A 56211-nucleotide genomic window follows, 5' to 3' on the forward strand; every position below is an offset into this window, starting at 1 on the left:
ACGCCGGCCAGGCCGCCGGCGACGGCCTGCGCCTGGTCGGCGCCACCAAGCTCGCCGGCACGATCAAGTCCCAGGTGAACGTCGCGATCGGCGGCCAGTCCGTGGCCATCCCGGTCGAGCTGCCGATCCCCGAGACGCCGGTGCCGGCCGAGGGCACCCTGAAGTTCACCGCGCGCGGCCAGGTGGACTTCACCGTCCCGGCCGGCACCCCGGCGGGCGAGGCGACCAGCAGCGTCGACGCCGCCGCGACCACCCACGTCGTCACCGACAGCGCCCTCGGCGAATTCGACGTCGCCCTGACGCTCGACCCGCCGGACCAGGACGCCACGCTCGGCACGACGACCGTTTCCTGAACGTCCGCGAAAATCGAGGGGCCGCCGGAATCCGCCCGGCGGCCCCTTTTCGTGCCGGTGTCCGGCGCTCGCCGTGCTCACGTAGGGTCGGGAGTGGATCTCGTACGGCGGAAGGACATGGCGGGTGGGCGAGTCGAACTGGGCCGGGAACCTCACTTACGGCGCGGACGCGGTGACGACACCGCGGACCGTCGGCGAAGTGCGGGAAGCCGTCGCGGCCGCGGCGCACGTCAAGGCCCTCGGCAGCCGGCACTGCTTCAACGACATCGCGGACTCCCCGGGCGGGCTCCTGCTGGACCTGCGCGCCCTCGACGTTCCCGTCGAGGTCGGCGACGGCACGGTGACAGTCGGCGGCTCGGCCCGCTTCGGTGACTTCGCGCAGCAGCTGCACAACGCGGGCTTCGCGCTGCCGAACCTGGCGTCGCTGCCGCACATCACAGTGGCGGGCAGCGTCGCGACCGGCACCCACGGCTCCGGGCGACGGCAGCCGGGGCTGGCCGCGGCGGTCTCCGGGATCGAGCTGGTCACCGCCGACGGCGAACTGCGGACCTTCACCCGCGCCGACGCCGAGTTCCCGGGTCTGGTCGTCGGGCTGGGCGCGTTCGGCGTCGTCACCCGGCTGACCCTCGACGTCGTTCCGGCGTTCGACGTCCGCCAGGACGTGTTCGACGACTTGCCGTGGGAAGCCGCGTACGGGCATTTCGACGAAATCGAAGACGCCGGCTACAGCGTCAGCATGTTCACGAACTGGGCGAACGACGCGATCGACCAGGTGTGGCTCAAGAACCGCGTCGACGATTTCGCCGGCCGTGCGGGGCTTTTCGGCGCGGTCCCGGCGGACGGGCCCCGCCACCCGGCGCACGCGGCCGGCATCCCGGCGGACAACTGCACGCCGCAGCAAGGGGTGCCGGGCCCGTGGCACGAGCGGCTCCCGCACTTCGCGCTCGCGTTCACCCCGAGCGTCGGCGACGAGCTGCAGTCGGAGTACTTCGTGCCCTACGGCGCCGCCACCGCCGCGATCCGGGCGGTCCGCGAGATCGGCGACCGGGTGGCCCCGCTGCTGCTGGTCTCGGAGATCCGCGCCATCGCGGGCGACGACCTGTGGCTCAGCCCCTGCCACGGCGGCGACCGGGTGGCCCTGCACTTCACGTGGCAGCCGCGGCAGGCCGAGGTCGAGGCGGTGCTGCCGGTGCTCGAGGAGCGCCTGGCGCCCTTCGGCGCGCGCCCGCACTGGGGCAAGCTCTTCCACGGCGTCCCGGCGGGCTACCCGCGGCTGACCGAGTTCCGGGCCCTGGCCGAGCGGCTCGACCCGGAGGGCAAGTTCCGCAACCCGTTCCTGAACCGGAACGTCTTCGGGAGCTAACCCGCCGGCGGGGCCGTCGTGGCGCGGACGATCAGGTGGGTGTCCAGCACCTGCGTCGTGTGCTCGTCGGCCTCGCCGTCCAGCAGGCCGAGCAGGATCGTCACCGCCGCGCGGCCCGCCGCCTCCGTGGGCATCGCGATCGTCGTCAGCGGGGGCGCCGAGATCGCCGCGAAGACCAGGTCGTCGAAGCCCACCAGGCTGATCTCCTCCGGGACCGGCACCCCCCGTGCGTTCAAGCGTGCCAGCGCGCCGAAGGCGACCAGGTCGTTGTAGGCGACGATCGCCGTCACGTCCGCCGCGAGGGCGAGGTCCGCGCCCTGGAGACCGCCCTCGAACACCGGCGGGAACGGGCCGAACTCGACCACGTCCGTGCCGTGCTTCCGCGCGGTCTCCGCCAGGCCCAGCTTGCGGGCGTGGTTCGCCCACGACGTCCGCGGCCCGCCCAGGTAGGCGCAGCGGCGGTGGCCGAGTGCGGCCAGGTGCTCGATCGCCTGGCGCATCCCGTCCGCGGCGTCCATCACGATCGACGGGATCCCGGCCACCTCCCGGTTGAGCAGCACCAGCGTCGTCTGCCCGGCGAGCGCGCGCAGCTGGTCGTCGGTCATGCTCGGGCTGCACAGCACGACGCCGTCGACCTGCTTGGCCATCCGGCGGACGAGGTTCTGCTCGGTCGCCGGGTCCTCGTCGCTGTTGGCGAACAGCACCGCGATGTCGTCCTGCCGGGCGCGGGCCTGGACGCCGTTGAGCACGCCGGTGAAGAACGGGTTGCCCAGGTCCGAGACCACGATCCCGATGTGCCCGGTGCGGACCGCGGGCCCCGGCTGCGGTGTGCCGGCCGCGTGGTAGCCCAGCTCGTGCGCCGCGGCCAGCACCCGGGTGCGGGTCTGCTGCCGGACCAGGTCCGGGGAGGTGAACGCCCGCGAGACGGTCGAGATCGACACGTTGGCCCGGCGGGCGACGTCGTGAATCGTCACGGTCACGGCTACTCCTCGGCAGGCTCCCCAGCAACATCATGGAAACGCCCGAGAGCGTTGTCAACAAATCCTGCAAACCGGCGGTCATGACTTGCAGTCGGCAGTGGTCTCTTCCAGTAAGCGCTATCTCGAAACGCACGCGGCCATTCGGAGTACCGCGGCTTCGACGATTTCGACCGAGGCTCCTGATCATTGACACGTTTGTCGCGCACACCCTACGGTGGCGACCGGAAGTTTCTCCCGAAAGCCTGACCCATTCGTCAGTTCCGCGCGGGCACCCACCGGGCCCCGCCGATCGGAGATCCATGTCGGGGAGCCGGAGCCGCACCGTGGCGGACCCGCCGAGGCTGGCGGTCGTCGGCACGTCCGGCTACGCGTTCAGCTACCTGCACCGCGCGCGGATCCTGCACGACGAAGGCCTGGTCCGGTTCGCCGGCATGGCCGACATCCGGCCGCCGTCGGCCGCCGCGAGCGCGCTGCTCCCGCCGGGTGGTACCGCGCACGCGGGCGTCGACGACCTGCTCCGCCGCTGCCGCCCGGACATCACGGTGGTCGCCACCCCGCCGCACGCGCACGTCCGGACCGGCGCCGCGGTGCTGCGCGCGGGCAGCGACCTGCTGCTGGAGACCCCGCCGGTCCTGGACCTCGACGGCTTCACCACGCTTACGCGGCTGGCCGCGGAAACCGGAGCGGCCTGCCAGACCGGGTTCCAGAGCTTCGGCTCCCCGGTGCTGCCCGTCCTCCGTGCCGCGATCGCCGCCGGGAAGCTCGGCACCGTGGCCGGCGTCGGCGCGGCCGGCGCGTGGATCCGCACCGACGCCTACTACCGCCGCAACCCGTGGGCCGGCCGCCGTTGGCTCGACGGCGAGGCCGTCGTCGACGGCGCCCTGACCAACCCCTTTTCCCACGCCGTGGCCACCGCCCTGCTGGTCGGCGGGGTCGCCGGGCGCGACCCGGCGGAGATCGCCCTCGAGCTCTACGGCACCCGCGACATCGAGGCCGACGACACCGCGTGCCTGCGGATCCGGTTCGGCGACGGGCCTGAGATCGTCGTCGCGGCCTCGCTGTGTGCCGAACAGGACCACGAGCCCTACGTCGTGGTGCACGGCGAGCGGGCGCGCGCCAAGTTCTGGTACAAGAGCCACCGCCTCGAGATCGACGACGAGCGGTTCCACCTCGGTGAACCGGCCGACCTGCTGCGCAACCTGATCGCCCACCACCTCGACCCGGACGGCGTGCCGTTGCTCGCGCCGCTGTCCGGGACCCGGGCGTTCGCCTCGGTCGTCGAAGCGGTGCGGGACGCGCCGTCGCCGTCGCGGATCCCGGCGGGCTGGATCCGCACGGTCGGCGAAGGGGCGAGCCGGCACCCGGTCGTGCGCGGGATCGGCGAAGAGGTCGCCGTCGCCGCGGACCGGCTGGCGTTGTTCTCCGAGATCGGCGTCCCGTGGGCGAGTGCCGCGCGACGGCGAGCGGGCGGCCCGGCCGCCGAACGCACCGGCTGAGCCGAGCCGGTGCTCCTCGCGCTGACGGCCCGGCCATCGACCCGGTTCCGGTAAGCGCTTTCTCAGCCTGCCCTCGTTCAGCCCGCTGAATGCCAAAACCGTTGCTGCACAAGGGCTATTCTTCCGAATTGGTCGTTGACACCGGCGCGGGGCCCTGCCTACCGTGAGCGCGCTGACAGCGTTTTCAGGCAGTTTTTCAGAAAGAATGCTGACCGGCTGAGGACGGAGAGTTCGATGGGGCGGACAACTGTGCGTGGAACCAGACGGGGTGTCGTCGCGCTGGCCGTGGTGGTCCCGTTGCTGCTGACCGGGGTGGCCGCCTGCGGCTCGGACTCCGGTGGTGGCGGCGGCGACGTGACCATCAACTTCGTGTGGTGGGGCAGTGAAGGGCGGGCGAACCTCACGAAGAAGGCCGTCGAGCTCTTCCAGCAGAAGAACCCGAACATCAAGGTGCAGACGTCGTTCTCGGCGTACGCGGCCTACTGGGAGAAGCTGGCGACGCAGACGGCCGGGGGCAAGCCGCCGGACGTGCTCAACGTCGACAGCCGCTACCTGGCCGAATACGGCGGCCGCAACGTCCTGGCCGACCTGAACTCCGGCGCGGGCAAGGCGATCTCGCTCGCCGACGTCAACCCGGAGCTGGCGGCCACCGGCGTCTACCAGGGCAAGCGGTACGCGGTGCCGTGGGCACAGAACACGCCCGCGATGATCTACGACCCCGCTGCGTACACGGCGGCCGGCGCCGACCCGGCGAAGGGCATGACCTGGGATCAGTACGCCGAGGCGGCGCAGAAGGTCAGCTCGACGGGTGGCCAGACGCGCGGGGTGACCGACTTCGGCATCCTCGACACGACGCTGGAGATCTGGCTGCGCCAGCAGGGCAAGCAGTTCTACACCCCCGAGGGCAAGCTCGGCTTCACCGGCGACGACCTGCACCGCTACTGGGAGCTGGCGAGCAGGTTCCGGGACACGAAGGCCGCCTCGCCCGCCGACGTCACGGCGTCCTACAACACCTCGCCCGAGCAGTCCCCGCTGGGCAAGAAGCTGACCAGCTCGGAGTTCGCCTACGACAACCTGCTGCCGGCGTACCAGAAGGCGAACGGCAAGCCGCTGAACGTGGCGCCGTACCCGAGCGGCGCGAACGGCGACACCGGGCAGTACCGGCGGCCGTCGATGTTCCTGGCCGTCTCCTCACGCAGCCAGCAGCAGGAGGCGGCGGCGAAGCTCGTCGACTTCCTGGTCAACGACCCCGAGGTCGGCAAGATCGTCGGCACCGACCGCGGCCTCGCGCCGAACCTCAAGGTCCGCGCGCAGCTGGCGGCCGACGCCAAGGGCAACGACAAGACCCTCTACGACTACGAAGCCGCGCTCGAACCGAAGCTCGGGGCCGCGCCGCCGGTGCCGCCGAAGGGCGCGGGCGCGATCCAGAAGCTCCTCCAGCGCACGTACGAAGAGATCGCGTTCGGCCGGATGAGCATCGGCGACGCCGTCAACCGGTTCATGACCGAAGCCCAGAAGGGACTGTCCTAGCCGATGACGACCCTGCGCACCCCGGACCCGCCGGTCGCGCCCACGGCGACCGCGCGCGTCCGGCGCCGGGACCGCCCGGCCGGGCGCCGCCGCAAGAGCCAGCCGGAGGCGTTCGCCTTCCTCACCCCGTGGTTGCTCGGCGCGGTGGCGCTGACCGTCGGCCCGATGGTGGTCTCGCTGTACCTGTCGTTCACCGACTACGACATGTTCACGTCGCCGCAGTGGGTCGGCTTCGGCAACTTCACGCACATGTTCACCGGCGACGACCGCTACCTGCAGTCGGTCAAGGTCACGCTGATCTACGTGTTCGTGTCGGTGCCGTTGAAGCTGGCGGTGTCGCTGCTGGTGGCGATGCTGCTCAACACCCGCCGCGGCGCCATCGGCTTCTACCGGGCGGCGTTCTACGCGCCTTCGCTGCTCGGCGCGAGCGTCGCGGCGGCACTGGTGTGGCGGGCGCTGTTCATGGGCGGCGGCCCGGTGAACGAGATCCTCGCGTTCTTCGGCTGGCACACGCCGAGCTGGGTCGACGACCCGCAGTTCAGCCTGGCCTCGATCGTGCTGCTGGGCGTGTGGCAGTTCGGCGCGCCGATGGTGATCTTCCTGGCCGGCCTCAAGCAGATCCCGGCGGAGCTGCACGAGGCGGCCGCGATCGACGGCGCGGGCGCGTTCCGCCGGTTCCGGCACATCACGCTGCCCATGCTGTCGCCGGTGATCTTCTTCAACCTGGTGATGGAGGCGATCCACGCGTTCCAGGCGTTCACCCCGGCGTTCGTCATCGGCGGCGGCCGCGGCGGCCCGGCCGACGCGGACCTGTTCTACACGCTCTACCTGTTCGAGGTCGGCTTCCAGGACTTCCGGATGGGCTACGCGTCGGCGATGGCGTGGGTGCTGCTGGTGGTCATCGCGATCGTGACGGCGATCGTGTTCCGGACCGCGAAGCTCTGGGTGTTCTACGACGATGCGGAGGACCGGAAATGACGGTGCTGCCGCGGAGCGCCCGCTCGGTGGGCTGGCACGTGCTGTGCCTGGTCATCGTCGCCGTGGTGCTGTATCCGTTGGTGTGGCTGGCGTTCGCGTCGGTCAAGCCGCCGGACGAGATCCTGTCCCGGCTGGCGCTGCTGCCCACCCGGTTCGTCTTCGACGGCTACACGAAGGGCTGGGAAGGGGCGGCGGGCGTCGGGTTCGGCCGCTTCTTCCTGAACTCGTTCCTGGTGGCCGGGCTGTCGGTGGCGGCGAACGTGCTGTCGTGCTCGCTGGCGGCGTTCGCCTTCGCCCGGCTGAAGTTCCGGTTCCGCGGCGTGCTGTTCGCGTTCATGATCACGACGCTGATGCTGCCGTACCACGTCACGCTGATCCCGCAGTACGTGATCTTCCAGCAGGCGGGCCTGGTCAACACGTTCGTGCCGCTGATCCTGCCGAAGCTGCTGGCCACCGAGGCGTTCTTCGTGTTCCTGATCGTCCAGTTCATGCGCGGCATCCCCCGCGAGCTCGACGAGGCGGCGATCATCGACGGTTGTTCGGTGTACCGCACGTTCTGGCACGTGGTGCTGCCGCTGTCGAAACCGGCGCTGGTGACGACGTCGATCTTCACGTTCATCTGGACGTGGAACGACTTCTTCACGCAGATGGTGTACCTGAACGACACGGAGAAGTTCACCGTGCCGCTCGGGTTGCGGTTGTTCGTGGACACCAGCAGCGAGTCGAACTTCGGCGCGATGTTCGCGATGTCGGCGCTCGCGCTGGTTCCGATCGTGCTGTTCTTCCTCGCCTTCCAGCGCCTGCTGGTCGAAGGCGTCAGCACCAGCGGCCTGAAGGGGTGAAGGAATGCGAACGCTGAAGCGATCAACAGAGTGGCGAACCGGGCTGGCCGGCTTTTCGGACTGCCTGCTGGCGGGCCTGCTGGTCGCGCTCGCCTCGATCCCGGTGGTGACGGCGGCCCCGGCGTTCGCGGCGGGCTGCCGGATCCTGGACCGGTCCCGGCACGACGTGGGAGGTCCACTGTGGACGACGTTCTGGGCCGACTTCCGCTCGGCGGCCCGGGGCGGAGTGGGCTTCGGGCTGGCGTGTCTGGTGGCGGTGGCGCTGTTCGCGGTGGACCTGGCGGTGGTGACCTCGATGCCGGGGGCGGGGGTGCTGCGGCCGGCGCTGTGGGTGCTGGCGGTGGCCGGTGTCGTCGTGGCGGCGCGGACCTGCGAGCTGGTGGCCACCGGCGCCCCGGCCGGGCAGCGGTGGGGTGGCGGGGCGCCGGCCAGGATCTCGCCCGCCCCGGCGGCAGGCGGCGCCGCTGGGCCGCGGTGGGGTGGCACCTCGCCCACCCCGGCGGTGAGCGGCGCCGCCGGGCGATGGCCGGGCGGCGGCCCGGCCGCGAGCTCGTCGCCCACTCTGCGCGGGCAGCGCGCCGCGGGTGGCGGGGCGGCGGCCGGCACCCCGGCCTGGCGCCGGGCGTTCGTCGCCGCCGCGCGGGAGACCGCCGCCGATCCCAAGAACGGCCTGCTGCTCGCCGCCGCCGTCGGCATCGCCGTGCTGCTCGTCTGGATGCTGCCGATCCTCGCCCTCGTCGTGGCCGGGCCCCTGGCCCTGGCCGCGGTCGCGACCGGCGGCCGCCGATGACGCCGGAGGTCGTCGTCTTCGGCATGGCCGGCTATGCGGCCCAGCACCTGCGCCGGGCCCGTGCCCTGCACGACCGCGGCGAACTCGTCCTCGCCGGGGCCTGCGACATCCGCGAACCCTCCGAAGAAGCCCGTGCCCTGCTGCCCGAAGGCGCGGTCGTCACCCGGGACGCGGCCGAACTGCTCGCCCGCACCACCCCGGACATCGCCGTCGTGGCGACCCCGCCGCACACCCACCTGCCCCTGGCGAAGCTCGCGCTCGCCGCCGGGTGTCACCTGCTCGTCGAGAAACCGCCCGTGCTCGACCTCGCGGCCTTCGCCGAACTCACCGAGCTGGCCCGTGGCCGCGCCTGCCAGACCGGCTTCCAGAGCTTCGGCTCCGCCGCCGTCCCCGTGGTGCGAAGAGCCATCGCGAACGGTGAGATCGGCACGGTCACCGGCATCGCCGCCGCCGGGGCGTGGATCCGGCGGGACCGGTACTTCGCGCGCGCCACGTGGGCGGGCCGCCGCCGGGTCGGCGGGCAGCCGGTCGTGGACGGCTCACTGACCAACCCGTTCGCCCACGCCGTGGCGACCGCCCTGCTCGTCAACGGCACCGCCGAGGTCCTGCCCGAGCGGACCGCCGTCGAGCTGTACCGGGCCCGGGACATCGAATCGGACGACACCGCCTGCGCGCGGCTGAGCTTCGCCGGGGCGCCGGACGTCGTCGTCGCCGCCACGCTCGACGCCGAAGCCGACCACGAGCCGTACGTGCTGGTCCACGGCACCGAAGGCCGCATCCGCTGGCACTACAAGACCGACCTGGTCACCATCGGCGGCGAACAGCGCGAGGTCGCGCAGCCGCGCGACCTGCTGGCCAACCTCGTCGCGCACCTGCGCGACGGCGAACCGCTGCTGGCCCCGCTGGCCGCGACCCGTGCCTTCACCGCGCTGGTGGAGACCGTCCGCGACGCGCCCGAACCCCTGCCACTGCCGGCCGAGTGGGTCCACGCCGTGGACAGCGGGCCCGACCGGCACTTCGTCGTGCCCGGCGTCGACCGCGACGTCGACACCGCGGCCGAGCGGCTCGCGCTCTTCTCCGAACTCGCCCTGCCCTGGACCGGCGCCGCAACGCGCGCCTGAACGAGAGAGGTGATGGCGGTGCGTCGCCACGCGATCGTCGGCCTGGGCTCCCGCGCCCAGCTGTTCGCCAAGGCCCTGGCCACCTCGCCGCGGGCGGAGCTCGCGGCCTTCTGCGACCACAACGAAACCCGCATGCGGGTGCACAACGGCTGGCTCGGCACGGAAATCCCCGGCTACCGGCCGGCGGACTTCACCGCCATGCTGGTGAAGGAACGCATCGACGTCGTCGTCGTGTGCACCCCGGACCACACGCACGCCGAGTACGTCGTCGCCGCGCTGGAGGCCGGCTGCGACGTCGTCACCGAGAAACCCATGACGACCGACGTCGAGGGCGCGCGGGCGATCCTCGCGGCCCGGCGCGAGACGGGCCGCTCGGTGCGGGTCGCCTTCAACTACCGGTACAACCCGGTGCACCGCCGGGTCCGGGAGCTGCTGGCCGGCGGCGCGATCGGGCAGGTCGGCTCGGTCGAGTTCAGCTGGCTGCTCGACACCGCGCACGGCGCCGACTACTTCCGCCGCTGGCACCGCGACAAGGCCAACTCCGGCGGGCTGCTCGTGCACAAGTCCGGCCACCACTTCGACCTCGTCAACTGGTGGCTCGGCAGTGGCCCCGAGACGGTGTTCGCCCTGGGCAGGCTGTTCTTCTACGGCGAGAAGAGCGGCCACCGCACGGACGGCGACCGGTTCGCGCTGGACCTCGACGCCTCTCCCAAGCTGCGCGCGCTCTACCGCGACGCGCAGCGGGAAGACGGTTATGTCCGGAACCAGGACGTGTTCGCCCCCGGCGTCACCATCGAGGACGACCTGTCGGTGCTCGTGCGCCATCGCGGCGGCGCGGTGCTGAACTACCACCTCCACGCCTATTCGCCGCGCGAGGGCTACCGCGTCGCGTTCTCCGGCAGCGAAGGACGCCTGGAACTCGACGTCCGGGAGAACGAGTACCCGTCCGGCGCCGAGCCGGTGCCGGAGCCGGGGCGCGCCCGGCTGACCGTGCAACGGCACTGGGAACCGCCGGAAGCCGTGTTCGACGGCGTCCTCGGGGAGGGGCACGGCGGCGGCGACGAGCGGATGCTCGCCGAGCTGCTCGGCGACGCCGAACCGGACGCGCTCGGCTGCGCGGCCGACCACGACGCCGGCCTGCAGGCGCTGCTCACCGGGCTCGCCGCGAACCGGTCCCTGGTCACCGGGCGTCCGGTGTCTGTCGAAGAGCTGCTGGGGGAGATCGGGGAGCCGGCGTGAGCCGGGCCGCGGTGGGCACGCCGGAGGTGACCGAGGAGGCCGACGGCCGGGTGTGCGTGCGCCTCGGCGACGTCGTGCTGGCCGAGTACGTCGTCGAGCCGCCGACGCCGGCCCGGGATTCGCCGAAGCCGTACCTGCACCCGCTGCGCACCACCGCCGGGGAGATCGTGACCGCCGTGCGGCCGCACGACCACACCTGGCACAACGGCCTGCAGTTCACCATGGCCCACCTCTCGGGCGAGAACTTCTGGGGCGGCCGCACCTACGTGCGCGGCCGCGGCTACACCCCGCTCGACAACAACGGCACGATCGGGCACGTCCGCTGGGAAGGCATCGACGACGCCGGCGGGCACTGCGAGCTGCGGCACGAGCTGGCCTGGCGCACCGCGGCCGGCCGGCGCTGGCTCATCGAACACCGCACGCTGCACTTCGGCGACGTCTCACCGCGCGGCGGGCACTGGACGCTCACCTGGTCCAGCCGGCTGCGCAACACCAGCGGCCACGAGCTGCGCTGGGGGAGCCCGGTGACCGAAGGGCGCGACACCGCGGGCTACGGCGGCCTGTTCTGGCGCGGGCCGCGGTCGTTCGTCGGCGGCACGGTCCGGACGTCGGACGGGAAGTCCGCGGCCGACGCGATGGGGCACCGGGCGCCGTGGCTCGCCTTCACCGGCCAGCACGACGAAAGCCTGCGGAGCTCGACGCTGCTGTTCGCCGACAGCCCGGAGAACGCTGCCCACCCCACGGCCTGGTACGTCCGCGCCGAGCCGTTCCCGGTGGTCAGCTTCGCCGCGACCTACCACCGGCCGTGGCTGCTCGAACCGGGCGAGGAGCTGACCCTGACCCACCACGTCGTCGTCATCGACGGCGCCCCGGACGCCGCCGGCCTCGCCCGGCACGCGGCCCGGGTGCTCAGGAGACAGGACACCGACTAGAGGAGCCGACATGCGCTGGAAGGCTTTCGCGGGAACCCTCACCCTGCTCGCACTGACGCTCACCGCGGCACCTGCCGAAGCCCACGGACGAGAACCCGGCCGGGTCGTCCTCGGCGCACACGACGGCTGGGCCGCCGCGACCACCGGGACCACCGGCGGCGCGGCCGCCGCTCCCGGCAACATCCGCACGGTGACCAAGCGCTCCGAACTGGCGGCCGCGCTCGCGGCGAACCCGGGCGTCCCGAAGATCATCTACGTCCGTGGCACCGTCGAGGGCAACGTCGACGCCGCCGACCGGCCCATGAGCTGTGAAAGTTTCGCCGATCCCGCCTACAGCCTCCCGGCGTACCTGGCGGCGTACGACCCGGCGACCTGGGGGAGAGTGCCGCCCTCGGGACCGCTGGAAGAAGCCCGCGAACGGTCGCAGGCCAACCAGGCCAGGCAGGTCGTCCTCGACGTCGGCCCGAACACCACGATCGCCGGGCTCGGCCGCGACGCCACGCTGCACGGGCTCACCCTGCGCGTCACCGGCGACAACGTGATCCTGCGGAACCTGCACTTCGCCGACGCCCACGACTGCTTCCCGCAGTGGGACCCGCTCGACACCGCCGACGGCAACTGGAACTCCGAGTACGACAACCTCGACCTGGTCGGCGCGACGCACGTCTGGGTCGACCACAACGAGTTCAGCGACGGCGGCAACGACGAGCAGCCGACGTACTTCGGCCGCGAGTACGAGGTCCACGACGGCCTGTTCGACATCGTGAACGGCTCGGACCTGGTCACGGTGTCCTACAACCGGCTGCACGACCACGACAAGACCATGCTGATCGGCAACACCGACAAGCCCACCTACGACGTCGGCAAGCTGCGGGTCACCTTGCACCACAACCTGTTCGCCGAAATCGGCCAGCGCGCGCCGCGGGTGCGGTACGGCCAGGTGCACGTCTACGACAACCTGTACGTGGTGCGGGATCCGGCCGCCTACACGTATTCGCTCGGCGTCGGCGTCGAGTCCCGGATCTACGCGGAGAACAACTTCTTCAGGATCCCGGCCGAGCTGCCGCCGGCCCGGTTGGTGCAGTACTGGAAGGGAACCGTGCTGCACGCGACCGGCACGCTGGTGGCCCGGGGCAGCGCATGGCCGCGCGCGGTCGACCTGCTGGCCGAGTACAACGCGGCCAACGACCCGGATCTCGGGCCGGACGTCGGCTGGAAGCCCGCCCTCGTCGAACGCCTCGACCCCGCGTGGGCCGTCCCGGCGCTCGTGCTCGCCGGGGCCGGCCCCGGTCGCTGAAACTTTCGACAGTTTCGGCGCTTCAGACGGTGCTTTCTGACGGTGTTTTCTGAAAACGCGGCGCCGGTGGCGACCATCCGGGCGACATGCGTGCTGCTGCGGCGAACGACATTGACACGCTGTGGCCCGCAACCCGAAACTCGGTGACAAGAAAGCGCTTTCACAACCCGGTCGGACGTTTCCCATCAACGCCGATGAAGCACGAGACCAGGGAGTGACGAATGATTCCCCCCAAGATGTCCCGGATCGTCCGGGTGGCGGCCGTCGCCGCGCTCGTCGTTTCGGCGGCGGTCGGCACCGGAGCCACCGCTTCGGCCGCTGCGTGGCCGAACCCGGGCAGCAGCGTGCCGGTGGGCGCGACGATCAAGGTCACCAGTGGCACCTACGACGGCGGGCTCAAGCGGTTCTACGGCACCGGCGACCTCGGCAGCGGCGGTCAGGACGAGGGCCAGAGCCCGCTGTTCCAGCTGGCCAACGGCACCACGCTGAAGAACGTCGTCCTGGGCAGCCCCGCCGCCGACGGCGTGCACTGCCTCGGCACCTGCACGCTGCTCAACGTGTGGTGGGAGGACGTCGGAGAGGACGCCGCGACCTTCAAGGGCACCTCCGCCTCCCAGACGATGACCATCGACGGCGGCGGCGCGCGCAAGGCCTCGGACAAGGTCTTCCAGCACAACGGCCCCGGCACCATGTACATCCGGAACTTCCAGGTCAACGACTTCGGCAAGCTGTACCGCTCCTGCGGCAACTGCAAGACGCAGCACAAGCGCAACGTCGTCGTGGACAACGTCACCGCGACCGTGCCCGGCAAGACGCTCGTCGGCATCAACACCAACTACGGTGACACCGCGAAGCTGACCCGGATCACCATCGTCGGGGATTCGAGCCGCAAGATCGTGCCCTGCGAGAAGTACAAGGGCGTGACCAGCGGCGAGCCGACGAAGATCGGCAGCGGCCCGGACTCGACGAACTGCCTCTACACCGCGGCCAACATCACCTACCGGTAACCGACCCGCGCCGGGGGTACCGGCCGCCGTCCGGTACCCCCGGCGCGTTCCACCGTGGAGGCGTCATGCTGAAGACCCTGCTCGTCGCGTCGGTGCTCGCCGGGGCGTCGCTCGCCGCCCCGCCGGCCGGAGCGGCGGCGAACGTCGTCGTGGCCAAGGACGGCTCGGGCAGCCACACCACCGTGCAGGCCGGGATCAACGCGGTTTCGGCGGGCGGCACGATCTCGATCAAGCCCGGGACCTACCGCGAAGTGATCTCGGTGCCCGCGAGCAAGACGGGGATCACCCTGCGCGGCACCACCGGGAAGGCCGCCGACGTCGTCGTCGACTACGACAACGCCAGCGGGACGAAGAAACCCGACGGCTCGACGTACGGCACCTCCGGCAGCGCGACCGCGACGATCGCCGCGAACGGCTTCACCGCCACCGCGCTGACCTTCCGCAACTCCTTCGACCGGGGCGCCCACCCGGAGATCAAGGACACCCAGGCGGTCGCGGTCAAGACCACCGGCGACCGGATGGTCTTCGACAACGTCACCTTCCTCGGCCACCAGGACACCCTGCACGCCGACACCGCCGCCGTCGGCAGCATCGGGCGCCAGTACTACCGCAACTGCGCCATCAGCGGCGACGTCGACTTCATCTTCGGCCGCGCGACCGCGGTGTTCGACCGGGCGACGATCACCGCGCTCGACCGCGGCTCCAGCTCCAACAACGGGTACCTGACCGCGGCCAGCACCCGGCGGGCCAACCCGTACGGCTTCCTGATCGTCGGCAGCAAGGTCGTGAGCTCGGCCGCCAAGGCCAGTTTCCACCTCGGCCGCCCGTGGCACCCGGGCGGCGACGTCGACGCCATCGCCCAGGTCGTGATCCGCGAGACGGCCCTGCCGGCCGCGATCAAGCCGGCGCCGTGGACCGACATGTCGGGCTTCTCGTGGAAGGACGCCCGGTTCTTCGAGTACCGCAACACCGGCCCCGGTGCGGGCACCGGCACCGACCGGCCGCAGCTGCCGGCCGCCCAGGCCGGGAACCACACCGCGCGGAAGTACCTCGCGGGCGGCGACGGGTGGAACCCCGTGCGCTGACGTCGTCGGAAGGGGCCGTGCGGGGGAGAACCTCCGTCCGGCCCTTGACGACGGGAACGGAACGGTCAACTATTCACCTGACACCGCTTGTTAGCGTTAACAACGTCCAGGGTCGGCGTCGAACCGAGGACAACCCATGAGCCCTCATGACCGGTCGGCCGGGCAGCTGGACCAACCACGGCATCGTCACACCTCCGCCGCGGAAGCACCCTTCAGCATCCGGCACGGCGGTTACTACTACGACAGCGCCGGCCGGCCCTACGTGTACTGAAACCCCGGGAGGCAACGATGCCCCACACCCGCAGGACGATCCTCGCCGCCGGCGCCGCCGGGCTCGCCACCGCCGCGTTCGGCGGCCGGGCCTCGGCCGCCGGGTTCGAAACCGTGCTGGACGGCACCTTCGCGAACTACAGCACGCTGCAGGCCGCGTGGAACTACCGCTACCCGTGGGGCTCGGACCACAACGGCACCGCCCGGATGTACGCCAGTTCGTCCGACCACAGCCAGGTCTACCTCGAGTCCGGCGGTGTGCTGGTCCTGAAGGCGACGCGGATCAGTGGCAACGAGGGGAACAGCTCGAAGGACCCGTACCTGCCGATCCACTACCACTCCGGCGCGATCCACGCCAAGCAGCAGATCACGGTGACCGACCAGTTTCCGCAGTGGGAGGTCCGCGGCGAGTTCCAGGCACCGTCGGCGCGGGGCACCTGGCCCGCGTTCTGGCTGACCGGCGCCACGAGCTGGCCGCCGGAGAGCGACATCCTCGAGTTCAAGGGCGACGCGCGCAACTGGTTCAACACCTACAAGAACGCCAGTGGCGGCTGGTCCAACACGATCGTCGGGGTGAGCAACCCTGGCGGCTGGCACGGCTACCGCGCCTGGATCGCGAAGGTCAACGGGTCCGATGTGGACATCCACTACTACCTCGACGGCAAGTGGGTGGGCCAGCACCGCGGCGCGAACTTCGTCGGCAAGCCCATGTGGCTGATCCTCAACCTGCAGATGGAGGGCTCGTCCGGCTCGCCGGGGCCGACGTCGCCGACCTACTACCGCGCCCGCAACGTCTACGTCGGCCGCAACCGCGTATAACGACCTATTCAGCTCGTCGGGAAAGTGAGTCCATGTACCGGTTCCTGTCGTTCCTGCTCGCTCTGCTCGTCGCGACCGGGCTGTGTGCCGCGCCGACGCCGGCCGCGACGGCCGCACCGGCGAAGCACCAGGTCACGTTCGACAAGTACTCCCTCATGCTGGACGGCCGCCGTCAGGTCGTCTGGTCGGGGGAGTTCCACCCGTTCCGGCTGCCGAGCCCGGACCTGTGGCGGGACGTGCTGCAGAAGATGAAGGCCACCGGCTACAACGCGGTCTCGATCTACTTCGACTGGAACTACCACTCGCCCGCGCCGGGGGTGTACGACTTCACCGGCGTCCGGGACATGGACCGGGTGCTCGACCTCGCCGCCGAAGCGGGGCTGTACGTCATCGCGCGGCCCGGGCCGTACATCAACGCCGAGGTCACCGGCGGCGGCTTCCCGGCCTGGCTGAGCACCCAGGCCGGCCGGGCCCGCAGCGACGCGCCCGACTACCTCGCCGCGGCCGACGAGTGGCTCACCGCGATCGACCGGATCATCGCCCGCCACCAGTACACCGACGGCCGCGGCTCGGTGATCCTGTACCAGATCGAGAACGAGCTGGCCGCGACCGGGACGGCGCAACGCAACTACGTCGCGCACCTCTACGACAAGGTGAAGGCCGACGGGATCACCGTGCCGGTCTTCCACAACGACAAGGGCCGCAACGGCATCTGGGTGCCGCCGGGCTCGGGCGTGCCCGGCACCGTCGAAGGCAAGGTCGACCTCTACGCCTTCGACGGCTACCCGGGCGGCACCTGCCGGGCCGACGCGACCCCGGGCAACCCGAACGTGGCGCCGGACTGGGGGACCTACGGACCGGGCGGGGCGAAGGGCGGCGCGAGCGCGTCGCCGAACACGCCCGGGTTCGTCGCCGAGTTCGGCGGCGGCTGGTTCGACTACTGGGGCAGCAACGGCACCTACCCGTGCACCGCGGTGCGGCAGGGCCCGGGCTACGAGCGCGTCTTCTACGGTACGAACCTGGCCAACGGCCTGACGATCCAGAACTTCTACATGACCTTCGGCGGCACGTCGTGGGGCGGCCTCCCGGCGCCGGTCGTCTACAGCTCCTACGACTACGGCGCGGCGATCGACGAAGGGCGTCAGCTGCGGCCGAAGGCGTTGACGATGAAGGAGATCGGCTCCTTCCTGGCCACCGTCCCGGACCTGGCCAAGATGGACCGCGGCGCGCCGGTGACGCCGTCGTCGGCCGCGGTGAAGGTCTACCACAACGTCAACCCGGACACCGGCGTGCACTTCTACCTGCCGGTGCACAACCCGTCGAACGCGACGACGGACGACAGCTTCACCTTTCCACTGTCTACCTCGGACGGTGACTACACGGTGCCGCTGCGGCTGAACGGCCAGGACGCCAAGTACCTGGTCGCGAACTTCGACGTCGCCGGCCAGCACCTGGTGTACTCGACGTCGGAGCTGATGGCCCAGGCCGCCGGGACCGTTCTGCTGCACGGCCGGCCGGGGGAGGACGGCGAGACGGTGCTGCGGTACGCGACCCGGCCGCGCGTGGACGTTCTCGCCGGGGACGTCACGACGACGTGGTCGGGCAACGACCTGCGCCTGAACTACCGCCACGACGGGCTCGCGCGGGTCCGGATCAGCGGTGGCGGCCGCCCGGCCGTCACGCTGCTGCTCGCCGACGACCGTGTCGCGGACACGTTCTGGCCGGTCGGCGGCCTGCTCGTGCGCGGGCCGGACCTGGTGCGGACCGCGCGGGCCGGGCTCGCGCTGACCGGCGACACGAAGGCGCCTCGGGACCTCGAAGTGTGGGGCGCCCGCGGTCCGCTGCTGTGGTGGAACGGCACGCCGGTGCCGATGCGGCCCACGGCGTCGGGCAGCCTGCTGGCGTTGCGGCCGCTGCCCGGACCGGCCGACCCGCGGCTGCCGGAGCTGACCGGCTGGCGCTCGGCGCCGGGTTCGCCGGAAGCCGAGCCGGGGTACGACGACTCGGCGTGGCCGGCCGCGGACCGGACGACGACGAACAGCACCACCCCGCCACCGGCCGGGCAGCCGGTGCTGACCGCGGACGACTACGGCTTCGGCGTCGGCGACGTCTGGTACCGCGGGCGGTTCACCGGGACGCCGGGGGAGCGGGTGAGCTTCCACTACGGCGGTGGCGGCGCGGGGATGCTGCAGGCGTGGCTGGACGGGCAGTACCTCGGGCAGCACGTCCTGCCGTCAGCGCTGGCGGCGCCGCCGACGACGGGCACGGCGGAGTTCGCCGTGCCCGAGGGGTTGCGCGGCGACGGCCCGCACGTGCTGTCGGTGATGGTCCGCAACAACGGCCACAACCAGGACGGCGGCGTCAACGACGCGCACAAGGAAGGCCGCGGGCTCATTTCCGCGTCCCTGCCGGAGGTAGCGTGGAAGCTGCAGGGCGGGACGGCGGACCCGGTGCGTGGCCCGCTGAACAGCGGCGGTCTCGCCGGCGAGCGCGCGGGCCGGCACCTGCCCGGCTTCCCGGACCACGCCTGGGCTCCCGCTGCCGTGCCGGCGGCGGCGGCCGACCCGGGGACGACGTGGTACCGCACGACGTTCTCGCCGCGGATCCCGCGTGACCAGGACACGTCGGTGGGCCTGACGATCGGCGACCCGGCGAAGCCCCGCTCGGGCGGCCGCTACCGGGTGCTGGTGTTCCTCAACGGCTGGAACGTCGGCCAGTACATCGGCGACGTCGGCCCGCAGCACACGTTCGTGCTGCCGACGGGGATCCTCGACCCGCGCGGCCGCAACACCCTGGCCCTGGCGGTGACCAGCGACGGCGGCCCGGGCAACGGCCTGGAGAAGGTCGTGTTGTCGGACCTGGGCACGGCCCGGGGCGGGGTGCCCGTCCGGCCGGTGTCCTCACCCGCGTGGCGGCCGTGAGAGCGCGTCGGTGCGGGCGACGATGTGACCCGCCTTGACGACGAGGTCGCGTGGAGGCCGCGTCACCACGGCGTGGGCCGGGGTCTCCGCGTCGACGACCACGAGATCCGCGACCGAGCCCTCGGCGAGGCCGTAGCCGTCGAGGCCGAGGGCCTTGGCGCCGCCGTAGGTGACCGCTTCCAGGGCCAGCTCGATGTCCTCGTCGCGGCGGAAGGTGCTGCGGTAGGCCAGGTGCATCGCCCGGTCGAGGAGGTCGCCGCTGCCGTACGGGCTCCACAGGTCGCGGATGTCGTCGTGCCCGCAGGCCACGTTCACCCCGGCCGCGCGCAGCTTCTTGACCGGCGGGACCGGGAAGTCGAAGACGGCGGCCGTCGTGATCGTGACGCCCGCTTCCGCCAGGCCCTCGGCCAGCCTGTCCTGCGTCGCGGCATCGGCCTGGCCGAGCGCGTAGGCGTGGCTGACCGTGACCCGCCCGGCGAGGCCGGCCGCCCGCGTCCGTTCGATGATCAGCTCCAGCTCGAACACGCCGAGCGAGCCGGGGTCGTGCAGGTGCAGGTCGATCCGCACGCCGTGCCGTTCGGCGAGGCCGAAGACGACGTCGAGGTGCCGGACCGGGTCCCGGTCCATGCCGGCCGGGTCGATGCCGCCGACCGCGCGCACGCCGAGCTTGATCGCCTCTTCCAGCAGCGCCGCGGTGCCCGGGTTGGTGAGGATGCCGCTCTGCGGGAAGGCGACCTGCTCGACGGTGATCCGCCCGGCCAGCCGCGCGGCGGTGTCCCGGACCACCTCGACCCCGGTGAGCCCGGTACCGGTGTAGACGTCGGTGTGGGTGCGGACATGCGTGGTCCCGGCGGCGGCCATGGTCTCCAGCAACGCGCTGACCCGGGCCGGGTCGGGCAGCCCGAGTTCGGTGCGGCGGAGGCGTTCGTCGCTGATCCGGTCGGCGAGCGCGGGCCCGGCGGAGTGCGGCCGCCACGGCCCGCCGTAGAGCGTCTTGTCCAGGTGGCAGTGGGCTTCGACGAGACCGGGCAGCACGAGCCGGCCGCCGAGCTCGACGACCTCGGCGTCGCCGGCGTCCAGTCCGGGGCCGGCCTTCGTGATGCGGCCGCCCGAGACGAGGAGGTCGGTAGGGCCGCCGGTTCCCCACGGTCGGCCGTCGCGCAGCAGAAGTCCGGGCATCATCGCTCCTCACGGTCGGGTTCCGAGCTTCACACACTCCGGTCCGGTTTGGTGGCCCCGGCGTTGGGGTAGGAGGTGATCACCGGCTGTTGATCCCCGTGGAAGGAGCCCTTCGATGAGCGCCCTCGACCTGTCCGCGATGTTGCTGACCGCGACGACCGCGGAGCCCCGCCCAGGGACGGTGCGGGTCACGGTGGCGGGCGAAATCGACATGGCGACGCGCCCGCGTCTCGACGAGGAACTGGACCGCGCGGTGGCGGCCGCCCCCCGCCTGCTGGTCGTCGACCTGCTGGGCGTGGGGTTCTGCGGCGTGACGGGCGTGGCGTCACTGGGCCGGCTGCGGGCCCGGTGCGCGGACGCGGGCATCGACCTGGTGCTGAAGCCGTCCGGCGTGGTCCGGCGCGCACTCGACCTCGCGGCGGTCGCGCCGCTGTTCCGGCTGGAGGGCCGGCCGGAGCAGCAGCTCGCCGCCGCCGAAGGTCCGGCCCTCCCCGCCTGCCGCGGCTAGCTGATCGGCACCGTCGCGGTGCAGGACACCGTGCCGTTGTCGAACCTCGCCGACGCCGTGCCCCCGTAGACGGTCGGCACCGTGGTGGTCGTCGGCGTCGTGAACGTGGTGCTCCCGGTCGTGGCCGACGTCCGGGAATACACCGTGGTCGTGGTTGTCCCGCTGCGGTACGAAATCCGCAGGGCGACCGTGCCCGCGGCGTCGCCGATGTACGGCCCCGACGCGGTGTACCCGCCGATGATCCGGTGCTGGCCGCCGACGGTCTCGTACCGGAGGGTGAACGTGCCGCTGTAGTCGGTCGCGTGGCAGACGGCCGTCCGCTGGACGATCGTGGCCGCCTGCGCCGGGGACACCAGCACTGTCGTGCCGGCCAGCAGGGCCAGCAGGCCGGCCTGTACCGCAGTCTTCATCTTGTTCCTCCCACTCGCTCACCCGTCATCCTGCCCGGTGCTGCTTCCGTTCCGCTTCCCCTTTACGCGGTCGTGCGGACCAGGTGGACGGGGCAGGCGGCGTGGTGCAGGAGTGCCTGCCCGGTGGAGCCGAGCAGCAGGCCGGGGAACCCGCCGCGGCCGCGGTCGCCGAGGACGACCAGCTGGGCGCCGCCGCTGCGTTCGAGCAGCTCCTTCCGCGGGTGGGCGTGCACGACGACCTGCTCGACGGCGACGTCACCGGTGTCGTGGGCCAGCACCCGCTCGTCGAGCAGCCGGCGGCCGGCCTCGGTGACGCACCGCGGGTCCCGGTGCGGCGGTGGGCTGTCCGCCCACGCGTGCAGCACGACCAGCGGCGCGCGGCGGAGGCGGGCCTCGGCGAGCGCGGTCTCCAGGACCCGGGCCCCGGCTTCGCTGCCGTCGACGCCGGTGACGACGGGCCGCGCGGCCGCACCGGGCTCGTCCCAGCTGTCCCCGCGGACGACAACGGTGTCGCAGCGGGCGTGCGTCCCGACGGCGGCGGCGACCGAGCCGGCGAGCAGGCTGGTGAGCCTGCCGTGCCCGGCCGACCCGACGACGAGCAGCCCGGCCGACCGCGACGCCTCGATCAGCGCCTGGGCGGCGCGGTCGGGATCGAGCCGGTGCTGGCGTCGGCGACGCCCTGCGCGGCGGCGAGCTCCCGGGCGGTCCGCAGCGCTCGCCGCCCCCGCGCCCGCAGGGCATCGACCATTTCTTCGGGCGGCGGCACCACCCCGCCGGCGAGCAGGGCGGAGACGTCGAGGGCGTGCACGATCTCCAGCGGCGCCTCCCGCAGCCGCGCGGTCCGCGCGGCCCACCGGACGGCATCGAGCGACTCGGCCGACCCATCCACCCCGGCAACGATCGACGATCCGGCGACGGTCATTTCCAGACTGTAGGCCCGCCCGCCCCCTCCGGGGACCCCTCACCCAACAGGCGACACACCGCCGGCCGTGTCGTCCCTCCAATCACGCGTGTCGTCCCTTCAAGCACGCGTGTCGTCCGGTCGCGGACCGGACCGGCGTCCGGCAAGATCTGCGGCGTTCCGCACCCGATCGTGAAGGAGCCCGATGGCGGTGCTGGTCGCGGCGGCCGGGGTGCTCGGCCTGCTCGTCGGGTCGTTCCTGAACGTCGTGATCCACCGGGTGCCGCGCGGGGAGTCGGTCGTCCGGCCGCCGTCGCGCTGCCCCGGCTGCGGGGAGACCGTCAAGGCCCGACACAACGTCCCCGTCCTCGGCTGGCTCGTCCTGCGCGGGCGGTGCGCGGGCTGCGGGACCCGGATCAGCGTCCGGTACCCGCTGGTCGAGCTCGGCACCGCGGTGCTGTTCGCCCTGCTCGCGCTGCGGCTCGACCCGCCGGACCTGCCCGCCTTCCTGTACTTCGGCGCGATCGGGATCGCGCTGGCCCTGATCGACCTCGACGTCCGCCGCCTGCCGAACGCGATCGTGCTGCCGTCCTACCCCGTCCTGCTGGTGCTGCTGACGGCGTCGGCCTGGTGGCGTGAAGACTGGTGGTCCCTGGCCCGCGCCGGGATCGGCGGCGCCGCACTCTTCGCCTGCTACCTCCTGCTCGCGCTGGCCTACCCGGCCGGCATGGGCTTCGGCGACGTCAAGCTCGCGGGCATCCTCGGCGGCGTCCTCGCCTACCTCTCCTGGCCGGCCCTGCTGATCGGGGCGTTCGGCGGGTTCCTGCTCGGCGCCGTCGCCGGTGTCGTCGTGCTGGCGACCCGGAAGGGCGGCCGCAAGACGGCCCTGCCGTTCGGGCCGTTCATGATCGCCGCGGCTCTCGTGGCGATCTTCGCGGCCGGCCCACTCGGTGCGGCGTACCTGCGGCTGACCGGCCTGGCCTGAGCCGTCACCGGTTCCCCGACCAGCTCAGCACCGACACCTGACGCGCCCCCGGCACCGGGTTCGTCGGATCACCGTCCACATAGGCCACGCGCGCCCGGGCCGACGGCGTCCCCGAAGGCGTGCACGTCCCCGCGCCCGGACACACGTACGCCGACAGGTAGACGCCGAAGACGAAGCCGGGCGAGTCGTCCGGCACCTCGATGACCGGCCCGGTGAACGTCACGCTCCCGGTCTCTTTCACCCACAACGACCGCGCGATGACGCCGAAACGGAAGATCGGCTCGGTCGCGTTGTTCAGCGTGATGTCCAGGACGGCCTTCGGCGCGTACGTCGTCCCCTGCACGTAGAACCGATTGCCGGCGTTGTTCACCGCCGTGACCAGCGCACACGCGGCACCGCTCGGGTACATCAGCTGCGTGCACCCGCTCTCCGCACGCAGGGCGGGCGGCGTGTAGGCGAGCTCCAGCTGGAGCGCGTCCACCAGCTCCGTGCCTTCGTGCTTGAGGTTCACGGCGTAGCTCAGCCGGCCGCCGGTGAAGGTGCCGTCGTACACCGCCTGGGCCAGCTGGCTCGTCACGTCGGTGACGTCCGTGGCGGCCGAGCCGTCGTTGGGGGACGACAGGTTCAGCGGGATCGGCGCGCCGCCCGCCGGCGTGAACTGGGCCGTGCGATCGTCCTTGCTCGCGCCGCGGTCGTTGCCGTGGACCACCCGCACCTTCGCCGAAGTCAAGATCGTCCCGGCCGGCGGTGCCGCCGCGGGGGCGAAGCCGGTGGCGGTCAGGGTGGCACTGCCCCCGCTCTTGCCGGGAGCGATCCAGGCCGCCCCGGCGCCGTCCACTGTGGACAGCGCGGTGCCGGTGAAATCGCCCGTCACGGAAGCCGGACCGAGCGTCGCCGTCACCGGTGACTCCGCCCCCGAGGTCAGCCCGTGGAGCGCGACCGGCGGCCGGTCCGCGCGGTACGTGCCGCAGATCTCCGCCTGCCCGGCCTTCACCGCCAGCCGGCTGTCCCCGCCGAAGACGAACTGGACGCCGACCGCCTTCGCGTCCTCGATCGGGTTGCTGCAGGCGCCGGGGATCTTCGCCGGCACCGGCGGCTTGGCGATGACCCGCCCGCTCTCGTCCACCGGCGTGCCGGCGACCAGGAAGCCGTTGTCGATCGTCCAGACGTCGTCGCCGGCGGGCAGCGACGGCGGCCGGACCGCGGCGCTGTTGTGGAAGTCGAAGTAGTACGTGCCGGGCGTGAACCACCACGTGCTGTCCTTGCACTTGCTGCTGCTGGACATCATCGCCGACAGCCCGGCCGCGTCGTCGTAGTACCCGGGCTGGAAGGTGACCAGCGAACCGGCCTTGGTGCACGGCGGCAGCGGCTGCCGCGGCGGCACGGACGTCAACGCCGGCGCGTAGCCCGGGTCGGCGCCGAGGCCCGACCCGCCGTACCCGCACGACGGCGCGGGCGTGCTCCGGATCGTGCCCGCGCAGGCATCCCGCGCGTACACCGCGGTGTTCGTGTCGAGCGAGCCGTTGACCACGCGGATGTTCGAATTCGAGTACACGACGCCGTGGACGCGGAACGCCGAGCCGGTCGGCTGCTGGATGTTGAGCCCGTCCTCGCCGCCGGTGCCGAGGGTGAGGATCGCGTTGCCCGGCCGGTTGCACACACTCAGGGACGGGCACTGGATCAGCACCTTCGCCGGATCGGCGGTGCACGACACGGCGGCCGGGCCGGCGCCGCCGAAGTCCGGCAGCGTCAGCGTGTCGGACCCGCCGAAGCAGTGCTCGCCGGCCGCGCCGGTGAACGTGCCGTTGCGGATCGCGTTGATCCCCGCCTGCAGCGCGCCGTCGGCCGTGTAGGCGGACGCGGCCTGGTCGCGCAGGGCGACCGTGGTGCGGACGCTGGTGTCGGCGAACGACAGCAGGGCCCCGAGCACCACCGCGATCACCGTGACCAGCACGAGCACCAGGGGCAGCGCGGCCCCGGCGTCGTCGCCCTTCCACCGGCGCTTCATGTCTGCCTCCGTTGCCCGAACAGGGTGATGGGGTAGGGGTCGGCGTGGTCCGCCACAGCCGTGAAGGTGAACTTCACCCAAAGCGGCACGGCCGCGCCGGCGCACGCGCTGGAACAGGTGACCACCGGCGTGGCCGGGTCGACGTGGTGGGCGACCACCGCGTCGGACACCGTCGCGGAATCCAGGCAGCGCAACCGGTGCAGCTCGGTGCCGGCCAGGTAGTAGGCGACGATCGCGGTGCGCCGGGTCGCGGCCGGCGTGCTGGTGTCCCAGTCGTCGGACAGCAGCCGGACGACCGAAACCGGCGTCGACGCCGTGCCGCAGACGTGGGCGCCGCTGTCGTAGGCCGCATCGAGCTGGATCGACGGCGAGTACGGGACCTTGCCGTTCGCCACCGCTCCCGAGTAGTCGCGCAGGCCGACCGCGGCGACGTCCTGGGCGAAGAACGCCGCGCTCTGCTGGGCGTCGTGGGAGACGGCCAGCCGGGCGGACGTCGCGTCGGTGTTCTGGATCGAAACGATCACCGCGTTGGCGATCGGGGCCGCGACCACGCCGAGGATGACGACGACGATCAGCAGCTCGACCAGCGTGAACCCGGCGTCGGACCGGCGGCTCAGCACAGCGGCTCCCCGAGCCCGCACCGCTTGCGCACGACGACGGCCAGCCGTTCGCTCGCCCGGCCGTCGCCGCTGGCGACCTGGAGGGTCACCTGCTGCAGCCCGGTGTCGGTGCCGCAGGTCGCCGACCACGCCGAGCCGGTCCAGTACCGCACCGACGTCACGGAGCTGGTGAACCCGGGCGGCACGGTGAACCCGGCCGGCGCGGCGTACTTCGCCGGCGCGGCGCACTCGAAGTAGCCGCCCGCCATGACGGCCTCGCCGAAGTCGCGCACCCCGGCGCCGGCCGTCGCCTGCTTGCGGTGGACGTCGGACATGAACACGCTCACCCCGATCCCGCCGACGATCGCGACGACCGCGACGCCCATGATCGCCACCGCGATCAGGAGTTCGAGGAGGCTCTCGCCCCGATCGTCGGTGTTCATCAGAGGCGTGTTCATCAGACGTGCACCTGGTCGAAGATCCCGTACATCGCCGAGACGAGCGCGACCGCGACGAACCCGACGACCAGGCCCATCACGACGATGACGGCCGGCTCGAACAGCGCGGTGAGCTTCTTCAGCCGGTAGTCCAGCTCGCCTTCGTAGTACTCGGCGGTGACCTCGAGCTGCGTGTCGAGGGTGCCGGTGTCCTCGCCGACGCGGATCATCTGCGCGGCGGTCACCGGGAACAGCCCGGAGCCGGTGAGCGGGCGCGAAAGACCTTCGCCGGCGAGCACCGCGTACCCGACCCGGGTGAGCGCGCGCATGAACACGCGGTTGCGCAGGGAGTCCGTCGCGACCCGCAGGGCCTCCGGCAGCGGGACCCCGGCGCTCACCATCGAGGAGAGGATCCGGCAGAACCGTTCGACCAGCGCGTGCCGCACGGTCGGGCCGATGGCCGGGACGGCGAGCAGCGCGCGGTCGCGGGCGTACCGGCCGCGCGGCGTGCGCACGGCGAGGGCGTACAGCGCGATCACGGCCAGCAGCCCGGCCAGCAGCGCCCACCACCACTGGCCCAGGAAGTCGGTGACGGCCAGCAGCAGCCGCGTCGGCAGCGGCAGTTCGGCGTCGAGGCTCGCGAAGAACGCCTTGAACCGCGGCAGCACGAAGGTGGCGAGCACGACGACGGTGACGACCGCCATCAGCGCGATCATCGCCGGGTAGATCAGCGCCGCCTTGATCTTGCGCCGGGCTTCGAGGTCGCGCTCGAGGTAGTCGGCCAGCCGGTCGAGGACGACGTCGAGCTGCCCGGTGAGCTCCGCCGAGCGCAGGATCTCGCGGTAGAACTCGGGGAAGATCTTCGGGTGCCGGTCGATGCAGTCCGACAGCCGGTCGCCGCCGCGCAGGCCCTGCTCGACCGAGCGCAGCATCCGGGCCACCGAGGAGTTCGCGGCCTCGTCGCCGAGGATCCGGACCGCGTCGATCAGCGGCAGCCCGGCCCGGACGAACGCGCCGAGCTGGCGCGAAAGGTGCATGACGACCTCGCGCTTCACCCGCGGCGCGGTCAGCTCCCGGCTCAGCACGCTCTTCTTCTCGGTGACCTCGATGTCCCGCAGCTCGCGTTCGTACAGCGCGAGGACGGCGGAGTCGGCGTCGGCGGCCTTCTGCACGCCGCGGGTGCGCTGCCCGTCCGGGCCGGTGGCGACGTAGGCGTACCGGTTCATCGGGCCCCTCCGGTGAGGTAGATCGACCGCAGCACCTCGGCCGGGGTGGTGACACCCTCGGCGACCAGCCGCAGGGCTTCGTCCTGCAGCGTCCGCATACCTTCCTTGCGGGCCAGTTCGTGCACCTCGCGGTGTGGCGCGCTCTCCAGCACCAGCGTGCGGATCCCGTCGCTGACCGGCATCAGCTCGTAGACGCCGGTGCGGTCGAGGAACCCGGTCCGCGCGCAGAAGTTGCAGCCCGCCCCGCGGACGAAGCCGCCCTCCGGCTCGTCCGCGCCGAGCGAGTCCATGAAGGACAGTTCCTCGGCCGAGGGCGAGTAGTACTCGCGGCACCGCAGGCAGATCCGCCGGACCAGCCGCTGGGCGAGCACCGCGGTGACCGACGACGCCACGAGGAAGTTCTCGATCCCCATGTCCAGCAGCCGGTGCAGCGCCGACGCCGCGTCGGTGGCGTGCAGCGACGACAGCACGAAGTGCCCGGTCAGCGCGGACTGCACGGCGATGCGCGCGGTGTCGACGTCGCGGACTTCGCCGACGAGGATGACGTCCGGGTCCTGCCGCAGGATCGACTTCAGGCCGTCGGCGAAGGTGACGCCGGCCTGCTCGTTGATCTGGATCTGGTTGATCGAGGACATGGTGTACTCGACCGGGTCCTCGATGGTCATGATGTTGCGCTCGCTGCTGTCGAGCTCGCCCAGCGAGCCGTAGAGCGTGGTGGTCTTGCCGCTGCCGGTCGGCCCGGCGCAGATCACCATGCCGTAGGGCGACTGCAGCACCGCCGAGTAACGCGCCGCCATCTCCGCGGGCATGCCGAGCTGGGGCAGCCGGAACAGCGGGCGGCTCTTGTCGAGCAGCCGCAGTACGACCTTCTCGCCGCCGACGACCGGCGTGCTCGCCACCCGGATGTCCACCGGCCGGTCTTCGACGTCGGTGCTGATCTGGCCGTCCTGCGGGCGGCGCCGCTCGACGATGTTCATCCCGGCGAGGATCTTGATCCGGCTGGTGACCGCGGGCCCCATCGAGTCGGGCAGGTCGAGGACGTCGTGGAGCACGCCGTCGATGCGGTAGCGGACCCGGATCCGCTCGGCCTGCGGCTCGACGTGGATGTCGGACGCCCGGTCGCGCAGCGCCTGCTTGATCATGAGGGCGACGACGTGCACGACCGGCGCGTCGTCGTTCGCGGCGGCCGGCGCTTCGGCGCGGGCCGCGTCACGGCGGACGGCGTCCCGCGCCTCGAACGCCTTGACCTGCTGGTCGACGCCCGTGAGCGCGCGGTAGGTGCGGCCGATGGTGGCGACGATGTCGGCCCGATCGGCGACGGCGACGGTGACCGGGCGGCCGAGCGCCTGCTGCAGCGCGGGCGCGGTGGCGGCGTCGGCCACCGCGACCAGCACGGTGTCTTCGCGGACGGTCAGCGGGATCGCGCAGAGCTCGCGGGCCTTCGCCTCGCCGAGCAGGTCGGCGGCGGCGCGGTCCGGGGTCACCGTGCGGAGGTCGACGGTGCGGGGCTGCGTGCGGAGCCTCATGCCGGCACGCTCCGGGGGAGCGGCCGCGGGTCGATGTCCTGCGGGTGGAGGCTGCGGGCGGCGGCGTCGGCCGGGGTGACCAGACCGGCGGCGACGAGCGCGGACAGCGACTGCTCCAGCGTCACCATGCCCTCGCGGCGCCCGGTCACGAGCGCGTTGCGCAGCTGGTGCGGCTTGCCTTCCTTGATGAGGTTGCGGACGGCGGTGGTGGCGACCAGGACTTCGAAGGCGGCGACGAGCCCGCCACCGATGCGCGGGATCAGCCGCTGGTGGACGATGCCGGTGAGGGCGGCGGCGAGCTGCACGCGGACCTGCTCCTGCTGCCCGGCCGGGAAGACGTCGATCATCCGCGCGAGGGACTGCGCGGTGTCGTTGGTGTGCAGCGTGGCGAAGACGAGGTGCCCGGTCTCGGCGATGGTGAGGGCGAAGCGAATCGACTCGAGGTCGCGCATTTCGCCGACCAGCAAGACGTCGGGGTCCTCGCGCAACGCGCTGCGCAGCGCCGAAGGGAAGGAGTCGGTGTCGGTGCCGACCTCGCGCTGGTTGACCGCCGAGCGGCGGTGTTCGTGCACGTACTCGATCGGGTCCTCGACGGTGAGGATGTGGCAGGCGCGTTCGGTGTTGATCCGGTCGATGACGGCGGCGAGCGTCGTCGACTTCCCGGAACCGGTCGGCCCGGTGACGAGCACGAGTCCCTGGTGGCGGCGGGCGAAGTCGGCGAGGACGGGAGGCAGGCCGAGGTCGGCCATGCCGGGGATCCGGCGCGGGATCATCCGCAGCGCGACGACGGTCTCGCCGCGCTGGGTGAAGGCGTTCCCGCGGACGCGGGCTTCGTCGCGCCAGCCGAAGGAGAAGTCGAATTCGCGGGCGGCGCGCCAGGCGAGAGCCTGGTCGTCGGTGAGGAGCTCGCCGAGCAGGGCGCGGGTGTCCTCACCGGTGAGGACGGGGTGGCCGGGGACCGCGGAGAGGTCACCGTGCACGCGCAGCTGGGGCGGCAGTCCGGCGGTGAGCAGCAGGTCGGTGCCACGCGCCTGCCACAGCGCCTCGAGCAGGCCGTCGACGCGGCTGCCGATCTGGGTGGGCATGGGTTTCCCTCCGGGGCGAGGTGTGTCCGCGGGGTGGGCCGCCCCACCCCGCGGAGGGAGATCAGTGGGTGCAGGCGCCGGCGGCCTTGACGACACCGGCGGCGATGGTGATCGTGTAGCCGTTGGTCGTCGACGGCTCGTCCTTCAGGTAGCCCTTGGTTTTGAGCTCCGCCGGGTCGGCGGCGTAGGCGCCGGTCTTGGCGTAAAGCGCCTCGTTGGCGGTCTCGACGCTCTTCCAGTCCGCGTTGCACGCGGCGGCCTTGCCCTCGTTGTTGAACGCCTGCACGGCGAACACGACGACCCCGGCGAGCACGCCCAGGATCACGACGACGATGAGCAGTTCGATCAGGGTGAAGCCGTCCTCGTTCGCGCGGGCGGCACGCAGTTTCTCCAGCATGGTTCTTTCCTTTGCTTGTCTGGTCTTCAAGGGGTGTTCCGGGTTCAGCAGGCGGCCACCTCCGGAGAACGGGGTCCGCGCCAGGAACCGGCAGCCGCGCGCACGCTGACGTACGTGGTCTTGCTGGTGCTGAGCAGCGGGACGGTGATCGAGGTGTTCGTGGTGGTCGTGCTGTTGGTGTTGGTGGCCGGACTGCCGGGCGTGAGCGAGGTGAGCACCTCGAACCCGGGCGACAGGACGGCGGCCGGGTAGCTCCAGTGGAGCGTGGCCGTGGGACCGGGGCCGCTGTTGTTGCACTTCGCGCTGTCGAGGACCGGCGAGCCGGTGGCCGGCAGCTTCCCGGCCGCCGCGTACCCGGTGCCCGGACCGGACTTCAGCCAGGCCGCCTCGGCTCGCGCCGCGCCGACCGCGAGCAGGCCGGTGATCACCGTGGTCCAGGCGGCCGCGACCATCGCGGCCGCGAAGACCAGCCGCGGCGTGCTCACCGGCTCTCCACGGTGACCGTCACCGGGATCGTGATGAGCGCGCCCTGGCAGCCGTCGTCGGAGGCCGTGCCCATCGAGACCGCGCCCGGCAGCGTCAGGGTCGCGCTGCCGCCCGCGGGCACGGCGTTCCCGGCCGCCGGCTGCTGCGGCGTCCAGGTCACGCCCGTCGTCGTGCAGGTGCCGGTACCGCCGGAACCGGTCGGCGCACCGGTCCCGGCGGCCACCCTGGTGACCACCACCGGATAGGGATTGGGGTTGTGCACCAGGAGCTTCGCGTCCCCGGCCGGCCCGCCGGGGTAGAGCAGGCCGCTGCTGAACGCCGAGGCGGCCACCGTCCCGGTCGCCGGGGCGGCGGCGGTGCCCGCCTTCGCGTTCGCGGCGCCCGAACCGGAGCTGGTCCACGCCGCGACGGCGATCCCGCCGCCCAGCGTCGCGCCGACCACCGTGGTGACCACGAGCACGCGGCGCAGGGTCGGGTTCTTCATGGCTTGACCGCCGTTCCTGTGTAGGTCAGGGGAAAGGTGACCGAGCGGCACGCGTCGGGCGCGCCGGGCAGCATGCGGGTGGTGAGGGCGACGTCGGCGGTGCCCTTGGCGGGCACGGTGACCGGCGCGGTGAGCGCGTCGAGCCGCACCGCGGTCGCCGGGCAGGCCGGCACCGGCCGCCCGCGGCCGTCGACGGGCTTGCCGACGGCCGCCGTCACGCTCCGGACGAGGATGGGGAAGTTCTCGGCGTTGGCCAGCCGGACCCACCGGGTCCCGGTCGAGCCGGGGAACAGCGCGGTGGCCCGGCCGGGCACGTCGGCGATGCCGAACTGCTTGCCGCCGTTGCCGTTCGCGGTGTTCGCCACCGGCACGGGGCCGATCGCGAACCACGTGACCACGACGGCCGCGAGCGCGCCCGCCGGAACACCGCTCCGCCACCTGGACATCGGGGTCCTTCCCGCCGGATCAGGAGGCGTTCGACGCGAGGGTGGCGGTGAGCGGCAGGGTGAAGGTCCGGTTCTTGCAGGCGTCGGTGGCGTTGGCGTTCATCGTCGCGTGCAGGGTGTAGGTGCCGCTTTCGCCGGCCGCGATGGTGCCGGCCGGGTTCGTCGAGGCCGCGCTGGTGACGGTGCCGGCGGCACAGTCGCCGACCGCGTTCGAGGAGCCGGCGCTGATCCCGGTGACGACGACGGGGTAGTCGTTCGGGTTGTCGATCGTGACGGTGAAGTCGGTGCCACCGCCTGGATAGAGGGCGTCACCCGAGCCGGCGGGCGCGATCGACGAGTCGAGCGAAGTGGTCGAGGTGACCGAGCCGGTGCCGGCGCCGTTGCTCGTCCAGGCCGCGTAGGCGACCCCGGCGACGACCACGACCCCGGCGGCACCGAGGACGACCGCGGACCGCTTGCTGATCTTGCGCATGGACTGCTCCTGGAAGCTGGTTGATCGGGAAGGCCGGCGCGGCGGGACTCGGGCGCTCCGGCCGGTCCGGGTGGACCGTCACGAAGAGTGTGCGAATTCCGCGGCGATCTTCTCCCCAGGCGACCGGCCCGACTGCGAAGGACCGAGGTCTCTTGTCAGCGAAGGCTCGAGGTGTTACGCGCGCGGGATCGAGCGGCGACGACGTCGTTTCACGGCGAAAAAGTTCCGATGCGTGACCGTGACCTGCGGGTTTTCCGCCCCGTTCGGCCGAACGGCGGTGACCGTCCCGTGATCTTGCCGGCGGTGTCGGACTCCGTTGCGCGGCCTCCGCGGCAGCCCGTCGGCGTGCTCTTCGGGGTGGTAACTTTTCGTGATAATTGAACGTGTTCAACTCTTCGGGTAGCGTGGGTGACATGAAGGTCGTGATCCCGGGCGGCACCGGGCATCTGGGTCGAGTGCTGAGCCGCGCGCTGGCCGGGCAGGGGTACGAGGTCGTCGTCCTGACGCGGCACGACGCGCGGCCGGAGCCAGGGGTGCGCCACGTCCGCTGGGACGGCCGCGGCCCGGGCGCGTGGACGGCGGAGGTTGACGGCAGCGACGTCGTGCTCAACCTGGCGGGCCGGTCGGTGAACTGCCGGTACACCCGGGCGAACCTGCGGGAGATGCTGAACTCGCGCGTCGACTCGGCCCGCGTGGTCGGCGGCGCGATCGCCCGGGCGGCCCGGCCGCCGCGGGTGTGGCTGCAGATGAGCACGGCGACGATCTACGCGCACACGTTCGCCGCGCCGAACGACGAAACCACCGGGATCCTCGGCGGTGACGAGCGCGAGGTGCCGGCTTACTGGTCGTGCAGCGTCGACATCGCCAAGGCGTGGGAGCGCGAGCAACGCGTGGCGCCAACGCCGGACACGCGCAAGGTGGCGCTGCGCACGGCCATGGTGATGAGCCCGGAACCGGGCGGCGCGCTGGCGATGCTCCTGCGCCTGACGCGCCTCGGCCTGGGCGGCCCGGTAGCGGGCGGCGGCCAGTACATGTCGTGGATCCACGAGGACGACCTGATCCGCGCGATCACGTTCCTCATCGAGCACGACGGCCTGAGCGGGCCGGTGAACCTGGCGGCCCCGGAGCCGTTGCCGTACGGCGAGTTCCTGCGTGACCTCCGCGCGGCGGCGGGGGTCCGGGTGGGCCTGCCGGCGACGAGGTGGATGGCGGAGATCGGCGCGTTCGTCCTCCGCAGCGACACGGAGTTGTTGCTGAAGAGCCGCCGGGTGGTGCCGGGAAGATTGCGCGACGCCGGCTTCGAGTTCAGGTACCCACAATGGCCCGCGGCGGCCGAGGACCTGGTCCGCAGATCACGCCGGCCCTTGAAGACACCCTGAGCCTGCCCGTGTCGTCCACCCGGGCCCGCGTGTCGTCCGCCTGGTCACGCGTGTCGTCCGTCCAGGCACGCGAACCGACTGCCTGGGTACGAGAGCCGACCGCCGGAGTACGCCAACCGACCGTCCAGGCACGGAAGCCGGCCGCGGGAGGCACGTCGAGCTGCCGGACAACCGGTTCGCCCGCCCCTCCCAGCCGCCACACGCCGCTGCCTGTTGCAAGGCTGCTCGGCTGCCTAGGGCTAAATGTCACAATAATGTGGCACTTCGGCTTAGGGGCCGCGGACGAGTCCTCCGGGGGAGAGCCGGGACAGTCAGCCGAGGTCGGCGTTGTCCCGCAGCCGTCGCAACACCAGGGCGAGATGCAGCCGGAACCGGCCGGCCGGCGAATCCACCTCGAACCCCAGCACCGCCTCGGCACGCGCGAGCCGCGCCGGCATCGTGCTGTGGTGGCGGTGCAGGGCCGCGGCCGCCTTGCGGGCCGAGCCCGTTGCGCACAGCGCGTCCAACGCCGCCAGCGTGTCCGCGCCGTGGGGCTCGGCCGCCAGGCGGTCGAGCGCCCGGACGTCCGCCAGCTCCGCGAGTTCCGCCGGGCCGAGCTTGCCGGCGAGCGCGGCGAGACCGCCCAGCCGTTCCCACCACACCACCGGCTCGGCCGCCGACGTGAACCGCAGCGCCGTCCGGGCCGCGGCCCACGACCGGGCCACCTCGAGGGCGGGCCCGTCCGGGCCGATGCCCGCGCGGGCGCCGTCCGGCAGCGACGCCACCTCGCCCGGCAGCAGGACGGCCCGCACCCCGCCCAGCCGCGCCGACCGGCCGGCGAGCGCGTCGACGCCGGTGCCCGCGAGCACACGCAGCCGCGTCGCCGGGCCGAAGCCGAGCAGGTGCAGGGCACGCGACCGCTCGGCCGTGCCGACGTCCTCGGACAGCACCAGCTCGACCAGCGCCGGGTCGCCGAGCTCGGGCCGCGGCACGCCGGAGTGCTCCAGCAGGATCGCGGCGGCGATCGCGAACCGTTCGAGCAGCATGTCGTCGAGCGGGGCGGGCGCGCCGGCCCGCGCCACCCACACCACCACGCCGCCTTCCAGGGGCCGGGTGGCCGCCCCCGCGGGTGCCGCGCCCGGGCCGAGGACGCCCTCGCCCGGCGAGGCCCGCAACGACAGACCCTGCCCGGGTGCGTGCACGCCGACCGGGCAGCCGGCGAGTTCCGCGGTGCTGCGCACCAAGACGTCCAGACCGGCGCGGCCGGTGATCAGGCGGTCGAAGAACCCGATCACCCGCACGGCGTTCTCGGCATCGGCGTCGAGCCCGGACAGCCTCAGCAGCAGGCCTTTCATGCCGTCACGATAGGCGCGCCCGCCGCCGGTTGGCGAGGTTCGGCCCGCATCGGCGCCCGCCGGAGCGGCGGCCCAGCACCGCAACCCCGCCGCCGGTTGGCGAGCGTCCGGCCCGCAACGCCCGCCGCGTGGCGGTGGCCCCCGTCACCTTCCGCACCCGATGATCGGTCCATGACCTACGCGATCGATCCGGAGCTGCTGCCCTGGCTGGACATGCTGCCCGCCGTGACCCTCACCGACCACGAGTCCCTGCTGGCCGCGCGTGCCTCGATGGCGCAGCTCAGCGAAGTCCTTCCCGCCTACGACCCGGTGCGGCCCGTCGACGTCCGGGACACCGCCGTGCCCGGCCCCTCCGATGCCCCCGACGTCCCCGTGCGCGTCTACTCACCGGCGAACCGCACCGAAGCCGGGCCCGGCCTGCTCTACATCCACGGCGGCGGGTTCGTCATGGGCGATCTCGACACCTTCGACGCGCACCTGCTGCGCCTGGTCGACGAGCTGGGGATCGTCATCGTCTCGGTCGACTACCGGCTCGCCCCCGAACACCCGTTCCCGGCTCCCGTCGAGGACTGCTACGCCGCCCTGACCTGGGCCGCCGCCAAGGCCGGCGAGCTCGGCATCGACCCGGCCCGCCTCGGCGTGGCCGGCGAGAGCGCCGGGGGTGGCCTCGCCGCCGCGGTGGCGCTGCTGGCCCGTGACCGCGGCGGCCCCCAGCTCTGCTTCCAGTACCTCGGCATCCCGGAACTCGACGACCGGCTCGACACGCCGTCGATGCGCGCCTACACCGACACGCCGATCTGGAACCGCCCGAACGCCATCCACAGCTGGACGAGCTACCTCGGTGCGGAACCGGGCGGCCCGGACGTCTCGCCCTACGCCGCACCCGCCCGCGCCACCGACCTCGCCGGGCTGCCGCCGGCGTTCGTGACCACCTGCCAGTTCGACCCGCTGCGTGACGAAGGAATCGCCTACGCGCAGCGGCTCGCGCACGCGGGCGTTCCCGTCGACCTGCGCCACTACCCGGGCACCTTCCACGGCTCGAGCATGGTCGAGACGGCGGAGGTCTCCCGCCGCATGTTCGCCGACGAGCTGGACGCGCTGCGGCGCGGCCTCCGCGGCACGGCCGGCTGACGGCGCGAGCGGCCCGGTGCCCCCAGGCCACCGGGCCGCCTCGCCCACGGCACGACGTCTCAGGGCACGACGTCGGTGACCGTGTCCTTGATGACTTGCCACCGCCCGTGCTCGCGCACCAGCGTCAGGCTGATCGTGTAGTGGCGGTCGATGCCGTGCGACGGCTCGAGGTAGTGCGCGTCCAGGATCGCGAAGCCCATCTTGCAGCCCTCGACGACGGTGTGCGTCACCGTCCACGGCATCGAGTACTCGTAGGGCACCTTGAACTGCTCCAGCACCGGGTTCACGTTCGCGTCGTAGCCGATGTAGAGGTTGCCCCGGCGGCCCACGGTGACCATGTCCCGGTGGATGATCGCGCGGTACCGGGCGGCGTCGCGCTTGTTGTAGCTGTCCATGTCCTCCCACACGGCGTGGTCGAACGCCCGGCGGCACTCCTGCTGCCCGCCACCGGCCCGGTCGGTCGCCGCGGCGGCCGGTGTGCCGAGCACCGCCGCCACCAGTGCGACACCCATCGCCGCGTAACCCCACTTGCGCATCTGCGTTCCCTCCGCCGGGCTCGTGTTCCGGCCCCGACGCTGCCCGGCCGGCGCATCACAGCTGCATCACTTCCGCACCACCGCCGCCACGCGGGTGGCTAACCTCGCCCGCGGGGTGAGTGATGGAGTTCCGCGTCCTGGGTCCGGTGCGAGTGCTCGGCGGCGGGCGGCCGATCGGGCCGTCGGGGCCGCGGCAGGAACGCATCCTGGCGGCGCTGCTGCTCGACGCCGGCCGGGTCGTGCCGGTGTCGCGGCTCGTCGACGTCGTCTGGGACGGCGAACCCCCGGCGACCGCGGTGCGCCAGGTCCGCAACCTCACCACGGCGCTGCGGCGCGCGCTCGTCGCGGCCGGCGCCGGCGAAGGCGTCCTGACCGCCGAAGGACCCGGCTTCGCGCTGCGGCCCGGCGCCTTCGACCTCCACGCGTTCGAGGACCTCGCGGCCCGCGGCGAGTACCGGGCGGCCCTGGCCTGCTGGCGCGGGCCCGCGCTCGCGGGCGTCGACAGCGCCGCGCTGCGTCCGGACGCCGAACGGCTGGCGGAGCGCCGGCTGGCCGTGCTCGAACAGTGCCTGGCCGCCGAGGTCGACGCCGGAGCCGACGGCACTGTCGCCGAGCTGACCGCCCTGGTCGCCGCGCACCCGCTGCGCGAAGGCCTGGTCGGGCTGCTCATGCGGGCGCTGCACCGGGCCGGGCGGCAGGCCGACGCGATCGACGTCTACCAGCGTGCCAAGCGGCGGCTCGCCGACGAGCTCGGGATCGCGCCGGGGGCGCCGCTGCGCGCGTTGTACGACCAGCTGCTGCACGACGAGCCCGCGCCCGGCCGCTGCTTCCTGCCCTACGACGTCCCGGACTTCACCGGTCGAGCGGCCGACGTCTCCCGCGCGCTCGACGCGCTGCGCGCCGGGCGGCCGGTGGTCGTCGACGGGATGGCCGGGGTCGGGAAGACGGCGTTCGCCGTCCGCGTCGCGCACCGGGCCGCCGGGGACTTCCCGGACGGGCAGCTGTTCGTGGACCTGCACGGCCACACGCCGGGCCGCGACCCGCTGCCGCCCGAAGCCGCCCTGTCCGCCCTGCTGACGCAGACCGGCGTGCCGGCGAGCCGCCAGCCGGACGGCCTCGACGAGCGGGCCGCGCTGTGGCGCTCGCGCGTGGCCGGGCGCCGCCTGCTCGTCGTGCTGGACAACGCCGGTTCGGCGAGCCAGGTGGTGGCGCTGCTGCCCGGTGGCCCGGGGGTGGCGGTGCTGGTGACCGGCCGGCGCCGGCTCGCCGCGGTGGACGGCGCACTGTCGCTCTCCCTCGACGTCCTGCCGCCGCCGGACGCGGAGGCGCTGTTCGCGGCCGCGGCCGGTGGCCGGCCCGGCGCCGGGGTCGCGCGGCTGTGCGGCTACCTGCCGCTGGCGCTGCGGATCGCCGCCGCCCGGCTGCAGGCGCGTCCACTATGGACGGTGGACGACCTGGTGGCGCGGCTGGGCTCCGAACGGCGACGGCTGGGGGAGCTGCGCGCGGGCGGCCGGGACGTCGCGGCGGCGTTCGCGCTGTCCTACCGCGATCTCACGCCGCCGCAGCGGCGGATGTTCCGCGTGCTGGGGTGTCATCCGGGTGGCGGCTTCGCGGCCGCCGCGGCGGCCGCCCTGTACGGCACGGACGTCACGGAGGCGGAGCGGCTCCTGGAGGACCTGCTCGACGCGCACCTGCTCCGGCAGCCCGCGCCGCACCGTTACGGCTTCCATGACCTGATCGCCGAGCACGCGCGGGAGGCGGCGGACGCCGGCGAGGCCGCGGCGGCCGTGGTCCGGCTCCTGGACCACTACCGCGATGGCGAGTTCTCGTTCGTCGCCGAGCGCGCCAACCTGGTCGCCGTCACCGCGCTCGAAGGGCACGACGAGCACGCCTGGCGCATCGCCGACCGCGCGGTGGCGGCGCTGCGGGAGCAGGGGCACCGCGACGAGCTGACGGCGCTGGCCCGCGCGGGCGCCCGGGCCGCGGACCGGCTGGGCGACCCGCACGCCCGTCAGCTCGGCCTGGCGAACCTCGCGACGGCGCACTGGGAGACCGGCCGGCTGGCCGAGGCCGCCGAGACGACGACAGCGCGGTTGCGGCTGGTCCGCGAGTCGGGCGACCGCGCGGCCGAAGCGGCGGCCCTCGCCCGGCTGGGCGCGGTGCACGGCATGCTCGGCCGGTACGCCGACGCGGTCGGGCACTACCGGGAGGCCCTGGTGCTGGCCGGGGAGACGAGCAGTCACGACGTCGCGTGCGTGGCGTGGGGCAACCTCAGCAACGCCCAGGAGATGCTCGGCCGGTACGAGGAGGCCCTGACGTCGGCGGCCCGCGCCCGCGCGATCCGCGAGGAGATCGGCGACGCGCGGGGCGCGATCCTGGCGAGCGCGCAGCTGGGCCTGGTGCTGGCCCGCCTCGGCCGCCTGACGGAGGCCCGGTCGACGGCGGAGCGGGCGGTGCGCGCGGCGGTCGAGGCGGGCTACGCGTTCGGGGAGGCGTGGAGCCGGATCGACTTCGCGGAGGTCCTGCTGGCGGATGGCCGTCCCCGGGACGCCCGTGCCCAGGCCGAGCGGGCACGCGCCATCCTCGGGAGGCTCAACCACCCGTTGCTGCTGACGATGGCGGCCAACAGCAGCGGAGCGGGGGCCCAGGCGACCGGCGACCCGGCGGCGGCGTCCGCCGCGTACCGCCTGGCGCTCGCGACCGCGCGCCGGATCGGGTACCGCGCCCAAGAGGCGCGGGCCTTGGTGGGACTGGGCGTCGCCGAGGCGGCGCTGGGGCGGGACGCGGAGTGCCACCTGCGGAAGGGGCGGGCGCTGCAGGAGGAAATGGGGCTGACCGCCGCCGCGATGTCCTGACCGGCTTTCCGTCGCTCAGGTCTGCAAGCACCCCAATGTGGCGTTGGTTGCGCTCAACGCACCGAACGCCACATTGGGTGCGTTGGACGCACCGAACGCCACATTGGGTGCGTCGGCCCGCCCGCCCCGCGCGAGATCAGTCCGCCGGACCGACGTCGATCAGCACCTTCCCCGTCACCCCGTCCTCCGACGCGGCGTGCGCCTTCGCCGTCTCCGCCAGCGCGAACCGGTGGAGCGGCACCCCGCGCTCCTCGCCGACGCCGAGCGCGCCGTCCGCCAACGCCGCCGTGATGTCCTCCGCTCCCGCGCGCAGCTTGTCCTCGCCCACCGTGTACAGAACCAGGAACTGGTACCGGGCGTTCAGCCACAGGTTCGTCCCGAAGTCCAGGGTCACCGTCCCGGTACCCCGGTCGTCGCCGTACGTCGCGACCGTTCCGCGGGGGCGCAGGACCTCCGTGTGCAGCTTCGCGTTGACCCCCATCGCCACCTCGACCACCAGGTCCACTCCGTCCGGCGCGATCGCGCGGACCCGGGAGCCGAGGTCCGGGTCGGGGTAGCGCAGCACGTGCTGGGCGCCCGCCGCGCGGGCGAGCGCCTCCTTCGAGTCGCTGCTGACCGTCGCGATCACCGTCGCGCCGGCCCAGCGGGCGAGCTGGATCGCCGCGTTGCCCACCGCACCCGCGCCGCCGCTGACCAGCACCGTGCGGCCCGCCAGCGCGCCGGGGGAGAGGCGGGCCGGGCCGTCCTCGGCGACGGTGAGCGCCCGGTGCGCGGTCAGGGCCGGGATGCCCAGGCCCGCGCCCTCGTCGAAACCGGCGCCGTCGGGCAGGCGGACCAGCTTCGACGCCGGCAGCACCGTGTACTCCTGCGCCGTGCCGGACGCGGGACCGTACGCGCCCGCGATGATCAGCCACACGCGGTCGCCGGGCGCGAAGCCGGTGACGTCCGCGCCGACCGCGTCGACCACGCCCGCGCCGTCCTGGTTGGGTACCGTTTCCGGGATCTCGGCGCCGGGCTCGGCGCGCAGGCCGCTGCGGGCTTTCCAGTCCGTGGGGTTGACCGCGGAGACGACGATCCGGACGCGCACCTCACCCGGTCCCGGGTCCGCGGCGGCCCGCTCCGACAGCTCCAGTACCTCGGGTCCGCCGTGCCGGCGGTAGACGACTGCCTTCATGCCCGGTGCAATCCGCCGACCGGCCGGGATATTCCCGGCATCGGCGGAAATGCGCGCCGGGAAATGTCCATCCATGCCCCCGCCACCGCCCTCAATGGAGGCGCTTCGCGCCGCTGTGTTTGTTTTTCGGCGCGGGGAAAGCGCGAAAACGTGATCCCCCGGCCGGGCGATTTTCGGTCCTCGCCCCAGCGAAATCGGCGACCGTCGCAGAAACTGGGCGCGTGGGAGAGGAAAAGCGCAACCAGGGGGACGAACGGCCGAAGCGCGACGACGGTGAGCCGACGCCGATCTTCGACGCCGTGTTCAGCGCGACGCGCGCGAAGGCGAATACGCCGAAACCGCCGCGGGAACCGGACAAATCCGGGCGGTGAGCGAACCTGCGGCACCTTGATCGACGTCCGCGACGAACATGTAGCATCCCGGGTGCCCGAGCACCCGTGGCCGAGGAGGAGGCGTGGCAGGCGTCGTGAACAGCATGATCGCCGCCGAGTACGCGGCGGGAGCCTCGATCTCCGAGCTCGCCGAGCGCTGGGGGATCGACCCCCGCCAGGTCGTCGAGCGGATCTCGGCGGCCACCCGCCCCTAGATCGCGCGTTCCCCCTTGCCCAGCACGACGATGCCGCCCTCGCTGACGTGGTAGTGCCCGCGGTCGCGGGCCAGGTCGACGCCGATGTGCGCGCCCGCCGGGACCACGACGTTCTTGTCCAGGATGGCCCGCCGCACCACCGCGCCGCGGCCGACGCGGGCGCCGTCGAGCAGGACCGAGCCCTGCACCACCGCGCCCTGTTCGACGATGACGTCGGGGGAGAGCACCGAGTCGACGACCTGGGCCCCGGAGATGATGCAGCCGTTGCTGACGATCGACTGGTTCGCCGAGCCGCCCTCGACGAACTTCGCCGCCGCGCGCTGGCCGGGGTGGGCGAGGATCGGCCAGCGCCGGTTGTAGAGGTTGAAGATCGGGTGCGTCGAGATGAGGTCGGTGTGCGCCTCGTAGTAGCTGTCGATGGTCCCGACGTCACGCCAGTAGCCGTGGTCGCGTTCGGTTTCGCCGGGCACGACGTTGGTGTTGAAGTCGTAGACGGCCGCTTCACCCGACTTGACCAGCGCCGGGATGATGTCGCGGCCCATGTCGTGGTGTGACGCGGCGTTCTCGGCGTCGGCGTAAAGCGCTTCCAGCATCACCTTCGTGGTGAAGATGTAGTTCCCCATGGACACGTACGCCTCGTCGGGGGAGTCCGGCAGCCCCGGCGGATCGGCGGGCTTCTCCATGAAGGCGTCGATCAGCAGCCCGTCGGTGGTCCGGATGACGCCGAACGAGCTCGCCTCCTTGCGCGGGACCCGGATACCGGCGACGGTGACGCCCGCGCCGGAGGCGATGTGCGCCTCCAGCATCTGCCGCGGGTCCATCCGGTAGATGTTGTCCGCGCCGAACACCGCGATGTACTCGGGGTTTTCGTCGTGGACGAGGTTGAGGCTCTGGTGGATGGCGTCGGCGCTGCCCTGGTACCAGCGCGGGCCGAGCCGCTGCTGCGCCGGCACCGGCGTGACGTACTCGCCGGTCAGCGACGACAGGCGCCACGTCGTCGAGATGTGCCGGTCGAGCGAGTGCGACTTGTACTGCGTCAGCACGCACAGCCGCCGGATGCCGCCGTGCACCAGGTTCGACAGCACGAAGTCGATCAGCCGGTGGGTGCCGCCGAAGGGCACCGCCGGTTTCGCCCGGTCCGCCGTCAGCGGCATCAGGCGCTTGCCCTCCCCGCCCGCGAGCACGATGCCCAGAACATGGCATTCGCTGTTCACAGCGACCTCCCGCACGCCTCGTAGAGGGCGACCGTCCGCTCGGCGATCGCCTTCCAGCCGAACTCGCCGACCGCGCGCTCGCGGCCGGCGGTGCCCATCGCGGCGGCACGGTCCTCCGCGCCGACCACCTCGTTCAGTGCGGCGGCCAGGCCCGCCTCGAACCCCTGCGGGTCCTGCTCGTCGTAGTGCACCAGCAGCCCGGTCCGGCCGGCGTCGACGACCTCCGGGATGCCACCGACGTCGCTGGCCACCACCGGCGTGCCGCACGCCATCGCCTCGAGGTTCACGATGCCGAGCGGCTCGTAGACCGACGGGCAGGCGAACACCGCGGCGTGGGTGAGCAGCTGCACGACCTCCTCGCGCGGCAGCATCTCCGGGATCCAGCGGACGCCGGTGCGGGTCTTCTCCAGTTCGGCGACCAGGCCGCGGAACTCCGCGTCGAGCTCGGGCGTGTCGGCGCCGCCGGCGCACAGCACGAGCTGGACGCCGGGGTCCAGCGCGGCGCCGGCCCGCACCAGGTGCGGGACGCCCTTCTGCCGGGTGATCCGGCCGACGAACAGCACGTACGGCCGGTTCGGGTCGACGCCGTGCTTGGCCAGCGCCTCGGTGCCCGGGTCGGGGCGGTAGAGCGTGGTGTCGATGCCGTTGTGGATCACGTGCACGCGCTCGGGCGGCACCGCGGGGTAGGCGGCGAGCACGTCCCGGCGCATCCCGCCGCTGACCGCGACGATCGCGTCCGCGGCCTCGTAGGCCTCGCGCTCGATCCACGACGACACGCGGTAGCCGCCGCCGAGCTGCTCGGCTTTCCACGGTCGCAGCGGCTCCAGCGAGTGCGCGGTGACGATGTGCGGGATGCCGTGCGTCAGCTTCGCCAGGTGCCCGGCCAGGTTCGCGTACCAGGTGTGGCTGTGCGCGAGGTCGTGGCCTTCCAGGGCGTTGGCCATGGAGACGGCGATGTCCATGGTCGTGAACGCGGGCTGGCGGTAGCCGTGCGGGTCGGTGTGCCCGGTCGCGTCGGCGCGGTCGGCGCCCCAGCAGTGCACGTCGAGATCGACCAGCGGTCGCAACTCCCGGGCGAGGAACTCCACGTGGACCCCGGCGCCGCCGTAGACCTCCGGCGGGTATTCGCGGGTGAGCAGGCCGACCTTCATGATGCGAACCCTAGGGCCTCACCGGCCCGCGGCGCAGTCTGGCGGACAGGGGAATTCCGCGAGTTTTCCGTCACTGCCCGGGTGATCGCGGTGCCCGCCGGGGCCGGCACCGTCCGGCGCGGCGATGATCAGCGCCGGCTGCGATCACCGTCAAGCCGGCGAACAGGACTGCGCCTCACCGGCATCGGCGACAGGCACGGCCGGTCGGTGGGCGACGGCCGCCTGGGCCGCGTCGAGGCCGGGGTGCAGTGGCAGCAGCCGGTCCAGGCCGAGAATCTGCAGCGGCCGGGCGACCGCTGTCTCGCCCGCGGCGATGGCGTACGGCACGTTCTGCGCTGCGGCGGCACGCGAGGCCTCGACCAGCACGCTGAAGACGGTCGAGTCGCAGAAGGTCGTCTCGGTGAGGTCCACGACGACCCCACGCGCGCCGGCGCGGATGGGACCGAGCAGCGCGTCCCGCAGGCTGGGCGTGCCGTGCAGATCGAGCTCGCTTGCGCAGCGGACGATCACGATGCCGGCCTCGGTCGTGGTGACGAGGACGGGCGTGGTGTGGTCGGTCATCGGGTTCTCCTCCTCGGACGCCTAGACGGTGGTACCCATGGTGCCGCGAAATCACGCGTCCGAGCGGTGGGTGCCGCTGCGGCATCCGAGGGAAGCCGATGCGCAAGCGCTGCACGGCGGTATAGCGTGGAGTTTCCCGGTACGTCGCCGGCCGCCGCGGATGCCACACCGCGCGGCCGGTGCCATCCGGCCGCGCGGGCCGGATCGCCGGCGCCGGGCGGCGCCGGAGGGGACGCGGCAGGCCATCGCCCCGCCGCCGCGTCCCCGCGCCCGCCTGCGTGTCTTCGCCGAGCGGCCGGCCGGTGCCTGGCTAAACTTCGGCGGTTCGCGGTCCGCGAGGCGAAGGGGCACGGTGGAATCCGACAACGACGCGCCGCCCGGCGCCGGGGCGTGGGCGCCCGGGAAGGTGGCCGGGCTGCTCGGTGTGTCGCCGGTGACGCTGCGCAGCTGGAGCGCGCGGTACGGGATCGGCCCGCCCGCCGCGTCGGGACGGCACCGCCGCTATTCCGACGAGGACGTCCGCCGCCTGCAGCACATGCAGCGGCTCGTCGCGCGGGGGATGCCGGTGCGGGAAGCGGCCGAGGCGGCGTTCGGCCGCTCGCCCGCGGGGCTCGAGGTGCCGGCGGCCCGCCGCGCGCGCGAGCTCGAAGATGCCGCGGAGGAGCTCCAGTACGCCTCGGTGGCCGGGCTGCTCGACGAGACGCTGGGCACGCTGGGCCCGGCCGCCGCCTGGACCGACGTCCTGGCGCCGGTGCTGCGCGGCCTCGGCGACCGCTGGCAGCGCGGCGACGTGTGCTTCGCGTCGGAATGGGCGTTGACGTCGGAGATCTCGCTGGCGTTCGAGCGGTTCAGCCGCCGGTTCCCGGCGGCCGTGCCGGGCCGCCCGGTGCTGCTGGCCTGCTGTCCCGCCGAGCGGCATTCCCTGCCGATCGAGGCGCTGCGGGCGACGCTCGCCGAAGCGGCGGTCCCGGTGGCCTACCTCGGCCAGCTCGTACCCGCGGAAACAGTGGCGGACCTGGCCGCGCGCCTCGACCCGGTCCTGGTCGTGCTGTGGGCCAACGCCCCGACGACCGCCGACGACCTCCTGGCGGCGCGCCTCGGCGGGCTGGGCTGCGCGGTGGGAACGGCGGGCCCCGGCTGGGAACACCTCGGTGACCGGGGCTTCCGCTGGGTGAACGACATGGCCTCGGCGGTGGAGCTGGCGGTGGAGCACGCCGGGGCCTGACGCCAGCGCGTCGTCCCAGATCGCTGCCGACTCGTTGCAAGCCAATCATGTCCCGATCAGCGGGACACTCCGGCTCGGTCCGCAGACATCGATGTCATTTATCCGAATTCTTGTCCTCCTTGTCTTCTTGACGGTGTCGAGGACCGCGGCGGAAGCTTCCTGGCAACGTTGTCAGCCCACGGCGCGACACCCCGCCAGGTCCTGCGCCGGGCCCCGGGCTGCCGCTTCGAGAACGGAGTTCGCATGGCGGAGGAGAACGAGCGCGCGGCGGTGTCGCGACGGTACGTCCTGGCGGCCGGGACCGGATTGCTGGCGGGGTTCGGCCTCGCCGCGGTCCTGCCCGGAACCGCGTCGGCCGCGCCGGTTGTGCCGGGCGCGTCGGCCGGGCCGGAGAGCGGGAAGACCGACCTCGCGCTGTTCCGGCCGGTGCGGGTGTCCTCGACGGACTACGCCGCCACCCCGGCCGAGTTCGCCGTCGACGGCCTCGCCCGCACCGGCGTCCGCGGCTCCGGCTGGCGCGCCGGCCAGGGCGACGGCCAGTGGATCGTCGTCGACCTGCAGGCCGCGTGCGCCCTGGAGTCGGTGGTGCTCACCTTCGAGGCCCAGCCCGGCGACCCGGCCTTCGACGACACCGCCTCCCGCTCCCGGACCAGCGGTTTCGAGATCCAGTCCAGCTACGCGACGGCGTTCGATCTCGACGTCTCCGGCGACGGCAGGGCCTGGCGCACGGTCTTCCACACCGACGACGGCACCGGCGGCGTCGTCACCATCCCGCTGTCCGTCACCGCGCGCTGGGTGCGCTTCACCGCGAGCCGCCGCTCGACGACCAACCCCTTGGGCCTCAACGGCTTCCAGGTGTTCGGCACCAGCCGCGAAGCCCGGCCCGCCGTCCGCGGCTGGACGAGCTTCCCGGTGCGCCCGCACGACGACCCGCCCGCCCTCGCCGTCGCGGCCGACGGGACCGTGCCGCTGGACTCCGGCTGGGTCCTCACCATGGACGACTGGGCGCCCGCCGGCGACGGCAAGGCGCTCTCCGCGTCCACTGTCGACACGCGCGGCTGGCTCCCGGCGACCGTGCCGGGCACCGTGCTGGCTTCGCTCGTCGAGCAGGGGCAGCTACCCGATCCGGTGGCCGGGATGAACAACCTGCACGTCCCGGAAGCGCTTTCGCGCCACGCGTGGTGGTACCACCGTCGCTTCGCCCTCCCGCGCGGCATCGACACGTCCGCGGGCCGGCACGTCTGGCTCGAGTTCGACGGCGTCAACCACGAGGCCGAGATCTGGCTCAACGGCACGGAAATCGGCACGCAGAGTCACCCGTTCGGCCGAGGCGTGCACGACGTGACCGCCGCGCTCCGCCGCACCGGCGAGCAGACGCTCGCGGTGAAGATCTCGCCGATGCCGCGGCCCGGCAGCCCCGGCGACAAGGGCGCAGACGGCAGTTCCTGGGTCGACGCGGGTGGCACGATGTTCGACAACTCGCCGACCTACCTCGCCGTGTCCGGCTGGGACTGGATGCCCGCGGTGCGCGACCGCGCGTCCGGCCTGTGGGACCACGTCCGCCTGCGCTCCACCGGCGCCGCGGTGCTCGGCGACGTCCGCGTCGACACGAAGGTGCCCGACGGCAAGACCGCCGAAGTCACGCTGACCGTCCCCGTGCGCAACGCCGCCGCCACCGACCAGCGCGTCAAGGTCACCGCCGCCTTCGGCCCGGTCACCGTGGCGAGCACGGTGGCGATCCCGGCCGGGCAGACCACCGACGTCGTGTTCCCGAAGCAGCGGATCGAGAACGCGAAGCTGTGGTGGCCCAACGGCTACGGCGACCCGAACCTGTACGACCTGACGCTGACCGCGGCGATCGGCGCCGCCACGAGCGACCGCCGGACCGTGAAGATCGGCCTGCGCGAAATCGGCTACGTCTACGACCTGCCGATCGTCATCGCCGACGGCCGCGCCACCCAGACCGTCGAATTCGCGCCGCAGAACGCCCGGTTCGTCCGGATGCAGGGGCTCAAGCGCGCCACCGGCTGGGGCTTCTCGCTCTGGACGATGTCCGTGCTGAACGGTTCGGGCCCCGACCTGGCCCAGGGCAAGCCGGCCAGTTCGTTGTCGGTGGCCGACGGCAACCCGCCCGAGCGGGCCTTCGACGGCGACCCGAACACCCGCTGGACGTCCGAGTACAGCGACAACCAGTGGCTGCAGGTCGACCTCGGCGCCGCGACGGCGTTCGACCGCGTGGTGCTGACCTGGGAGACCGCCTACGCGGCGACCTTCGCGATCCAGGTGTCGCAGGACGGCGAGACCTGGACCGAGGTCGCGTCCGTCGACAACAGCCCGAAGCCGCTGACGTTCCTCGTCAACGGCGTCAAGATCTTCGCCCGCGGCGGCAGCTGGGGCTGGGACGAGCTGCTGCGCCGGATGCCCGCCGAGCGGGTCGACGCCGTCGTCGCGATGCACCGCGACATGAACTTCACCCTGATCCGCAACTGGGTCGGGTCGTCGTACCGGGCGGAGCTGTTCGACGCCTGCGACAAGTACGGCATCCTGCTGTGGAACGAGTTCTGGGACGGCTGGTCGACCGACCCGGCCAACCACGACATCTTCCTGGCGCAGGCGAAGGACACGGTGCTGCGCTACCGGCACCACGCGTGCGCGACCGTCTGGTTCGGCTGCAACGAGGGCACCCCGCCGGCGGTGCTCGACAACGCCCTGCGCGACCTCGTCCACACGCACACCGACCTGCTCTACCAGGGCAACTCGGCCGGTGGCGTGATCACCGGCGACGGCCCCTACCGCTGGCTCGACCCGAAGCAGTACTTCACCGGCGAGGCGACCGGCGGCAAGTACGGGTTCTGGAGCGAGATCGGCCTGCCGACCGTATCGGTGGCCGAGAGCATGCGGAACCTGGTCGGGGCCGGCGACCCCGGCTGGCCGATCGGCGCGCCGTGGTTCCTGCACGACTGGTCGACGAACGGCAACCAGTCGCCGCAGGGCTACCTGGCCGCGATCGACGCCCGGCTGGCGCCGTCGACGAGCCTGGCCGAGTTCTGCCGCAAGGCGCAGTTCGTCAACTACGAGAGCATGCGCGCGATCTTCGAGGCGTGGAACGCGAAGCTGTGGAGCGACGCCACCGGCGTGCTGCTGTGGATGTCGCACCCGGCCTGGCACAGCACGGTCTGGCAGACCTACGACTACGACCTCGACGTCAACGGCAGCTACTACGGCGCGCGCAAGGGCTGCGAAGCCCGGCACGTCCAAGCCGACCTGACGACGTGGCAGGTGCGGGCGGTCAACCACACGCCGGACGCGCTGACCGGCGTGACGGTCACCGCCCGGCTGCACGGCCTGGACGGGGCGGCGCTCGGCCCCGCCCGGCAGCAGCAGCTCGACGTGGCCCCGGTGTCGGCGGCGGCCGCGTTCGCGGTCCCGTTCGACGACGGCCTGCCGGACCTGCACCTGCTCAGGCTGACCATGACCGGCGAGGACGGCACGGTGCTGTCGGAGAACACCTACTGGCGCTACCGCGCGGACACCGCGATGCGCGCGCTCAACCAGCTCCCGGGGGCGCGGCTGACCACGGCGTTGCGCTCGGCAGGCGATGCCTACACGGCGACGATCCGCAACGACGGGCAGACGGTCGCGGCGATGATCCGGCTGTCACTGCGGGAGCGCAACGGCACCGACCGCGTGTTGCCGACCCGCTACGGCGACAACTACTTCTGGTTGCTGCCGGGCGAAACCCGCACGGTCCGCGTCGAGCCGCGACGCCGGGTGCCGAACGCGAAACTGCTGGTGGAGGCGTACAACGTGGCCGCGAAGCTCACGTCGTAACCCGGCGTGTGCGAAACGGGTATGACGCGTGGTCCGAGGGGACACACGCGTGTCTGGAGGGGCATCACGGCCGATGCCCTTCCAGACACGGCCGATGCCCGTTTCCGCACACGTGATGCCCCTCCGGACACGGGTGATGCCCCGCGGAAATTGCGTTGGCCGCGGGACCGGCCGCCGCTAGTCTTCGCCGGAACGTGTCCACCGCGCCGAACGAAGGGAGCCGGCCATGCGTCACCGCGTCGCCGTCGGTCCCCGGTCGCGGTCCGAGGTGATCCTGGTGTCCCCGGGTGTCCGGTGCCTGCCGCGCGGCTCGCACCGGACCCCGTGACGCCCACCCCGCTGTCACGGGGAATCGCGCCGTCCTGACACTTCGTCCACAAAGGACAAGGCTGTGCGCACCCGACCCCTGACCACCGTCCGCAACCTGGGCATCCTCGCTCACGTCGACGCGGGCAAGACCACCGTCACCGAACGGATCCTGCACCGCGCCGGCGCCACCCACAAGACCGGTGAGGTGCACGACGGCACGACCGTCACCGACTTCGACCCGCAGGAACGCGACCGCGGCATCACCATCTTCGCCGCGGCCGTCAGCTGCACGTGGGCCGGCCACCGGCTCACCCTCATCGACACGCCCGGCCACGTCGACTTCACCGCCGAGGTCGAGCGCTCGCTGCGGGTGCTCGACGGCGCCGTCGCGGTGTTCGACGCCGTCGCCGGGGTCGAGCCCCAGAGCGAAACCGTGTGGCGGCAGGCCGACCGGCACGGCGTCCCGCGGATCGCGTTCGTCAACAAGCTCGACCGCGCGGGCGCCGACCTCGACGCCGCCGTCGCCTCGATCCGGGCGCGGCTGCACCCGGCACCGCTGGTCGTGCAGCTGCCGATCGGGCGCGAGGACGGCTTCACCGGCGTCGTCGACCTGGTGCGCCTGCGCGAACAGGATGTCCCGGCCGACCTCGTCGCCGAGGCCCGCCGCCGGCGACGGGTGCTCGAAGAGGCCGTCGCCGAGCTGCACCCGGTGGCGCTCGACGAGTTCTGCGCCACCGGCACGGTTTCGGCGGAGACGCTGGAGAAGGCGTTGTGGGAGCTGACCCTCGGCGGCGACGGGCTCGTCGTGCTGTGCGGGGCGGCCTACCGCGACCGCGGGATCGAGCCGCTGCTCGACGCCGTCGTCGCGTACCTGCCGTCGCCGGCCGACGTCCCGCCGGTGCGGCCCGACCGGCCCGCCGACCCGGCGGCGCCGCCGGCCGCGCTGGTGTTCAAGGTCGCCACGACGGCGACGGGACGGCTGACGTACCTGCGGGTGTACTCCGGAACGCTGCGGAAGGGAGACCAGGTGAGCGACGCGGGACGTACCGAGCGCATCGCGCGCGTGCTGCGCGTCCAGGCCGACCGTTACTCCGAAGTGGACAGTGCGGTGGCCGGTGACATCGTCGCGGTGGCCGGGCCGAAGGCCGCGCGCGTCGGCGCCACGCTCTGCGCGCCCGGCGACCCGGTGCTGCTGGAGCCGCCGGTGACGGCGGACCCGGTGGTCTCCGTGGCGGTCGAGGCCCGCCGCGACGGTGACCGGCTCGCGTCGGCGCTGGCGCGGCTGGCCGAGGAGGACCCGTCGCTGGTCGTGCGGGTCGACCCGGAGACCGGGCAGACGGTGCTGTCCGGGCTGGGCGAGCTGCACCTGGAGGTGGCGGTGGAGAAGCTGCGGCGGGACCGCGGCCTCGACGCCGTGGTGGGCCGTCCGTCGGTGGCGCACCGCGAAACGGTGGTCGCCGGGGTGACCGGGCAGGTCTACCGCCACGTCAAGCAGGACGGCGGGGCGGGCCAGTTCGCCCACGTGGTCCTGGACGTCGCCCCGGCGGCCGACGGCTTCGAGTTCACCTCGGCGATCGTCGGCGGCCGGGTACCGCGCGAGTACGTCCGCGCGGTCGAGGCCGGCTGCCGGGACGCGCTGGCCGAAGGACCGCTGGGCGGGCACCCGGTGACGGGCCTGCGCGTGACGCTGACCGACGGGGCGACGCACCCGAAGGACTCGTCGGACCTGGCGTTTCGCACGGCGGGCCTGCTCGGGCTGCGGACAGCGCTGCGCGCGTGCGTGCTGCGCCTGCTCGAGCCGGTGGCCGAGGTGGTGGTGACGGTCCCGGCCGACGCGGTCGGCGGCGTGCTCGGCGACCTCGCGGCCCGCCGGGGCCGGGTGGCCGCTTCGGCGGTGCGCACGGGCACGGCGGTGGTGACGGCGACGGTGCCGGTGGCGGAGCTGTTCGGCTACGCGAACCGGCTGCGCGGCCGCACGCAGGGCCGGGGCACGTTCACCGCCCGCCCGGCGGGGTTCGCGCCGGTGCCGTGAGATCGAGGGTGGCGGGCCGGGAGCACTTCCCGCCCGCCACCCGGCCCGGTCCACTCCGGGTGGGAACGCTCAGCCGCGGGGGAGCGACTCCACCCCGGCCAGCAGCCGATCGACGTCCTCCTCCGTCGTGTACGGCGCGATGCCCGCCCGGACCGCCCCGGTGTCACCCAACCCCAGCCGCCGAGAACACTCGAGCGCGTAGAAGTTCCCCGCCGGCGCGTTGACCCCCAGCGCCCCGAGATGCTCGTACACCGCCCGCGAAGAAACTCCGTCCACCGAGAACAGCACCGTCGGTGTCCGATGCCGTTCCGGCCTCCCGTACCGGGTGACTCCCGGCAAAGCCGCCAGTCCCGCGTCGAGCCGGGCCAGCAGCGCGCTCTCGTGCGCCTCCAGCCCCGCCATCGACGTCAGCAGCCGCGATCGGCGCGAACCCGTGCCCGGCACCAGCTCGGCGAGGAAGCCGATCGCCGCGGTCGTGCCCGCCAGCAGTTCGTACGGCAGCGTGCCCAGCTCGAACCGCTCCGGGACCGCGTTCGTCGACGGCAGCAGCTTGTCCGGGTGCAACGTCTCGAGCAACGCCGGTGCCGCCGCCACCAGCCCGAGGTGCGGTCCCAGGAACTTGTACGGCGAGCACGCGAAGAAGTCGGCCCCGAGCGCCGGGACGTCGACCGCCGCGTGCGGGGTCAGGTGGACGCCGTCGACGTACAGCAGCGCGCCCGCGTCGTGGACCTGCGCCGCGAGCGCCGGGATGTCCGGGCGGGTGCCCAGCAGGTTCGACGCCGCCGTGACCGCGACCAGGCGGGTCCGGTCCGACAGCAGCCCGGCGATCGGCGCGAGCTCGCCCGTGGCCGGGTCGAAGTCGGCCCAGCGCACGGCGGCGCCGGCCGCCGCCGCGGCCTGGACCCACGGGCGGATGTTGGCGTCGTGGTCGAGCCGGGTCACGACGACTTCGTCGCCGGGGCCCCACTTCTGGGCCAGCGTGCGGGAGAAGTCGTAGGTCAGCTGCGTCATGCTGCGGCCGAAGACGACGCCGGCCGGGTCGGCGGCCAGCAGGTCGGCGGCGGCTTCGCGCGCTTCGGCGACGACCGTGCTCGCCCGCCGCTCGGCCGCCGTGACGACGCCGCGGTTCGCGATCGCCGCGCAGAGCGTCTCGGCCACCGCTTGCCCGACCACGTCGGGGACCTGCGAGCCGCCCGGTCCGTCGAAGTGGGCGGCGCCGCCGTCGAGGGCGGGGAAGTGCGCCCGGATGCTCTGCACGTCGTAGGTCACGGCGCCAGCATGCCCAACCCGGCGCCCCGGCCTCAAGATCTCCGCAGCGGGGCGGCCGCGGTGGCGGGCAGCTGCGGCGGCGCGGCCACCGGGCGGCGGACCGGCGCGGGCGGCCGCAGGTGCCGGCGCAGCCGCTGCGTCGGCTTTTCGACGTAGTTCCACGACAGCTGCCCCACGACGTACGCGGCGGGCACGGCCAGCAGGATCAGCAGCCACACCTGCCGGATCCCGGCGAGGATGAGCAGCTGCTGGATCGGGAAGCCCCAGATGTAGGTGCCGTAGCTGCCGTAGACGTACGGGGCGGCGGCCTCCAGCTTCCGCGGCCAGTGCGTCGCGAGCGTGATCGCGCCGTACGCCGCGCTGAGCGCCAGCGCGTACCGGCTCGCCGGCGTCTGGCTCAGCCCGAGGTAGGCGCCGAAGAGGACGAGCGCCACCCACGGCTTCAGCGGGATCCGGTCGCGGTAGGCGTGCAGGACCACCCCGATGACGAAGGGCACCAGGAACGACACCGTCGACCCGATCGGGACGACCAGCAGCGAGCCGCCCGCGCCGTGGTACTCGAACGTCGCCCGCAGCACGCTGTCGGTGTAGACCATGCCGCCGAGGACGAGGAAGAGAAACCAGCGCGGCACGCCGATCAGCACGACCAGGCCGGCCACCAGCACCAGCCCGTAACCGAGCAACTCCATCGGCAGCGTCCAGATCGCACCGTTCACCGAGAACGGGTACGGGTTGTTCGCGAACACCCCGGGCAGGTCGTGCTGCATGTAGAACAGCACGGTCGTGCCGACCAGGTAGCGCCAGGTCTGGATGTGCGTCCAGTAGTCGTGCGCGGGCCACGTCGTCACCAGCGGGCCGATCACGAACACCGTCACCAGCAGCACCACGACCAGCGGCGGCATGATCCGCAGCAGCCGTCGCGCGGAGAAGCGCCACCACGACGGGTCGCGCGCCCAGCTGTCCTGGATCTGGTAGCCGCTCATCGCGAAGAAGCCCATCAGCGCGATGTAGCCCGGCGACATGTGCCAGGACGCGGGGAAGATCGTCAGCCGCTGCGGGTGCAGCAGCGGCATGCTGTGGTCGACGATGACCGTGATCGCGCCGATCATTCTCAGCCACGCGAAACCGGTGTTGGGATTGGCGTGAATTTTCGACGAGATCGGCACGGATCGGGATGCTAGCCCATCCGGCTGTGCCGCTTGACCCGAACGGCCAGGAAAGTCAGCGTCCGCGGTTGCGGGGGTGCTCCCGCGCCCGGCGTTCGTTGCCGTGCCGGTAGTTGCCGGTCACGCGGGCCATCAGCAGCTGCTGGTCGTCACCCCGCGCCACCGCGGCCAGGAACCGGGCGGCGGCGGTCCCGCGCAGCGTGCCGGCGGGACGCCCGTGGTGCGTGATCGTCACGGTGCCGCGCTCGTCGCGGTAGGCGAAGCCCTCCGGTGTCCCCATCCGCCCAGGGTGGCACGGGCGGCAACCGGTTTTCCCCGGGGCGGTCCGGGGGATACCCGGATGGTGCCCGGGCCGGGACCCGACAGAATGCGGGGGGTGACCGGAGGGGGAACAGGGGTGCGGGGCTGGCTGGGGAACAAGTACGTACTGCTCGGCGCGCAGCTGCTCGTGCTGGCGGCGGTGCTCGTGTCGTACAACGGCGGCCGCTGGCGGTTCCCGGCCTACCGCGTCGACCTCGACGTCTACCGGCTCGGTGCCGGTGCGCTGCTGCACGGCCAGGCGTTGTACGGCACGCTGCCGCCCACCGGCGACGGCCAGCTCCTGCTCTTCACCTACCCGCCGTTCGCGGCGATCGTGCTGGCCCCGCTGGCGCTGCTGCCGTACTGGGCCGCCTGCCTCGCGCTCACCCTGCTCACCCTCGGGGTGCTGGCGGTGGTTCTGGTGACGGTGCTGCGTGCGCTCGGCGCGCGGTGCGACTGGCGGCGGGTGGCGGTGCTGCTGCTCGCCGCCGAGGTGCTGGAGCCGGTGCTGCGCACGCTGTACGCCGGCCAGATCGACCTGCTGCTGCTGGCACTCGTCGTGCTGGACGTCCTGGTGGACACGCCGCGGTGGCCGCGGGGCCTGCTGATCGGCCTCGCCGCCGCCGTGAAGCTGACCCCGGCCGTCTTCCTGCTGTACTTCCTGCTCCGCCGGGACGGCCGGGCCGCGGTGACCGCGGTGGTGACGTTCCTGGCCGCGACCGCGCTGGGCTTCCTGCTCGCCGGCGCGGATTCGGTGCGGTACTGGACGGGCGCGCTGTGGGACACCGGCCGCGTCGGCGAGCCGACCTACGCCGGCAACCAGTCGCTGCTCGGGCTGCTGGCCAAGGCCGGGGTGCCGCCGGAGGCCCGCACGGCGTGGTGGCTGCCGCTGGTCGCGGTGGTGCTCGTGCTGACGGCGCTGGGTGTGCGGCGGGCGCTTGCCGCGGGGGAGCGGACCATCGCCCTCGGCCTGAACGCGCTCGGCGGGCTGCTGGTCTCGCCGATCTCCTGGACCCACCACTGGGTCTGGGCGGTGGTCGTCCTGCTCGGCTGGGCGGAGCTGGCCCGCCGCACGCGGCGCCGCCGGTGGGCGGTCCTGGCGGGAGCCGGTGCGGTGCTCTTCGTGGCGGGGCCGCAGTGGTGGTGGCCGCGCGGCGGCGAGGTGGAGCGGCACTGGTCGTTCCCGCAGCAGCTCACCGGCAACGGCTACGTCCTGTTCGCGCTCGCGCTGCTCGTCACCGCGGTGCTGGTCCGGTTCCCGCGGCCGGGCGACGACCCGCTCAGCGGCGCCGTTCCGGCCGGCGCGGCAGCCAGCCCGCGCCGAGGATGAGCATCCCGGTGCCGAGCGCCAGGTCGAGGCAGACCCCCGCGGTGTTCAGCGGCAGCGCGTCGGTGATCGCGCGCGGCAGCGGGAGCAGCCCGGCCAGGCCCACCACGGCGTAGCAGGCACCGGCGACGACCAGGAACCGGGCGGCCCAGCGCGGGGAGCGGGTGCAGAACACCGCGGCGGCGCCGGTCAGCAGGTGCACCACCGTCCACACCCCGGACACGGCGACCACGCCGAACAGCTCGCGCGGCCCGCCGCCGGCCGGGACCCCGGCCATCAGCTCCAGTGCGGCGAGGACGAGGAAGAGCAGGCCGATCAGCATGCCCATGCCCTGCACGGGCGCGGGGCCCCGCCTGGGCACCCGGGTCTCGGGTTCGGTGGCCGTCATGCTTTCCGGGTGCCCCGTGCGCGCCCGTTTAATGCACCTTCGCGGAGGTTGGCCGGGGTACCGGCGGGTAATCGCCGGCGACCCGACCGGCGAGGAGGAACGAGCCGATGACCGAGTACCGCCACACCGCGACCGCCGACGTCCCCGCGGACGAGTTGTTCGCGTTCCTGAGCCACCCCGAGAACCTGCCGCGCTACTTCCCGGAGATGAAGGTCGCCGAACCCAAGGGCGGCGACAGCGTCCACGTCGAGGCCGAGGTGCACGGCGAGCG

General features: G+C 72.9%; 53 protein-coding genes and 1 pseudogene (2 of these 54 only partly in view). 28 read left to right on the top strand and 26 right to left on the bottom strand.

All coding sequences use genetic code 11. The features are described from left to right. Both I4Q55_RS09770 and I4Q55_RS09775 read left to right on the top strand, forming a co-directional pair. Nucleotides 1-353 carry the 3' portion of a DUF6801 domain-containing protein gene (locus tag I4Q55_RS09770; protein WP_206785954.1) on the top strand. The gene continues 244 nt to the left of window position 1, outside the view, so the window shows 353 of its 597 coding nt (coding positions 245-597); its start codon lies beyond the left edge, outside the window; the stop codon is at nucleotides 351-353. A 124-nt stretch (nucleotides 354-477) separates the two neighbouring features. Beyond that, complete coding sequence (locus I4Q55_RS09775) at nucleotides 478-1716, top strand: FAD-binding protein (RefSeq protein ID WP_206785957.1); 1239 nt, start codon at nucleotides 478-480, stop codon at nucleotides 1714-1716. Here I4Q55_RS09775 and I4Q55_RS09780 read toward each other — a convergent pair. Beyond that, on the bottom strand, nucleotides 1713-2696 hold the full coding sequence (locus tag I4Q55_RS09780; RefSeq protein ID WP_206785959.1) for a LacI family DNA-binding transcriptional regulator: 984 nt from the start codon (nucleotides 2694-2696) through the stop codon (nucleotides 1713-1715). The genes I4Q55_RS09775 and I4Q55_RS09780 overlap by 4 nt on opposite strands. 299 nt (nucleotides 2697-2995) lie before the next feature. Between I4Q55_RS09780 and I4Q55_RS09785 the strand changes: the two genes are divergently transcribed. The 14 genes from I4Q55_RS09785 to I4Q55_RS09850 all read left to right on the top strand — a co-directional run bounded on the left by I4Q55_RS09785 (nucleotide 2996) and on the right by I4Q55_RS09850 (nucleotide 19023). Next, on the top strand, nucleotides 2996-4192 hold the full coding sequence (locus I4Q55_RS09785; RefSeq protein WP_206785961.1) for a Gfo/Idh/MocA family protein: 1197 nt from the start codon (nucleotides 2996-2998) through the stop codon (nucleotides 4190-4192). Nucleotides 4193-4441: 249 nt separating this feature from the next. Further along, a complete protein-coding gene (locus I4Q55_RS09790) occupies nucleotides 4442-5722 on the top strand; it encodes an extracellular solute-binding protein (protein ID WP_307793164.1) in 1281 nt (426 codons plus the stop codon). Between the two features lie 3 nt (nucleotides 5723-5725). Then, nucleotides 5726-6700 carry a carbohydrate ABC transporter permease gene (locus tag I4Q55_RS09795; protein WP_206785962.1) on the top strand — a complete coding sequence of 325 codons (975 nt, stop codon included), beginning with the start codon at nucleotides 5726-5728 and terminating at the stop codon, nucleotides 6698-6700. Further along, nucleotides 6697-7542, top strand: a complete 846-nt coding sequence (locus I4Q55_RS09800) for a carbohydrate ABC transporter permease (RefSeq protein ID WP_206785964.1) — start codon at nucleotides 6697-6699, stop codon at nucleotides 7540-7542. Before I4Q55_RS09795 ends, I4Q55_RS09800 begins: the two co-directional genes overlap by 4 nt. Nucleotides 7543-7546: 4 nt before the next feature. Next, the gene (locus I4Q55_RS49065) at nucleotides 7547-8332 is read left to right on the top strand and encodes a DUF624 domain-containing protein (RefSeq protein WP_242545624.1); all 786 of its coding nucleotides are present in this window, start codon (nucleotides 7547-7549) and stop codon (nucleotides 8330-8332) included. Continuing rightward, nucleotides 8329-9453, top strand: coding sequence for a Gfo/Idh/MocA family protein (locus I4Q55_RS09815; protein ID WP_206785966.1), 1125 nt, complete (start codon nucleotides 8329-8331; stop codon nucleotides 9451-9453). The genes I4Q55_RS49065 and I4Q55_RS09815 overlap by 4 nt, the downstream gene beginning before the upstream one ends. A gap of 12 nt (nucleotides 9454-9465) precedes the next feature. Continuing rightward, nucleotides 9466-10692 carry a Gfo/Idh/MocA family protein gene (locus tag I4Q55_RS09820; protein WP_206785967.1) on the top strand — a complete coding sequence of 409 codons (1227 nt, stop codon included), beginning with the start codon at nucleotides 9466-9468 and terminating at the stop codon, nucleotides 10690-10692. Further along, nucleotides 10689-11624: a PmoA family protein gene (locus tag I4Q55_RS09825; protein WP_206785969.1), complete on the top strand. Its 936-nt coding sequence runs from the start codon at nucleotides 10689-10691 to the stop codon at nucleotides 11622-11624. The genes I4Q55_RS09820 and I4Q55_RS09825 overlap by 4 nt, the downstream gene beginning before the upstream one ends. A 10-nt stretch (nucleotides 11625-11634) precedes the next feature. Beyond that, nucleotides 11635-12921 (top strand): polysaccharide lyase family 1 protein, encoded by a 1287-nt coding sequence (locus I4Q55_RS09830; protein ID WP_206785971.1) that lies wholly within the window; start codon nucleotides 11635-11637, stop codon nucleotides 12919-12921. Nucleotides 12922-13157: 236 nt separating this feature from the next. Beyond that, complete coding sequence (locus I4Q55_RS09835; RefSeq protein WP_206786409.1) at nucleotides 13158-13928, top strand: pectate lyase; 771 nt, start codon at nucleotides 13158-13160, stop codon at nucleotides 13926-13928. Between the two features lie 65 nt (nucleotides 13929-13993). Further along, nucleotides 13994-15013 (top strand): pectinesterase family protein, encoded by a 1020-nt coding sequence (locus I4Q55_RS09840; protein WP_206785973.1) that lies wholly within the window; start codon nucleotides 13994-13996, stop codon nucleotides 15011-15013. Between the two features lie 136 nt (nucleotides 15014-15149). Next, the gene (locus I4Q55_RS50140) at nucleotides 15150-15284 is read left to right on the top strand and encodes a hypothetical protein (protein WP_277991869.1); all 135 of its coding nucleotides are present in this window, start codon (nucleotides 15150-15152) and stop codon (nucleotides 15282-15284) included. A 17-nt stretch (nucleotides 15285-15301) separates the two neighbouring features. Further along, on the top strand, nucleotides 15302-16102 hold the full coding sequence (locus I4Q55_RS09845; protein ID WP_206785975.1) for a family 16 glycosylhydrolase: 801 nt from the start codon (nucleotides 15302-15304) through the stop codon (nucleotides 16100-16102). A 32-nt stretch (nucleotides 16103-16134) separates the two neighbouring features. Beyond that, nucleotides 16135-19023, top strand: a complete 2889-nt coding sequence (locus I4Q55_RS09850) for a beta-galactosidase (RefSeq protein WP_206785977.1) — start codon at nucleotides 16135-16137, stop codon at nucleotides 19021-19023. Here I4Q55_RS09850 and I4Q55_RS09855 read toward each other — a convergent pair. After that, nucleotides 19003-20202, bottom strand: a complete 1200-nt coding sequence (locus tag I4Q55_RS09855) for an amidohydrolase family protein (RefSeq protein WP_206785979.1) — start codon at nucleotides 20200-20202, stop codon at nucleotides 19003-19005. The genes I4Q55_RS09850 and I4Q55_RS09855 overlap by 21 nt on opposite strands. A gap of 115 nt (nucleotides 20203-20317) precedes the next feature. Between I4Q55_RS09855 and I4Q55_RS09860 the strand changes: the two genes are divergently transcribed. Beyond that, entirely contained in the window at nucleotides 20318-20710 is a 393-nt protein-coding gene (locus I4Q55_RS09860) for an STAS domain-containing protein (protein WP_206785981.1), read from the top strand. Here I4Q55_RS09860 and I4Q55_RS09865 read toward each other — a convergent pair. From I4Q55_RS09865 to I4Q55_RS49080, 3 genes and pseudogenes are all read right to left on the bottom strand, one after another. Beyond that, nucleotides 20707-21120, bottom strand: a complete 414-nt coding sequence (locus tag I4Q55_RS09865) for a hypothetical protein (protein WP_206785983.1) — start codon at nucleotides 21118-21120, stop codon at nucleotides 20707-20709. The two genes, I4Q55_RS09860 and I4Q55_RS09865, sit on opposite strands and share 4 nt — an antisense overlap. 62 nt (nucleotides 21121-21182) lie before the next feature. Continuing rightward, a complete protein-coding gene (locus tag I4Q55_RS49070) occupies nucleotides 21183-21680 on the bottom strand; it encodes a universal stress protein (RefSeq protein ID WP_242545699.1) in 498 nt (165 codons plus the stop codon). Then, nucleotides 21675-22042 (bottom strand): annotated as a pseudogene (locus I4Q55_RS49080) (universal stress protein); the annotation flags it as partial. The gene I4Q55_RS49070 and the pseudogene I4Q55_RS49080, both read right to left, overlap by 6 nt. Before the next feature lie 184 nt (nucleotides 22043-22226). Between I4Q55_RS49080 and I4Q55_RS09875 the strand changes: the two are divergent. Continuing rightward, the gene (locus I4Q55_RS09875; RefSeq protein ID WP_206785985.1) at nucleotides 22227-23006 is read left to right on the top strand and encodes an A24 family peptidase; all 780 of its coding nucleotides are present in this window, start codon (nucleotides 22227-22229) and stop codon (nucleotides 23004-23006) included. Between the two features lie 4 nt (nucleotides 23007-23010). Here the strand turns inward: I4Q55_RS09875 and I4Q55_RS09880 are convergent, their stop codons facing one another. The 11 genes from I4Q55_RS09880 to I4Q55_RS09930 all read right to left on the bottom strand — a co-directional run bounded on the left by I4Q55_RS09880 (nucleotide 23011) and on the right by I4Q55_RS09930 (nucleotide 32172). After that, a complete protein-coding gene (locus I4Q55_RS09880; protein WP_206785987.1) occupies nucleotides 23011-25014 on the bottom strand; it encodes a hypothetical protein in 2004 nt (667 codons plus the stop codon). Beyond that, nucleotides 25011-25634 (bottom strand): prepilin-type N-terminal cleavage/methylation domain-containing protein, encoded by a 624-nt coding sequence (locus I4Q55_RS09885; protein ID WP_206785989.1) that lies wholly within the window; start codon nucleotides 25632-25634, stop codon nucleotides 25011-25013. Before I4Q55_RS09885 ends, I4Q55_RS09880 begins: the two co-directional genes overlap by 4 nt. Continuing rightward, nucleotides 25628-26071 (bottom strand): prepilin-type N-terminal cleavage/methylation domain-containing protein, encoded by a 444-nt coding sequence (locus I4Q55_RS09890; protein WP_206785991.1) that lies wholly within the window; start codon nucleotides 26069-26071, stop codon nucleotides 25628-25630. Before I4Q55_RS09890 ends, I4Q55_RS09885 begins: the two co-directional genes overlap by 7 nt. Beyond that, a complete protein-coding gene (locus I4Q55_RS09895; RefSeq protein WP_206785993.1) occupies nucleotides 26071-27276 on the bottom strand; it encodes a type II secretion system F family protein in 1206 nt (401 codons plus the stop codon). The genes I4Q55_RS09890 and I4Q55_RS09895 overlap by 1 nt, the downstream gene beginning before the upstream one ends. Then, nucleotides 27273-28802 carry a GspE/PulE family protein gene (locus I4Q55_RS09900; RefSeq protein ID WP_206785995.1) on the bottom strand — a complete coding sequence of 510 codons (1530 nt, stop codon included), beginning with the start codon at nucleotides 28800-28802 and terminating at the stop codon, nucleotides 27273-27275. Before I4Q55_RS09900 ends, I4Q55_RS09895 begins: the two co-directional genes overlap by 4 nt. Beyond that, nucleotides 28799-29887, bottom strand: coding sequence for a type IV pilus twitching motility protein PilT (locus tag I4Q55_RS09905; RefSeq protein ID WP_206785997.1), 1089 nt, complete (start codon nucleotides 29885-29887; stop codon nucleotides 28799-28801). Before I4Q55_RS09905 ends, I4Q55_RS09900 begins: the two co-directional genes overlap by 4 nt. Before the next feature lie 61 nt (nucleotides 29888-29948). Beyond that, nucleotides 29949-30284, bottom strand: coding sequence for a competence type IV pilus major pilin ComGC (locus tag I4Q55_RS09910; protein ID WP_206785999.1), 336 nt, complete (start codon nucleotides 30282-30284; stop codon nucleotides 29949-29951). Between the two features lie 44 nt (nucleotides 30285-30328). Continuing rightward, entirely contained in the window at nucleotides 30329-30769 is a 441-nt protein-coding gene (locus I4Q55_RS09915) for a hypothetical protein (protein ID WP_206786001.1), read from the bottom strand. Beyond that, nucleotides 30766-31254, bottom strand: a complete 489-nt coding sequence (locus tag I4Q55_RS09920; RefSeq protein ID WP_206786003.1) for a hypothetical protein — start codon at nucleotides 31252-31254, stop codon at nucleotides 30766-30768. The genes I4Q55_RS09915 and I4Q55_RS09920 overlap by 4 nt, the downstream gene beginning before the upstream one ends. Then, nucleotides 31251-31700 (bottom strand): hypothetical protein, encoded by a 450-nt coding sequence (locus I4Q55_RS09925; RefSeq protein WP_206786005.1) that lies wholly within the window; start codon nucleotides 31698-31700, stop codon nucleotides 31251-31253. Before I4Q55_RS09925 ends, I4Q55_RS09920 begins: the two co-directional genes overlap by 4 nt. Before the next feature lie 19 nt (nucleotides 31701-31719). Further along, nucleotides 31720-32172: a hypothetical protein gene (locus I4Q55_RS09930; RefSeq protein WP_206786007.1), complete on the bottom strand. Its 453-nt coding sequence runs from the start codon at nucleotides 32170-32172 to the stop codon at nucleotides 31720-31722. A 413-nt stretch (nucleotides 32173-32585) separates the two neighbouring features. On the opposite strand from I4Q55_RS09930, the gene I4Q55_RS09935 reads away from it, so the two are divergent. Continuing rightward, nucleotides 32586-33551 carry a TIGR01777 family oxidoreductase gene (locus I4Q55_RS09935; RefSeq protein WP_206786009.1) on the top strand — a complete coding sequence of 322 codons (966 nt, stop codon included), beginning with the start codon at nucleotides 32586-32588 and terminating at the stop codon, nucleotides 33549-33551. A gap of 311 nt (nucleotides 33552-33862) precedes the next feature. On the opposite strand, the gene I4Q55_RS09940 is transcribed toward I4Q55_RS09935, so the two are convergent. Beyond that, entirely contained in the window at nucleotides 33863-34885 is a 1023-nt protein-coding gene (locus I4Q55_RS09940) for a helix-turn-helix domain-containing protein (protein ID WP_206786011.1), read from the bottom strand. Between the two features lie 171 nt (nucleotides 34886-35056). Here I4Q55_RS09940 and I4Q55_RS09945 point away from each other — a divergent pair, with 171 nt between their 5' ends. Next, nucleotides 35057-36016: an alpha/beta hydrolase gene (locus I4Q55_RS09945; protein WP_206786013.1), complete on the top strand. Its 960-nt coding sequence runs from the start codon at nucleotides 35057-35059 to the stop codon at nucleotides 36014-36016. A 59-nt stretch (nucleotides 36017-36075) separates the two neighbouring features. Here I4Q55_RS09945 and I4Q55_RS09950 read toward each other — a convergent pair whose 3' ends face one another. Next, on the bottom strand, nucleotides 36076-36552 hold the full coding sequence (locus I4Q55_RS09950; RefSeq protein WP_206786015.1) for a hypothetical protein: 477 nt from the start codon (nucleotides 36550-36552) through the stop codon (nucleotides 36076-36078). 122 nt (nucleotides 36553-36674) lie between these two features. Between I4Q55_RS09950 and I4Q55_RS09955 the strand changes: the two genes are divergently transcribed. Beyond that, complete coding sequence (locus I4Q55_RS09955) at nucleotides 36675-39407, top strand: BTAD domain-containing putative transcriptional regulator (RefSeq protein ID WP_206786017.1); 2733 nt, start codon at nucleotides 36675-36677, stop codon at nucleotides 39405-39407. A gap of 136 nt (nucleotides 39408-39543) precedes the next feature. Here I4Q55_RS09955 and I4Q55_RS09960 read toward each other — a convergent pair whose 3' ends face one another. Continuing rightward, nucleotides 39544-40581: an NADPH:quinone reductase gene (locus I4Q55_RS09960; RefSeq protein WP_206786019.1), complete on the bottom strand. Its 1038-nt coding sequence runs from the start codon at nucleotides 40579-40581 to the stop codon at nucleotides 39544-39546. 221 nt (nucleotides 40582-40802) lie between these two features. Between I4Q55_RS09960 and I4Q55_RS09965 the strand changes: the two genes are divergently transcribed. Next, nucleotides 40803-40952, top strand: a complete 150-nt coding sequence (locus I4Q55_RS09965; protein WP_206786022.1) for a hypothetical protein — start codon at nucleotides 40803-40805, stop codon at nucleotides 40950-40952. 83 nt (nucleotides 40953-41035) lie between these two features. Then, complete coding sequence (locus tag I4Q55_RS50145; protein ID WP_277991870.1) at nucleotides 41036-41167, top strand: hypothetical protein; 132 nt, start codon at nucleotides 41036-41038, stop codon at nucleotides 41165-41167. Here the strand turns inward: I4Q55_RS50145 and glgC are convergent. The 3 genes from glgC to I4Q55_RS09980 form a co-directional block, all read right to left on the bottom strand. Continuing rightward, complete coding sequence (gene glgC / locus I4Q55_RS09970; protein WP_206786031.1) at nucleotides 41164-42381, bottom strand: glucose-1-phosphate adenylyltransferase; 1218 nt, start codon at nucleotides 42379-42381, stop codon at nucleotides 41164-41166. The genes I4Q55_RS50145 and glgC overlap by 4 nt on opposite strands. Continuing rightward, nucleotides 42378-43532, bottom strand: coding sequence for a glycogen synthase (gene glgA, locus I4Q55_RS09975; protein ID WP_206786039.1), 1155 nt, complete (start codon nucleotides 43530-43532; stop codon nucleotides 42378-42380). Before glgA ends, glgC begins: the two co-directional genes overlap by 4 nt. A 150-nt stretch (nucleotides 43533-43682) precedes the next feature. Then, the gene (locus I4Q55_RS09980) at nucleotides 43683-44093 is read right to left on the bottom strand and encodes an STAS domain-containing protein (RefSeq protein WP_206786041.1); all 411 of its coding nucleotides are present in this window, start codon (nucleotides 44091-44093) and stop codon (nucleotides 43683-43685) included. 352 nt (nucleotides 44094-44445) lie between these two features. Here I4Q55_RS09980 and I4Q55_RS09985 point away from each other — a divergent pair, with 352 nt between their 5' ends. From I4Q55_RS09985 to fusA, 3 genes are all read left to right on the top strand, one after another. Beyond that, a complete protein-coding gene (locus tag I4Q55_RS09985; RefSeq protein ID WP_206786043.1) occupies nucleotides 44446-45318 on the top strand; it encodes a MerR family transcriptional regulator in 873 nt (290 codons plus the stop codon). Between the two features lie 243 nt (nucleotides 45319-45561). After that, nucleotides 45562-49149, top strand: a complete 3588-nt coding sequence (locus tag I4Q55_RS09990) for a discoidin domain-containing protein (RefSeq protein ID WP_206786053.1) — start codon at nucleotides 45562-45564, stop codon at nucleotides 49147-49149. A 391-nt stretch (nucleotides 49150-49540) separates the two neighbouring features. Beyond that, nucleotides 49541-51490 (top strand): elongation factor G, encoded by a 1950-nt coding sequence (gene fusA, locus I4Q55_RS09995; protein ID WP_206786055.1) that lies wholly within the window; start codon nucleotides 49541-49543, stop codon nucleotides 51488-51490. Nucleotides 51491-51559: 69 nt separating this feature from the next. On the opposite strand, the gene I4Q55_RS10000 is transcribed toward fusA, so the two are convergent. Genes I4Q55_RS10000 through I4Q55_RS10010 form a run of 3 tightly spaced genes read right to left on the bottom strand, consistent with a single transcriptional unit; the run spans nucleotide 51560 to nucleotide 54205 of the window. Then, on the bottom strand, nucleotides 51560-52759 hold the full coding sequence (locus I4Q55_RS10000) for a cysteine desulfurase-like protein (protein ID WP_206786057.1): 1200 nt from the start codon (nucleotides 52757-52759) through the stop codon (nucleotides 51560-51562). Between the two features lie 32 nt (nucleotides 52760-52791). Then, complete coding sequence (locus tag I4Q55_RS10005) at nucleotides 52792-53925, bottom strand: acyltransferase (protein WP_307793165.1); 1134 nt, start codon at nucleotides 53923-53925, stop codon at nucleotides 52792-52794. 55 nt (nucleotides 53926-53980) lie between these two features. Continuing rightward, nucleotides 53981-54205, bottom strand: a complete 225-nt coding sequence (locus I4Q55_RS10010; protein WP_206786061.1) for a hypothetical protein — start codon at nucleotides 54203-54205, stop codon at nucleotides 53981-53983. 96 nt (nucleotides 54206-54301) lie between these two features. Here I4Q55_RS10010 and I4Q55_RS10015 point away from each other — a divergent pair, with 96 nt between their 5' ends. Then, the gene (locus I4Q55_RS10015) at nucleotides 54302-55555 is read left to right on the top strand and encodes a glycosyltransferase 87 family protein (protein WP_307793167.1); all 1254 of its coding nucleotides are present in this window, start codon (nucleotides 54302-54304) and stop codon (nucleotides 55553-55555) included. On the opposite strand, the gene I4Q55_RS10020 is transcribed toward I4Q55_RS10015, so the two are convergent. Continuing rightward, complete coding sequence (locus I4Q55_RS10020) at nucleotides 55506-55940, bottom strand: DUF4383 domain-containing protein (RefSeq protein WP_242545628.1); 435 nt, start codon at nucleotides 55938-55940, stop codon at nucleotides 55506-55508. The genes I4Q55_RS10015 and I4Q55_RS10020 overlap by 50 nt on opposite strands. Before the next feature lie 107 nt (nucleotides 55941-56047). Between I4Q55_RS10020 and I4Q55_RS10025 the strand changes: the two genes are divergently transcribed. Continuing rightward, nucleotides 56048-56211, top strand: the 5' portion of a protein-coding gene (locus I4Q55_RS10025) for an SRPBCC family protein (RefSeq protein WP_206786063.1). It continues 280 nt past the right edge of the window; 164 of the gene's 444 nt are visible here — the first part of the coding sequence; the start codon lies at nucleotides 56048-56050; its stop codon lies off the right edge, out of view.

Origin of the sequence: Amycolatopsis sp. MtRt-6, from assembly GCF_017308975.1 — a bacterium.
GTDB lineage: Bacteria > Actinomycetota > Actinomycetes > Mycobacteriales > Pseudonocardiaceae > Amycolatopsis.

Excerpts from the sequence above, each read along its gene's own strand:
- I4Q55_RS09785 (WP_206785961.1), top strand. The coding sequence starts at position 2,996 with ATGTCGGGGAGCCGGAGCCGCACCGTGGCGGACCCGCCGAGGCTGGCG.
- I4Q55_RS09795 (WP_206785962.1), top strand. The coding sequence starts at position 5,726 with ATGACGACCCTGCGCACCCCGGACCCGCCGGTCGCGCCCACGGCGACC.
- I4Q55_RS09800 (WP_206785964.1), top strand. The coding sequence starts at position 6,697 with ATGACGGTGCTGCCGCGGAGCGCCCGCTCGGTGGGCTGGCACGTGCTG.
- I4Q55_RS49065 (WP_242545624.1), top strand. The coding sequence starts at position 7,547 with ATGCGAACGCTGAAGCGATCAACAGAGTGGCGAACCGGGCTGGCCGGC.
- I4Q55_RS09815 (WP_206785966.1), top strand. The coding sequence starts at position 8,329 with ATGACGCCGGAGGTCGTCGTCTTCGGCATGGCCGGCTATGCGGCCCAG.
- I4Q55_RS09820 (WP_206785967.1), top strand. The coding sequence starts at position 9,466 with ATGGCGGTGCGTCGCCACGCGATCGTCGGCCTGGGCTCCCGCGCCCAG.
- I4Q55_RS09830 (WP_206785971.1), top strand. The coding sequence starts at position 11,635 with ATGCGCTGGAAGGCTTTCGCGGGAACCCTCACCCTGCTCGCACTGACG.
- I4Q55_RS09835 (WP_206786409.1), top strand. The coding sequence starts at position 13,158 with ATGTCCCGGATCGTCCGGGTGGCGGCCGTCGCCGCGCTCGTCGTTTCG.
- I4Q55_RS09840 (WP_206785973.1), top strand. The coding sequence starts at position 13,994 with ATGCTGAAGACCCTGCTCGTCGCGTCGGTGCTCGCCGGGGCGTCGCTC.
- I4Q55_RS50140 (WP_277991869.1), top strand. The coding sequence starts at position 15,150 with ATGAGCCCTCATGACCGGTCGGCCGGGCAGCTGGACCAACCACGGCAT.
- I4Q55_RS09845 (WP_206785975.1), top strand. The coding sequence starts at position 15,302 with ATGCCCCACACCCGCAGGACGATCCTCGCCGCCGGCGCCGCCGGGCTC.
- I4Q55_RS09850 (WP_206785977.1), top strand. The coding sequence starts at position 16,135 with ATGTACCGGTTCCTGTCGTTCCTGCTCGCTCTGCTCGTCGCGACCGGG.
- I4Q55_RS09855 (WP_206785979.1), bottom strand. The coding sequence starts at position 20,202 with ATGCCCGGACTTCTGCTGCGCGACGGCCGACCGTGGGGAACCGGCGGC.
- I4Q55_RS09860 (WP_206785981.1), top strand. The coding sequence starts at position 20,318 with ATGAGCGCCCTCGACCTGTCCGCGATGTTGCTGACCGCGACGACCGCG.
- I4Q55_RS09865 (WP_206785983.1), bottom strand. The coding sequence starts at position 21,120 with ATGAAGACTGCGGTACAGGCCGGCCTGCTGGCCCTGCTGGCCGGCACG.
- I4Q55_RS09875 (WP_206785985.1), top strand. The coding sequence starts at position 22,227 with ATGGCGGTGCTGGTCGCGGCGGCCGGGGTGCTCGGCCTGCTCGTCGGG.
- I4Q55_RS09880 (WP_206785987.1), bottom strand. The coding sequence starts at position 25,014 with ATGAAGCGCCGGTGGAAGGGCGACGACGCCGGGGCCGCGCTGCCCCTG.
- I4Q55_RS09890 (WP_206785991.1), bottom strand. The coding sequence starts at position 26,071 with ATGAACACGCCTCTGATGAACACCGACGATCGGGGCGAGAGCCTCCTC.
- I4Q55_RS09895 (WP_206785993.1), bottom strand. The coding sequence starts at position 27,276 with ATGAACCGGTACGCCTACGTCGCCACCGGCCCGGACGGGCAGCGCACC.
- I4Q55_RS09900 (WP_206785995.1), bottom strand. The coding sequence starts at position 28,802 with ATGAGGCTCCGCACGCAGCCCCGCACCGTCGACCTCCGCACGGTGACC.
- I4Q55_RS09905 (WP_206785997.1), bottom strand. The coding sequence starts at position 29,887 with ATGCCCACCCAGATCGGCAGCCGCGTCGACGGCCTGCTCGAGGCGCTG.
- I4Q55_RS09910 (WP_206785999.1), bottom strand. The coding sequence starts at position 30,284 with ATGCTGGAGAAACTGCGTGCCGCCCGCGCGAACGAGGACGGCTTCACC.
- I4Q55_RS09920 (WP_206786003.1), bottom strand. The coding sequence starts at position 31,254 with ATGAAGAACCCGACCCTGCGCCGCGTGCTCGTGGTCACCACGGTGGTC.
- I4Q55_RS09925 (WP_206786005.1), bottom strand. The coding sequence starts at position 31,700 with ATGTCCAGGTGGCGGAGCGGTGTTCCGGCGGGCGCGCTCGCGGCCGTC.
- I4Q55_RS09930 (WP_206786007.1), bottom strand. The coding sequence starts at position 32,172 with ATGCGCAAGATCAGCAAGCGGTCCGCGGTCGTCCTCGGTGCCGCCGGG.
- I4Q55_RS09935 (WP_206786009.1), top strand. The coding sequence starts at position 32,586 with ATGAAGGTCGTGATCCCGGGCGGCACCGGGCATCTGGGTCGAGTGCTG.
- I4Q55_RS09940 (WP_206786011.1), bottom strand. The coding sequence starts at position 34,885 with ATGAAAGGCCTGCTGCTGAGGCTGTCCGGGCTCGACGCCGATGCCGAG.
- I4Q55_RS09945 (WP_206786013.1), top strand. The coding sequence starts at position 35,057 with ATGACCTACGCGATCGATCCGGAGCTGCTGCCCTGGCTGGACATGCTG.
- I4Q55_RS09950 (WP_206786015.1), bottom strand. The coding sequence starts at position 36,552 with ATGCGCAAGTGGGGTTACGCGGCGATGGGTGTCGCACTGGTGGCGGCG.
- I4Q55_RS09955 (WP_206786017.1), top strand. The coding sequence starts at position 36,675 with ATGGAGTTCCGCGTCCTGGGTCCGGTGCGAGTGCTCGGCGGCGGGCGG.
- I4Q55_RS09960 (WP_206786019.1), bottom strand. The coding sequence starts at position 40,581 with ATGAAGGCAGTCGTCTACCGCCGGCACGGCGGACCCGAGGTACTGGAG.
- glgA (WP_206786039.1), bottom strand. The coding sequence starts at position 43,532 with ATGAAGGTCGGCCTGCTCACCCGCGAATACCCGCCGGAGGTCTACGGC.
- I4Q55_RS09980 (WP_206786041.1), bottom strand. The coding sequence starts at position 44,093 with ATGACCGACCACACCACGCCCGTCCTCGTCACCACGACCGAGGCCGGC.
- I4Q55_RS09990 (WP_206786053.1), top strand. The coding sequence starts at position 45,562 with ATGGCGGAGGAGAACGAGCGCGCGGCGGTGTCGCGACGGTACGTCCTG.
- I4Q55_RS10010 (WP_206786061.1), bottom strand. The coding sequence starts at position 54,205 with ATGGGGACACCGGAGGGCTTCGCCTACCGCGACGAGCGCGGCACCGTG.
- I4Q55_RS10020 (WP_242545628.1), bottom strand. The coding sequence starts at position 55,940 with ATGACGGCCACCGAACCCGAGACCCGGGTGCCCAGGCGGGGCCCCGCG.